The sequence below is a fragment of the Dyadobacter sp. 22481 genome (genome assembly GCF_052044875.1).
Lineage (GTDB): Bacteria > Bacteroidota > Bacteroidia > Cytophagales > Spirosomataceae > Dyadobacter > Dyadobacter endophyticus.
The window spans coordinates 172662-230332 of sequence record NZ_JBQENV010000002.1 but is presented as its reverse complement, the minus strand read 5'-3'; the positions used below and the strand labels follow the sequence as shown (position 1 = coordinate 230332).

The 57671-nt window shown below is 49.6% G+C and carries 38 protein-coding genes and 1 pseudogene (2 of these 39 cut by a window edge); 18 read left to right on the top strand and 21 right to left on the bottom strand.

Features of this window, described 5'->3' with window-relative positions:
• The 4 genes from ACTJJJ_RS11045 to ACTJJJ_RS11030 form a co-directional block, all read right to left on the bottom strand.
• Positions 1-6489, bottom strand: partial view of a hypothetical protein gene (locus tag ACTJJJ_RS11045; protein WP_440701811.1) — the 5' portion only. It extends 150 nt beyond the left edge of the window; 6489 of the gene's 6639 nt are visible here — the first part of the coding sequence; the start codon lies at positions 6487-6489; its stop codon lies beyond the left edge, outside the window.
• 110 nt (positions 6490-6599) lie between these two features.
• A complete protein-coding gene (locus tag ACTJJJ_RS11040; RefSeq protein WP_440701810.1) occupies positions 6600-9008 on the bottom strand; it encodes an SdrD B-like domain-containing protein in 2409 nt (802 codons plus the stop codon).
• A 22-nt stretch (positions 9009-9030) separates the two neighbouring features.
• The gene (locus tag ACTJJJ_RS11035; protein ID WP_440702644.1) at positions 9031-9444 is read right to left on the bottom strand and encodes a helix-turn-helix transcriptional regulator; all 414 of its coding nucleotides are present in this window, start codon (positions 9442-9444) and stop codon (positions 9031-9033) included.
• A gap of 249 nt (positions 9445-9693) precedes the next feature.
• Positions 9694-9957, bottom strand: a complete 264-nt coding sequence (locus tag ACTJJJ_RS11030) for a hypothetical protein (protein WP_440701809.1) — start codon at positions 9955-9957, stop codon at positions 9694-9696.
• Between the two features lie 8 nt (positions 9958-9965).
• On the opposite strand from ACTJJJ_RS11030, the gene ACTJJJ_RS11025 reads away from it, so the two are divergent.
• Positions 9966-10493, top strand: coding sequence for an antibiotic biosynthesis monooxygenase (locus ACTJJJ_RS11025; protein ID WP_440701808.1), 528 nt, complete (start codon positions 9966-9968; stop codon positions 10491-10493).
• Positions 10494-10611: 118 nt separating this feature from the next.
• Here ACTJJJ_RS11025 and ACTJJJ_RS11020 read toward each other — a convergent pair.
• From ACTJJJ_RS11020 to ACTJJJ_RS10995, 6 genes and pseudogenes are all read right to left on the bottom strand, one after another.
• Positions 10612-10895 (bottom strand): annotated as a pseudogene (locus ACTJJJ_RS11020) (class 1 fructose-bisphosphatase); the annotation flags it as partial.
• Positions 10896-10902: 7 nt separating this feature from the next.
• Positions 10903-12501 carry a phosphoenolpyruvate carboxykinase (ATP) gene (gene pckA, locus ACTJJJ_RS11015; RefSeq protein WP_440701807.1) on the bottom strand — a complete coding sequence of 533 codons (1599 nt, stop codon included), beginning with the start codon at positions 12499-12501 and terminating at the stop codon, positions 10903-10905.
• 39 nt (positions 12502-12540) lie between these two features.
• On the bottom strand, positions 12541-13800 hold the full coding sequence (gene dctA, locus ACTJJJ_RS11010; protein ID WP_426292654.1) for a C4-dicarboxylate transporter DctA: 1260 nt from the start codon (positions 13798-13800) through the stop codon (positions 12541-12543).
• A 94-nt stretch (positions 13801-13894) separates the two neighbouring features.
• Positions 13895-16870 (bottom strand): TonB-dependent receptor domain-containing protein, encoded by a 2976-nt coding sequence (locus ACTJJJ_RS11005; protein WP_440701806.1) that lies wholly within the window; start codon positions 16868-16870, stop codon positions 13895-13897.
• 187 nt (positions 16871-17057) lie between these two features.
• Positions 17058-18074, bottom strand: coding sequence for a FecR family protein (locus ACTJJJ_RS11000; RefSeq protein ID WP_426292652.1), 1017 nt, complete (start codon positions 18072-18074; stop codon positions 17058-17060).
• Positions 18075-18213: 139 nt separating this feature from the next.
• Entirely contained in the window at positions 18214-18810 is a 597-nt protein-coding gene (locus ACTJJJ_RS10995) for an RNA polymerase sigma factor (RefSeq protein ID WP_188938866.1), read from the bottom strand.
• A 176-nt stretch (positions 18811-18986) separates the two neighbouring features.
• Between ACTJJJ_RS10995 and ACTJJJ_RS10990 the strand changes: the two genes are divergently transcribed.
• The 4 genes from ACTJJJ_RS10990 (at position 18987) to ACTJJJ_RS10975 (ending at position 22267) form a co-directional block, all read left to right on the top strand.
• The gene (locus tag ACTJJJ_RS10990) at positions 18987-19556 is read left to right on the top strand and encodes a type IV toxin-antitoxin system AbiEi family antitoxin domain-containing protein (RefSeq protein WP_440701805.1); all 570 of its coding nucleotides are present in this window, start codon (positions 18987-18989) and stop codon (positions 19554-19556) included.
• Complete coding sequence (locus ACTJJJ_RS10985; protein WP_440701804.1) at positions 19553-20407, top strand: nucleotidyl transferase AbiEii/AbiGii toxin family protein; 855 nt, start codon at positions 19553-19555, stop codon at positions 20405-20407. Before ACTJJJ_RS10990 ends, ACTJJJ_RS10985 begins: the two co-directional genes overlap by 4 nt.
• Positions 20408-20471: 64 nt before the next feature.
• The gene (locus ACTJJJ_RS10980) at positions 20472-21314 is read left to right on the top strand and encodes a toxin-antitoxin system YwqK family antitoxin (protein ID WP_440701803.1); all 843 of its coding nucleotides are present in this window, start codon (positions 20472-20474) and stop codon (positions 21312-21314) included.
• Positions 21315-21682: 368 nt separating this feature from the next.
• Positions 21683-22267 carry a class I SAM-dependent methyltransferase gene (locus ACTJJJ_RS10975; protein ID WP_188938870.1) on the top strand — a complete coding sequence of 195 codons (585 nt, stop codon included), beginning with the start codon at positions 21683-21685 and terminating at the stop codon, positions 22265-22267.
• 37 nt (positions 22268-22304) lie between these two features.
• On the opposite strand, the gene ACTJJJ_RS10970 is transcribed toward ACTJJJ_RS10975, so the two are convergent.
• Positions 22305-23399, bottom strand: coding sequence for a dihydrodipicolinate synthase family protein (locus ACTJJJ_RS10970; protein ID WP_440701802.1), 1095 nt, complete (start codon positions 23397-23399; stop codon positions 22305-22307).
• A 289-nt stretch (positions 23400-23688) separates the two neighbouring features.
• On the opposite strand from ACTJJJ_RS10970, the gene ACTJJJ_RS10965 reads away from it, so the two are divergent.
• The 9 genes from ACTJJJ_RS10965 (at position 23689) to ACTJJJ_RS10925 (ending at position 37634) form a co-directional block, all read left to right on the top strand.
• Entirely contained in the window at positions 23689-26874 is a 3186-nt protein-coding gene (locus tag ACTJJJ_RS10965; protein WP_440701801.1) for a SusC/RagA family TonB-linked outer membrane protein, read from the top strand.
• A 27-nt stretch (positions 26875-26901) separates the two neighbouring features.
• Positions 26902-28464: a SusD/RagB family nutrient-binding outer membrane lipoprotein gene (locus ACTJJJ_RS10960; RefSeq protein WP_440701800.1), complete on the top strand. Its 1563-nt coding sequence runs from the start codon at positions 26902-26904 to the stop codon at positions 28462-28464.
• A gap of 11 nt (positions 28465-28475) precedes the next feature.
• The gene (locus tag ACTJJJ_RS10955) at positions 28476-29792 is read left to right on the top strand and encodes a Gfo/Idh/MocA family protein (protein WP_440701799.1); all 1317 of its coding nucleotides are present in this window, start codon (positions 28476-28478) and stop codon (positions 29790-29792) included.
• A 35-nt stretch (positions 29793-29827) separates the two neighbouring features.
• On the top strand, positions 29828-30823 hold the full coding sequence (locus ACTJJJ_RS10950; protein ID WP_440701798.1) for a DUF6807 family protein: 996 nt from the start codon (positions 29828-29830) through the stop codon (positions 30821-30823).
• Between the two features lie 9 nt (positions 30824-30832).
• On the top strand, positions 30833-32344 hold the full coding sequence (locus ACTJJJ_RS10945; RefSeq protein ID WP_440701797.1) for a hypothetical protein: 1512 nt from the start codon (positions 30833-30835) through the stop codon (positions 32342-32344).
• A 173-nt stretch (positions 32345-32517) separates the two neighbouring features.
• Positions 32518-33762: a hypothetical protein gene (locus ACTJJJ_RS10940; RefSeq protein WP_440701796.1), complete on the top strand. Its 1245-nt coding sequence runs from the start codon at positions 32518-32520 to the stop codon at positions 33760-33762.
• 70 nt (positions 33763-33832) lie between these two features.
• Positions 33833-35134, top strand: a complete 1302-nt coding sequence (locus ACTJJJ_RS10935) for a glycosyltransferase (protein WP_440701795.1) — start codon at positions 33833-33835, stop codon at positions 35132-35134.
• Between the two features lie 68 nt (positions 35135-35202).
• Entirely contained in the window at positions 35203-36990 is a 1788-nt protein-coding gene (locus ACTJJJ_RS10930; RefSeq protein ID WP_440701794.1) for a sensor histidine kinase, read from the top strand.
• A gap of 2 nt (positions 36991-36992) precedes the next feature.
• Positions 36993-37634: a response regulator gene (locus tag ACTJJJ_RS10925; protein WP_188938879.1), complete on the top strand. Its 642-nt coding sequence runs from the start codon at positions 36993-36995 to the stop codon at positions 37632-37634.
• A gap of 6 nt (positions 37635-37640) precedes the next feature.
• Here the strand turns inward: ACTJJJ_RS10925 and ACTJJJ_RS10920 are convergent, their stop codons facing one another.
• Positions 37641-39170: a SulP family inorganic anion transporter gene (locus ACTJJJ_RS10920; protein WP_440701793.1), complete on the bottom strand. Its 1530-nt coding sequence runs from the start codon at positions 39168-39170 to the stop codon at positions 37641-37643.
• A gap of 276 nt (positions 39171-39446) precedes the next feature.
• On the opposite strand from ACTJJJ_RS10920, the gene ACTJJJ_RS10915 reads away from it, so the two are divergent.
• Entirely contained in the window at positions 39447-39668 is a 222-nt protein-coding gene (locus ACTJJJ_RS10915) for a hypothetical protein (protein WP_188938881.1), read from the top strand.
• A gap of 17 nt (positions 39669-39685) precedes the next feature.
• Here the strand turns inward: ACTJJJ_RS10915 and ACTJJJ_RS10910 are convergent, their stop codons facing one another.
• From ACTJJJ_RS10910 to ACTJJJ_RS10890, 5 genes are all read right to left on the bottom strand, one after another.
• Positions 39686-41341 carry a hypothetical protein gene (locus tag ACTJJJ_RS10910; protein ID WP_440701792.1) on the bottom strand — a complete coding sequence of 552 codons (1656 nt, stop codon included), beginning with the start codon at positions 41339-41341 and terminating at the stop codon, positions 39686-39688.
• A gap of 102 nt (positions 41342-41443) precedes the next feature.
• A complete protein-coding gene (locus ACTJJJ_RS10905; RefSeq protein WP_440701791.1) occupies positions 41444-42442 on the bottom strand; it encodes an SGNH/GDSL hydrolase family protein in 999 nt (332 codons plus the stop codon).
• Between the two features lie 336 nt (positions 42443-42778).
• Positions 42779-45166 (bottom strand): ABC transporter permease, encoded by a 2388-nt coding sequence (locus ACTJJJ_RS10900; protein ID WP_440701790.1) that lies wholly within the window; start codon positions 45164-45166, stop codon positions 42779-42781.
• Between the two features lie 171 nt (positions 45167-45337).
• Positions 45338-47053: a PQQ-dependent sugar dehydrogenase gene (locus ACTJJJ_RS10895; protein ID WP_440701789.1), complete on the bottom strand. Its 1716-nt coding sequence runs from the start codon at positions 47051-47053 to the stop codon at positions 45338-45340.
• A 158-nt stretch (positions 47054-47211) separates the two neighbouring features.
• Positions 47212-48378 carry an AIR synthase related protein gene (locus ACTJJJ_RS10890; RefSeq protein WP_440701788.1) on the bottom strand — a complete coding sequence of 389 codons (1167 nt, stop codon included), beginning with the start codon at positions 48376-48378 and terminating at the stop codon, positions 47212-47214.
• Between the two features lie 131 nt (positions 48379-48509).
• On the opposite strand from ACTJJJ_RS10890, the gene ACTJJJ_RS10885 reads away from it, so the two are divergent.
• Positions 48510-49013: a C40 family peptidase gene (locus ACTJJJ_RS10885; protein WP_440701787.1), complete on the top strand. Its 504-nt coding sequence runs from the start codon at positions 48510-48512 to the stop codon at positions 49011-49013.
• A 127-nt stretch (positions 49014-49140) separates the two neighbouring features.
• On the opposite strand, the gene tnpA is transcribed toward ACTJJJ_RS10885, so the two are convergent.
• A complete protein-coding gene (gene tnpA, locus ACTJJJ_RS10880) occupies positions 49141-49578 on the bottom strand; it encodes an IS200/IS605 family transposase (protein ID WP_188938887.1) in 438 nt (145 codons plus the stop codon).
• Positions 49579-49786: 208 nt separating this feature from the next.
• Here tnpA and argH point away from each other — a divergent pair, with 208 nt between their 5' ends.
• Positions 49787-51121, top strand: a complete 1335-nt coding sequence (gene argH / locus ACTJJJ_RS10875; RefSeq protein WP_426292634.1) for an argininosuccinate lyase — start codon at positions 49787-49789, stop codon at positions 51119-51121.
• A gap of 5 nt (positions 51122-51126) precedes the next feature.
• A complete protein-coding gene (locus ACTJJJ_RS10870; protein ID WP_440701786.1) occupies positions 51127-51660 on the top strand; it encodes a hypothetical protein in 534 nt (177 codons plus the stop codon).
• An 89-nt stretch (positions 51661-51749) separates the two neighbouring features.
• Here ACTJJJ_RS10870 and ACTJJJ_RS10865 read toward each other — a convergent pair whose 3' ends face one another.
• The 3 genes from ACTJJJ_RS10865 to ACTJJJ_RS10855 form a co-directional block, all read right to left on the bottom strand.
• Positions 51750-53447 carry a SusD/RagB family nutrient-binding outer membrane lipoprotein gene (locus ACTJJJ_RS10865; protein WP_426292632.1) on the bottom strand — a complete coding sequence of 566 codons (1698 nt, stop codon included), beginning with the start codon at positions 53445-53447 and terminating at the stop codon, positions 51750-51752.
• A 38-nt stretch (positions 53448-53485) separates the two neighbouring features.
• The gene (locus ACTJJJ_RS10860) at positions 53486-56842 is read right to left on the bottom strand and encodes a SusC/RagA family TonB-linked outer membrane protein (RefSeq protein ID WP_229223339.1); all 3357 of its coding nucleotides are present in this window, start codon (positions 56840-56842) and stop codon (positions 53486-53488) included.
• 195 nt (positions 56843-57037) lie between these two features.
• On the bottom strand, positions 57038-57671 hold the 3' end of the coding sequence (locus ACTJJJ_RS10855) for a vanadium-dependent haloperoxidase (RefSeq protein WP_440701785.1). Its footprint extends 707 nt past the window's final position; the window shows 634 of its 1341 coding nt (coding positions 708-1341); the start codon falls outside the window, past its right edge — the gene reads right to left on this strand; it ends in the stop codon at positions 57038-57040.

The following is a 57671-nucleotide window of genomic DNA, read 5'->3' as shown; positions in this document are numbered from 1 at the left end:
AACGCCTGGCTGACCTGCCACAGCAACGGCATAACCCATCCGGTTAGGCCAGCCCCCTGTACTGGTTGCCGCCCAAATCTCCACGCTGCTGATGGTCGTGCCGGTTGGGACACACGTAGTAACGCTGATGGCAGTGGTTACCCTTCCGGCGGTCGTCGTGCTAGGAGTGCCCACCACACTGGCGTTGTTAACCGGAGAAAGTACACTCGCCGTAAGGGCAGAACAACCTGTACCTGTCGGAGCTGTCAGCGTAACGGTATTATAGGCAGTGGTCAGCGAGGTGCTTCCGGTATTCACCACCGCATAAAAACGGTACGTGCCCGGTTCAAGGTAAGCGACAGGCCACTTTCCATTGACACTACCCTCTGCAGATGACAGTGTATAAACACCTGGTTTACTTGCATCGGCAACGGCATAGCCCATCCGGTTAGGGAACCCGCCTGTGCTGGTTGCCGCCCAGATCTCCACGCTGCTGATGGTCGTGCCGGATGGAACACAGGTAGTGACGCTAATGGCGGTGGTAACTCGCCCGACAGTGGTAGTGCTGGCGGTCCCCATCACACTGGTGTTGTTGACCGGTGAAAGCACACTCGCCGTGAGGACAGAACAACCTGTGACTGTTGGAGCTGTCAGCGTTATGGTATTATAGGCAGTGGTCAGCGATGTCGTACCGGTATTCACCACCGCGTAGAAGCGGTATGTACCCGGATCGAGATAAGCGATCGGCCACTTACCGTTGGCACTACCTTCTGCGGATGACAACGTATAAACGCCTGGCTGACTTGCATCGGCAACGGCATATCCCATCCGGTTAGGGAACCCGCCGGTACTGGTCGCCGCCCAGACTTCGACGCTGCTGATGGTCGTGCCGGATGGGACACAGGTAGCAACGCTAATCGCAGTAGTAACCCTTCCGGCGGCCGTTGTGCTGGCGGTACCCACCACACTGGCGTTGTTGACCGGTGAGAGCACACTGGCCGTAAGAGCGGAGCAGCCTGTACTTGTCGGGGCTGTCAGCGTAATGGTATTGTAGGCAGTAGTAAGCGAAGCAGTTCCGGTATTCACCACCGCATAAAACCGATATGTGCCCGGGTCAAGATAAGCAATGGGCCACTTGCCGTTAGCAGAGCCTTCTGCCGATGACAATGTATATACACCTGGTTGACTTGCATCTGCAACGGCGTATCCCATCCGGTTAGGAAACCCGCCGGTATTGGTTGCCGCCCAAATCTCCACGCTGCTGATAGTCGTGCCGGATGGAACACAGGTGGCGACGCTGATGGCAGTCGTAACCCTTCCGGCTGTTGTACTGGCAGTTCCTACCACACTGGCGTTGTTAGCCGGAGAAAGTACACTCGCCGTAAGGGCAGAACAACCTGTACCCGTCGGAGCTGTCAACGTTATGGTATTATAGGCAGTGGTAAGCGAAGTGGTACTGGTATTCACCACCGCATAGAACCGGTAGGTACCCGGGTCAAGGTAAGCGATCGGCCACTTGCCGTTGGCGCTGCCTTCTGCGGATGACAATGTATAAACACCTGGCTTACCTGCCTCTGCAACGGCATAACCCATCCGGTTGGGGAACCCGCCTGTATTGGTTGCCGCCCAAATCTCCACGCTGCTAATAGTCGTTCCGGATGGAACACAGGTGGTGACGCTGATGGCAGTCGTAACCCGCCCTGCCGTGGTAGTACTGGCGGTACCCACCACACTGGCGTTGTTGACCGGTGAGAGCATGCTCGCCGTAAGAGCTGAGCAACCTGTAACCGTCGGGGCTGTCAGCGTGATAGTATTATAGGCAGTGGTCAGCGAAGTGGTACCAGTATTCACCACCGCATAGAACCGGTAGGTGCCTGGATCAAGGTAAGCAGTGGGCCACTTGCCGTTAGCGGTGCCCTCTGCGGACGATAATGTATAAACTCCTGGTTGACCGGCAACTGCAACTGCGTATCCCATCCGGTTCGGCCAGCCACCTGTGCTGGTGGTCGCCCAGATCTCCACGCTGCTGATCGTAGTGCCGACAGGAACACAGGTGGTGACGCTGATCGCAGTCGTAACCCGCCCGGCGGTTGTGGTGCTGGCTGTGCCCACGACGCTGGCGTTATTGGCCGGTGAGAGTACACTCGCCGTAAGGGTAGAACAACCTGTACCCGTCGGGGCTGTCAGTGTGATGGTATTATAGGCAGTGGTCAGCGAAGTGGTACCGGTATTCACTATCGCATAGAAGCGGTAGGTGCCTGGATCAAGGTAAGCGATCGGCCACTTGCCGTTGGCGCTACCCTCCGCAGATGAAAGCGTGTACACACCCGGTTGACCGGCAACTGCAACTGCGTATCCCATCCGGTTGGGGAATCCGCCAGTGCTGGTTGCCGCCCAAATCTCGACGCTGCTGATGGTGGTGCCGGTTGGGGCACAAACGGTGACGCTAATGGCGGTGGTAACCCGGCCCGTGGTCGTCGTACTGGCCGTACCCACCACACTGGCGTTGTTAGCCGGAGAGAGCACACTAGCCGTAAGAGCAGGGCAACCTGCACCCAAATCAATTCCTGCATAGTTCTGCGGCCCCGGTGCCGTCCCTTGCCAAGTACCTGTCACCAGACCATCGAAAATCAGACCATAACCGTATTCAGCTGGATTGTTGTTTAAAGCGGTTGAAGATCCAAATTTTGATCCGGTCAGCTTTACATTTCCATTGTAGAATTCCAGCTCCTTTAATTCTCCACTACAATTGGGACCAGCCAGGAAACGTAAGTATCGCCACGCCGTGGTTGTCCGGATAGCGTATTCGTTCCATCCCGCAGTCGGCGTTTCACTAATTGTCGCCAGTGTAGTCCATCCATTCGCATTTGAAATATCGTTTGACCCCTGAATAGTACTTCCCACAATATGGTCCATGCAGCAATCGGTACGAGGGTACAACCGGACATTGGTGATATTTCCTCCAACATTTGATGGCAAAGTGGTATTATTTACCTTGCTCCAAATTCGATCCGCGATCTCTAGCATACCGGCGTCGCCAGGATGCCGATCACCTGTATTGTTGGGAAATGCACTCAGAGTTACCGGGTCATTTCCAGCTAGAAAAATCGGGTTCGAGATCATATCGCTCAGATTAACAAAGGGCAAATTGCGCTCTGTTGCGACTTCCAAAATCTTGGCATCAGCAAGCGGCTGATCCGGCCACATAGAGTTTGTCACAATCACTTTCGCATTTGGCGCACTTACCTCCAAAACCTTATCGATCAACCTTTTATAAGCTGTTTTAAAGTCGTTTACCTCGACCTCAGCATTCAAGACATTTTCCCCCAATCGGATGATTACCAGGTCCGGTTTCTCGCCACTAAACCCAGTGGTAATACGGTTTTGGAGGGCTGCAAAATCGTACGTAACCCAACCCGCAGGGCTACTGATATAATCCCGTTCGAAGGGCGCCTCCCATAAGGGCAAAACCTTTGCCGCAGAATTTAACTTCTTAAAACGGGTCTCGAGAATATGAGCAAAATCTTTGGCTTGTGTGGAAGATGCCCGTCCCCAACCTCCGGCGGCGGTAAGGGCAGGTGATTGCCAGCCATCGGAACCTGTCTGGGCTACTAATTTGGTGATGCTGTTTCCTACAATAAGTATCCGGCTAAGACTGGTTGATGCTGCGGATCCCGTTAGTCCATAATTATAATCGAAACTCTTTAACAGGCTTCCTTGCGCACTACCTTCCCGAATGTTGGATAGGCGGCCGAAATTATCGTAATTATACCAGGTAAGTTTGCCACTTGGGTCGGTAGCCGATTCAATACCAACCAGAGCCTTGTAAGAATAGGTGTTAATAAGCACCGAAGGCGGAAGGGGATTGAGATTTGAATACAGCGTGTTACTTGGGTACGTCGCCGCCTTTTTGTCGTGGGTACTTATAGTAGAATAACCTACCCCTTTTACCTGGGCCATCGGATACTGCCCCGTCGCATCCCAAAGGAAAGAAGTGATGATTCCATCCCGAGTTGTGGTCTGCGCAACTTTTCCTAGTGAATTATAACTGTCAAAGGTAACCTGAGGAATTGCGTAGTACCGACTATCTTTTGTCGTACCATTGAAAGAGACGAAACTTGATTCAGGAACCGTAGCGGTAAGCCCCACGTATTTCTGGTATGGGACATAGTGTGTAACACCTCCGGTTACCTGTGACTTATAGGTATTGATTGTTCCCCCGACAACCAATGCATTTTTAACTTGTATTTGCTCGATGGGGAAATTAAGCATCTTCATTGAAACCATTGCAGGATAGGTTCCCAGACTAAGGTCTGCCGGATACTTTATTTTGGTTTTTAATGTCTCTCCCTTACTGCTTGTATAAGTTATCTCCGATCGAAGCTTTTGAGCATTATATTTATAGTCCGTTGTTTTCACCAGGGCCTGGCCTGATTCATATAAAGTCTCAACCTCCTTTTCCAGGTACACGGGAAACGTATAAACTTCATAAGTACTAAAAACATTCAAAAAATTATAACCTAACTCCAAGGCAAGTTGTCCAACACCTTGATTGCTTCTTTCTCCAAAACTCATCACAGCAACATTTTGATTGAGTTTGTTCGGGTCTGTAGCATAGGTATATGCCACTTCTTTCTTTAATGTATTTGCCCCATCGTAAACCTTCACGAGTGATACTTGCCCCCGTTCAAGAGAACGGGATGAAGCTTTCCCCAAGCACCCCACAAGCCCCTGAGGTTCAACAAAAGAACTTGCTCCAACATTAAACCCAATGGTGTAGAAAGCGCTACTTTCAGAAGCATCTCCATCCGCAATATCCAAAGGGGACCTCATTGTATATTCTGTATAACTTTTGTCAGCCAGAGACTCAATCACTTTGCCATAAACAACGGGCGGTTCCCCGTCGACAGAAAGCCCATTGATAACGCTATTACCGAAATAGGGAATCCCAGGAAACTTGTAAAGTATCCCGCTGCTAACCGCGCTCGGATTTTCTGGATTATTAGGATCGAAGGCATTAACATACTTGTACTTTCTAACCATTTCCCCTAATGTAATCTTCGATATCCGTAACCCTCCGGCAACGTTGCGCCCATCTGTCACATTCACATAGCCTCTTCCCACTGGCTTTTGAACCCCTTTTTGCGAAAAAGTGTGCAGCTCATATTCATAGTTCTCAATGCCACCTGTAGGATAGGTAATGCCGGTCAGTACACCGATTTTTGTCGATTCAAGGTAAGAAAGGCGATTCGGATAATAAGTGGTGGGATTTAGAAAACTATCCCAACGAGATGATAAACTCCCCAATCCTACCGCGCTCCCGGAAGCTGAATTGTAAAAGCCCCAATAATCTGTACGCAAAGCAGTGTTTACATCAGGAAGTCCATTTCGGTTATAATAATCAAACTTATAATTCTTTCCGTCGACGACAAGCGCATCCAAGAAATAATACCTATCATCCTTCCAGGTACTATAAGTAAAATTCGAACTACTGACCACCGTATTATTGGGGTCTTTTACTTCGATCTTACTAATTCTCTTTGTATCTGTGCTCGCTGACCCAGCTATTTTTTGGCTCAAACTGGTTGATGTAAATACGACAGTTCCTCCATCAAAAACAATGTCTTTCAATACAGCAGGAGTAACTGATGAAATGACATTAGGAGAATCTACCGAAGCTACATAACGAACAAATGTCTGGGCATTATCATTGTAATTAAACTTGATAGTCCGGCCATTAACCGACTTGATCTCTGTAAGATACCAGGCATCTACTTGATAGGGAACACCTTGTGCGTTCCCTCCCGACAGCTCCATGGAACCTGTTCCATCTCCAAAAGTAAAAGTTGTCCCATCATTGGCTGTCAGCCTGAACGCAATACTGTTTCCTCCGCCTAGCCAACTGATATTGGAAAGCTTGTCCACTGCAACAATGTCCTGTGATTGTATCTTAAACTGCCCATCATAGCCCATTATAAAGTATCCGGAATATCCCAGAAAACTAAAAGAAAACACGTCAGGTGAATATTCAGTTGCATGAAGAAAATATTTACCTCCATTCAAATTAGAATTCGAGCCGTAGGTTCCGACGTAAGAGCTTATATTATTTCGAACATAGCTATTTGTTACGGAGTTAGGAGCTAGACTAAAAAAACCATTCTCCGTCCCCCCACCATAGTTACCATAGGTAGTTTCGTCGCAAACGTTGTTTTTTGTTCTCGTAATCACTCCGCCAGCTGTAACCCTCCATCCCATCCCTACACTACTATAAGGGTTTATTGCATTCAACCCAGCTCCACCAACATAATTTAATGTTATTGGAACGGTAATTTCATTGGCCTGAATCTGGGTGAGCGGTATCGAAATGTTAGCCTGTCCGGTGTAGTAAGAGACGGGGCTGAACACCTCTTTTTTGAAACTAGCCACCTCCGGCGTGTTAAACGTCTGTGCGGAAACATACTGAATGGCCAGCACAAAACATAAGACGATGATCTTTAGAAACCTCGACATAATATAATAGATCTGTTATTTTAGAAATTCTGATTCACCATCCATTCAAGAATTGAGATGGATAGGGCATTCTTATTGAGGGGGAAAATTTGCGGTTTACTAGAAGTAACTTATTCCTTTATAACTTTAACAGTCTTTGCCGAAACGCCTGCTTCGCTAATTCTAATGATATATATACCGGATGATCTGGTGGATAAATCGTAGGTCTTTCTCAAACGCCCATTATTGCCGATAACTTCTTCATTTTCAATAACTCGCCCTTGACCATCTATCAGATCAAATGTTGCGGAAGCGGCTTGCGAATTTGTCTCTGCAATCACATTATGATAGGCCGGATTAGGATAAGCGATTAATTCACCATCTTCCGACGTGGCAATATTTTCTCTCTTGCCCGTATCCAAAAAACCAAAATCGATGGTGTGAATATTCTCTCCCATTTTCCCTGTTTTGAAGGAAGCAACCGAATAGCCGCCTTGCCTAATGCCGTCATTATCCAGCTCGGCGTCACTTTGAGATTTACCGATACCAGGTGTTAATCTTGGTTGGTCAAGTTTGATTTTGATCTGGTATAAGGTATTAGGCTGGATCGCCTCCTTAACGTTTTCTTCATCAAATAAGTAATGTCCTCCCAAGTCTGAAAGCGTGGTTCCCATCAGCGAATCGCCAAGCCACAATCCCAATTCTATCCCCGGAAGTCCAGGCTCGTCCGGATCCTGAATGCCATCCGCATTGGTGTCGGACCATACGCGGTTGCCTATCACAACCCCTGGCAGTCCTGATGTTACTGCCAGCCCACCAACGCCGTTGGCTTTGCCAAAAGTGCCTGATTGACCATTCCCATAGAGCAACCACCCGCGGCTGGTTCTGCCGTCTTCGGTGAAAAAGGCCTTGATACCTCCTGAGTTAAATGAATCGGTAGGTTCATGGGCAGTCATAAGCAACTCATTGGTCGCCGGTAGCAGAGCCAGCCCGCCGGCTCCTGTTTCTTCATGCACAGTAAGAGCCTGCCGTTTTTCATCCTTGTAAGTAAAGCCGTCCTGAAAAAAGAACTCCCCTCCCCGAGGTCCCTGGCGATTATCCTTTCCATCGGTCAGCAATTCTCCGGCCAGAGCGTTGTTTTCCAATTCAAATCTGGCGCTCTTATTCCCTGACGCATATATATATACGCGCAAGACATCGCCTGCCGCTACGGCAGAATAACTTGCTTTTCCATCAGGTGTTGGTTGTCCTGTACCCGACTGATGACCGAAGCGGTCCATAATACCGAGGAACATTGTCCCATTGCCGTCAAAGACGATGGACGACAAAATGGGTTGAGGCCGCGTCGCCGTCGACGGAAAAGCGGGATGTAACGCTTTGTTGAAGTCGTCGGTCCATGGATACCAGCTTTCAACATCCAAGCCATTTACCGCTTTACCACGTACGTAGTCCATAGGCATTGAAAACACCAACGTAAACTTTTTGGTGTCCGGATCCAACGCATATACAGAAGCCGAGAGGTCGCTTAGCATTTGCGATTTTTCAGCATCGGAAATAACACCTACGTATATCTTCCCCTCATGTGCTTTTACGGCAAAAGGACGCATACTACCACTGTTATTGGGTGAAGAAGGGATTACAAACGATGTTACATCTGCGGAAGTTGGCCTGGCTGCGGTATCTTCGGGAATATTGATAGCGTATAGCGCTCTGTTATACAAATTCATGACGTACAACACCTTGCCATCTTCCGATATGTCGATGCCTCCAAGTCCTAGTTTGCCGACATCGGCCATGAGCAGTGCATCGGTGCTGTTGCTGTCAACATCAACCTTTAGTCCCTGATGATGATCATCTCCTGTTGGAATACCTATTGTTTTTAGATCCAGCCAGGGCACGGTGACTTTCGTATGCCAGTCGGTACGGTATATACCTCCGCTGCCCAGCGGCCCAAACCCCACGTGGCGCTTAGCAAAGGCTGCTGAATATAAGTGATTGCTGTTTTTATCGAAAGCAACCGCCCATAAGGCTCCGACCTGATTGGAACTGGCCAGCGAAAAAGATACAGTATCGTCCAATGATACGGCTTTCAAAGCCGTAGCGCTGTCATTTCCCTTACCGGTGGTATAAACTGGCGATACCAGAAAGGGTTTATCTGAAACATATTGCGCTGGGTGATATCCTCCCCAGTTCACCTCAGAAGCCGGACTTTTCACAAACATCACAGCCGGCGTCGATGTATTGCTCTGCAACTTTCTAAGCTTACCATCAAATAAGATTCTTACCTGCTTGCCTTCCGGAACGTCCAGGTAGTATCGCCCTTTGGCATCGCTTTGGGTTTGAGAAATCAGTCCGTATTTGCCAGACGGTAACAAACCGTAGGCTTTAATTGAGATCCCGGCTATCGGCCTTTCGGTGTGAGCCATTTTCTCTCCGCTATTGCCATTATCAAACACTCGTCCAGTTATTTGGCCGAATGCAAACATAGGAAGCGCCAGCATCGAAACCAGCACAAAATAGATTGATATATATTTTTGCATGAATACTACGACAGTTGGTTCTTTACTTTGATTTTTGTTGATTATTGTTTTGTCCTTGTTCTGGCCATTGCCGATTGAAGGATAAACTCCTCAGGGACGTTTGGTCCGGTACGGCTGCCTGTCCCCCGATTGATTCAGTTGGCCCGGATTTAAGTTCCGTGTTGGGGTCAATTGGATCGACTCTCCTAATACTGGCTATGGATTTTACTGTCCAGAGGTATAAAAGTCTGCGAAATTCAGATTTGCCTTTCACCTCTAACTTTCGAATGATATTTTTCCGGTGCCGTTTAACAGTTTCGGTTGCGATACTTAACGTATCAGCGCTTTCCTTACACGAGAAATCATTAAGGGTCATTAGTAGTACCTTACGTTCTTGCCCAGTTAGTTGCCCAAGTGCGGGAACTTCAGTTAATGAAGGCAAATTAAATACTGGCATTAAATCACTGATATACATTGGCTTATACGAAAATATGTGGATGGGTAAATGGATCTGTAGCACTCTGCATTTTCTTTTAAAGAAACATCAAAATAATGCTGTCTGAGAGCGCATTCTGATAAAACAAAATTGCCTAAACGTAGAATACTTGGCAATTGCCAGTAGGGGGTAATTTGGGGTTACATGTAATTATAACTACCAAACAACAGTCAAAATATTCTTACAAAAGCTACAAAGCGCGGAGTGAGGCTAAATAAAAGAAGGTAGAAAACTTGCCACGGCTTTGGTGTGCATTTTTCGAGGTATAGCCAACCATTCACCGAAACTGAGATCATCAAAGCCCTCAAAGATTTGGATTCTGGCAAGCAACCGACCAACATTGCCAGGAAAAAGATAAGCCTCGCTTATGGGGATAGTGACACCTCTGAACCCAGCAAACACCAATTCTTCAATAAGTTGAAACGGCTGCAACAGGTATTTTATAAATTTACGTTCATCGCTTTCAAACTGCATTCGCCCCTATGGCTATTCACGTTGCTATTACCCGCAAAGTCCTTCCCGGAAAAGAAGAAGAATTCAAAGATGCACTTCGGCGTTTTCTTGGCGATTCATTTCTGCATGGCGGTGTGCACGGCGCAGCAATGATGACTGCTTTACCTGGCAGCGAGAGCCGGGAAATTGGCATATTAAGGACGTTCGCCGATCAGGCTGAGCGGGATGCCTTTTACAATTCGAAGCTATTCAAAGATTGGGAAGCCTATGCATCGACGTTGACGGAAGAACCGGTCTATCGGGAGCTAACCGGCCTGGAAGCCTGGTTCCGCTCACCTGTTCCTCCACCGAGATGGAAAATGGCCGTGGCTACGCTTTGCGGTGTATATCCTACCAGCTTGTTCCTGACTTATCTGCTTGGGCCGTACATCCAGGGACTCCATCCTGCATTAAGGACTTTAATTGTGGCTGGATGCATGGTGGGATTACTGACATGGGTCGTGATGCCGCAGGTTACGAAGGTACTGAAACCTTGGCTTTCGGCGATCAAAAAGTAGTAAGTAAGACCAATAGTAACACGCTTGTGCAGCGCAGCGCAGCGAAAGTTACAAAGCAAAAAGTGACGGGCTGCAAAGCCATGGGGGCCGCCTAGGCGCTATTTACCGCGGCTAGGCGCCTAGCCGGGGGTGTTGCTTCCGTGGCGGGGTACAGATAAATTCCGCCTTTGAGCAGGTTGCGGTGAACGTCGGCGATCAGCACGCCAATGTAGCGGGCAATAAATGTGGAGGTGCCGTAGAGCACATAACCCGCAGCTACCTGGCTCAGGCCGCCCTGCAAAAAATCCGCTTCCACCGCGGGCGTGCCGGCATGAACTGGCGTCGATAAATGGAGAAAATGGTCCCGATGGACACATTGACGTCGATGTTGGAGGAGCCATCGAGCGGATCGATGGCGATCACATCCATTTTAGGCAAACGATGGCTCTTCTACACCTTGACCTGCCGGATTGTGATAGGTCTCGTAATTTTCCTGAAATGCCCGCATCAGACGGGTGGCGGTGTCGTCATAATCCGCCCGGTTCCGCCAGGTCTGGCGTGGGTTGAGCAATTCTTCAGGAATGCCCGGGCAGGCCATAGGAACCTGTAAGCCAAACGGTTGCAATGTCTGATATTCGACCCGATCGAGTACGCCCGACAGCGCACCCCGGATGACGGCGCGGGTGTGCGCCAGTTTCATCCGATGTCCGGTGCCGAACGAACCGCCTGTCCAGCCGGTATTCACCAGCCACACCGGCACGTCCGAGGCTTTCAGGTGTTGCCCCAGCAAACCGGCATATTCGAAAGGATGCAGTGGCAGAAAGGCCGCGCCAAAACAGGCCGAAAACGTGGGCACAGGCTCTTTTACCCCAACTTCCGTCCCGGCCAGCTTGGCCGTGTAACCCGACAGAAAGTAATACATCGCCTGCTCCACCGTAAGCTTCGCGATAGGAGGCAGCACGCCAAATGCATCCGCCGTCAGGAAGAATATGTTGCGCGGTACGGGACCCACGGACGGGTTGGCGCGATTGGCAATGTAATGCAGCGGGTAGGCAGTCCTGGTATTTTCCGTAACCGACTGATCGGCATAGTCAACAGTCCGGGAGTCGGGGATAAAGCGCGTGTTCTCCAACACGGCGCCGGGCCGTATCGCACCATAGATTTCAGGTTCATGTTCCGCACTGAGATTGACCACTTTGGCATAACACCCCCCTTCAAAATTAAACACCTGATCGCTCCACCCGTGCTCGTCGTCGCCGATGAGCTCCCTTTCGGGATCCGTGGAAAGGGTTGTTTTTCCGGTGCCAGATAATCCAAAAAACAATGCCGTATCGCCAGCTTTGCCCACATTGGCCGAGCAATGCATCGATAAAACGCCCTTCCGGGGCAGCGTGAGGTTGAGAACCGAGAAAATGCCCTTCTTCATTTCGCCTGCGTAGCCAGTGCCGCCGATCAAGATGACCCGCTTGCTGAAATTAATGATGGTAAAATTACCCTGCCGTGTGCCGTCGGTAGCGGGATCCGCCTGAAAGCCGGGAAGGTTCAATATCGTCCAGTCGGGCTTGAAATCGGCGCGTTCGGCTTCGGATGTTTCGATGAAAAGGTTGTGACAGAAGAGATTATGCCAGGCATATTCATTGATCACGGCGATGTTAATGGCATAACGCGGGTCGGCACCGGCTTTCACGTAACGCACGAATACGGACCGGCCTTCCAGCGAAGCGAGCATGCGGTGGTGAAGGTGGTCAAATTGTTCGGGTTCGATGGGCTGGTTAACAGGTCCCCACCAAACGGTATCTTCGGTCAATGCATCGCGGACGATAAACTTGTCTTTGGGCGACCGGCCTGTGAACTTGCCGGTGTCGCACATCAGCACGCCTGCTTCGGTGAGCACGCCCTCGCCGCCGTCGAGCGCCAGTTGGGTCAGTTCAGGCACCGTCAGGTTCAGCGCCACGGTGGCGGTGGCCGGTATGCCCAGGCATTGGAGTAAATCGGTATCTATGGCGGAATGGTTCGGGTAGATGTTCATATAGCAAAGGAGTTTTGGTATAAAAAAGAAAAATGCGGGTTACCGGCTCAATACCGGCTTGGGGTTGGGCATATCAGGAATGGCGGGAGGAGGGGTACGTTCGTCGAATGCCTGTTGCATCATCTTGCGGTCGAAGGCCTTCTCGTTGTTGGCCAGAAAAATCGTGGCGACGGCATTACCGATAAAGTTGGTGATGCTGCGCGCTTCGGACATAAACCGGTCGACGCCCAGCAACAGTGCCAGCCCTTCGACGGGGATCACGCGCACGGCCGTCAACGTGCTGGCGAGCACTACAAACCCGCTTCCCGTGACGCCCGCTGCCCCTTTCGAGGTTACCATGAGGATGCCCATAATGGTCAGAATTTGCGAGCCGGTGAGTTCTACACCGAACACCTGCGCCAGGAAGACCGTCGCCAGCGAGAGGTATATCGTAGTGCCGTCCAGGTTAAACGAGTAGCCTGCGGGAACGACCAATCCCACCACCGGCTTGGCACAACCCATGCGTTCGAGCTTTTCCATCAGGGCGGGCAGCGCTGCTTCCGACGACGATGTGCCCAGCACGATCAGCAATTCCTGCCGAATGTATTTCAAAAAAGACCACAGGCTGATCTGATAATAGCGCAGGATGGCATTAAGCACGACAAACACGAACAGGAACATCGTCATGTAGACGGTTGTCATGAGTTTGGCAAGGGGCAAAAGGGTCCCAATCCCATATTTGCCGATCGTATAGGCCATCCCGCCGAATGCACCGATCGGTGCAAACCGCATTACTACATACAGCGCTTTAAATATCCATTTGGAAGCAGCAGACAGCGCGCTCAGGATCCGTTCTCGCCCCGTATAGCGGCTCAGTACCATGCCCAACACAATGGATACCAGCAACACCTGCAGCGTGAGATTATCGGCCAGGAATTGGAGCCATGAAAACGACTCGGCACGTTCGGAATACTGGCTGACGGCCGCGCCATTCAGGTTGCCGGTCGCGACCCCGTCGCCCGGCCGGATCAGGTTGGCCACCGCAATGCCGATGAGCAGCGCCACGGTGGTGACCACCTCGAAGTACAGCAGTGCTTTTCCACCGACGCGCCCCACTTTTTTCAGATCACCCATACTACTGATTCCCAGCGTAATGGTAAGAAAGATAATGGGATTGATAAACAGCTTAATGACGTTGATAAACCACTTCCCCAGAAATTCCATCTGGACTGCGGTGCCGGGTGCAAAATGCCCGAACAAGGCACCGGCGATAATGGCGGTCAGCACCCAAAACGTCAGGTTACTCAATAACTTCTTCATAAAACTCGGCGATTTGAACAAGTGAAACCGGAACGCAGCAATTTGGCGTTCGATCGGAATAAATGTCCCCGCGGCAAAACGCCACGGGGTTTCATCAAAAATTAACCATCAGATTGGCGTAATAATAGGTTCCATTGAACCCAAACTGGTTTGCATTGCGGGTGTAAGGTACTTGTCCGTTGCTGTAAGATGCGTAATTCGTAAACACACGGTCAGGATATACGTTGGTGATGTTATTACCCCCGAGTGTAATGGAGAAAGTCTTGTTCAATGCATATACTGCCGACACATCGAATAGATTCTTGCCACCGAAGGTCTGCACCCGGTGCGGCAATCCGCTGGGCTTTTCCCAGGCCGTTACCGCTCCGAAATACGTGGAGCGGAGGTTTACCGACAGCTTACCCATTTGATAGCCAAGCGATACCAGCACTTTGGTACGTGGCTGGCTCGTCTCGATCAATGCGCGGCTCACGGTGTCGATCAGGAGGATCGGAACGGTTGTTCCGGCCTGCAATTGGGCGGGCGTTCCTTTGGTACCCACAATTTCGGTTTTGTTGACTGTAAGCGCCACGCTGGCTGTGAAGGCATTGTTGCGTTGAAGCGGCTGCCGGAACGAGGTTACAAAGTCCACGCCGCGGGTCCGGGTACTCACTTGATTGGTGAAAAAAGTAATCTCCTGCAAGCCGGGGAAGAGCGGTTTCAATGCTGCAATGTTGTTCACCCGCAGGTTTTCCGTAATGATGATCCGCTCACGAATGTCGATCTGATAAGCGTCCAGGGTAATCAGCAGTCGGTTACGGATTGCTTTGGCTGTCAAGCCCAGGTTGTAGTTCCAGGAGGTTTCGGCTTTCGGATCTTCAATACCGATCTGGCTGAGGCGGGGATCGTGGTTCGGGATTTCCTTGGTGGAAGTGACCACGCCATTCTGCACAGTAGAGGTAGTGACCGCATTCGCAACCTGCTGCAACAATGGCGCCCGGAAGCCCCGGTTGATCGATCCGCGAATGGAGAAATTGTCGCTCAGCTTGAAGCGCGAGGCAAGCTTGCCCGAGAGGTTTCCACCAAAATCACTGTAATTCTCGTAGCGTAATGCACCTGTCAGCAAGAGTCGCTCGGTGAGGTCACTTTCAACGTCTACATACATCCCGATGTTTGAGCGGGTGCGGTTCGTTTCATCGTCTACACCGATGCCGACGCGCCCCTGCGATCCCGGAATTTTATTGTTCGATGCCGCAAACGGGCCGATCTCGTAGCTGGCCGGATCACCCGCTGTCAGCCGGAACTGGTCGATGCGATACTGGGCTCCCATCGCAAGGCTGAGCGTTTTCGTCCCCAAAATGCCGTACATCGTTTTGTTGAGGTTGATTTCGCTCACGCTCTGTCCGAAGGCAATGCGGCCCACGTAAAAGTCTTTGGGAGAATTCACTCCCATCGAAGCATTCGTTGAGTTTTTTACATTCTGATCCAGGTAGTTGTAACCATAGCCGGTACTGAAATCCAGATTCCAGCCTTCGGTTACTTTCCGTCGGATACCCAGCACGACCGAGTAATCCTGAACAGTGCCGGGCAACTTCGGCGTAAATCCATCCGGGTATACTGCCGGGTTGGTAGTCCCGACCGCGGGGATGGCCGTGCGGAAAAAACCCTGTGCATGCACACGTTTGCGGGAAAATCCGCCGAAGGAATACAGCGTCCAGTTTTGGGCCACCGGTAAGCCTGCATTGTAAAACAGCTGGCCCGATTTCATGGCATTGCTGCCGTATTCCGTCACGCGGAAGGTGCCGTAAGGGCCGTAAACCCCGCGCACTTCCCGCGCCGACTCATCGGTCGTTTTGTTGTTGGTATAAACACCGGTGTAGGTTCCGCCGGGTACCGGCTGCGGGTTATAGGGGTCCGAGCGGTCGGTGCCGGACACATCCTGATAGCTTCCCGTTACGTTCAAATATCCCTTTTTGCCCAGACGGAATCCATAATTCACACCGGCCGTATAGCCGCCGCCGTCGCCTTTGCTGGTCACGCCGTATTGGAACATAGCGCTGCCGGCTCCCACCGACTTTTTGAGATTCAGATTGACAATCCCTGCAATCGCATCCGAGCCGTATTGGGCGGCAGCTCCGTCACGCAGAATTTCCAACCGCTCCACGGCCAGCGTCGGCACGGCATTCATATCGGTAACTACGGTACCTTTGCCCACGGTCACGTTCAGGTTCACCGCAGCAAACTGATGCCGGCGTTTGCCGTCGACTAGCACGAGCATTTGATCCGGCGAAAGTCCCTTCAGGGAAGCAGGATCGGCATAGCTGGCCACGCCATTGATCCCGTTTTTGGCTGAATTGAAAGAGGGCGATGTGAACTGCACCTGCTGGCTCAGCTCTACCTGGCCGGTAGACTGCAACTCTTTGGCAGTCAACACATCCACCGGCACGGCGCGTTCCACATCCGTCCGCGCCACCGTCGACCGGGAACCTACCACGGCGACTTCCTGCAACACGACCGAACTTTCTTCCAGTGTGACATTTACAGTGGTCTGACCTGTCAGCAATACATCCTGATTTTTATACCCGATAAAGGAAAACAAAAGCGTTTGACCCTGCTCCGCTTCCAGCTTGTATTGCCCCTCAGCATCCGTTGAGGCGCCTTTGGTAGTGCCCTGCACACTCACATTCACCCCGGGCAGCGACTCGCCACTTTTGGCCGTTACCTTGCCAGAAATCATCAACGGAGCCGCTTCGGCAGCGACCGGCTCAGCCGCGGCAGCATTCAAAATGATTTGCTGACCTGCCACACGATAGGTAATGCGAAGTGGTTCAAGTAGTTGATTGAGAACATTATCGAGCCGTTGATCCTGCACGGAGACTGAAATAGGTCGGTCCGCATTAATCACTTCCGCACTGTACATAAACCGCGTATCCGTCAATTGTTCGAGGCGGTTGAGCACAGTGCGTGCAGGCTGGTCGACGGCAGTCAGTGTAACCCGACGGCTAAGTATTTCCTGTGCCCGTCCCTCGTGGGCGATGGACATGCTACCAAACAGGACGGCGAAAAGAAGTTGGCAGAAAGTAATTCTCATAATTACCCACAGCAATACTGGTAAAGTTAACTGGCGATGCATATTTTTAAGATGTTTTAAACGGGTTTCACGGAAAATCTGGACAAAACAATCCCTGCGCCCGTCATAGGGCGTTTCGCAGCATGGAAAATCAGGGAATCCAAAGCCGGTGATGGTGGAACATTACCGGCTTTTCTCATTTAAGGCATTATCGGGCATGAGCGGGCTTACAACCCCGGCTATCAATCACAACCTGGCCATCGATCACCTCGTGACGTGCGTGGGTCACTTCGCTGATCAGCGCCAACTTTTCGTAGAGCGACTCGGTTCCAAGCCGGGCGGTGAGCGTGCAGCCTCCCAGAACGTCGTCGTCATACACAAAATCAACACCATACGCCTTGGAAAGTCGGGCGAAAACCTCGGGGAGCGGTGTGTCGACAAAATTGAAATCGGGCTGCCCGTTTTCCGGCGTGAGCAACACCGGATTTTCAGCCAGCGTTTTGACCAGTCGCGCCTCGGCAGGATAAAAAACGGCACGCTGGTTGGGCACCAGTACTACGGCATTATCCAATTCTTTCGGCGATGCATTGGCTTTGGCCCGGCTGAATACCGAAACCTTGCCGGTGCGAACGGTTACGGATACATTTGACTTGCCGCCAAATGCTTTTACCCTGAAACTGGTTCCCAACACCCGCGTTACGATGCGGTCTGTCACCACGAGAAACGGTCTTTGCGGCTGTCGGGTGATGTCGAAGAATGCCTCGCCGGTCAGGAAAACCTCCCTTTTATTGCCCGAAAAATGACTCGGGTAGCGGAGGAAACTGCCGGGTTCGAGCGTTACAGTGCTGCCGTCGTCTAACCTGATTCGCATGGCTTGCCGGGTATTGTTCATCTGCACGCTCAGCAGTTCGACCCGCTCATTGCGACCTGCCGACCATTGCCAGAATCCATACCCGAACAGTCCGAGCAGCAGGACCACCGAAGCCGCTACCCTGAACCAGCTGTGCCTGAAAACCGGCATCGGCTTCACGATAGACTTTGGTTCCGTTTCGCCCTGAATGTACGCCCACATTCGTTGACCCGCGGCTTCATCGTCCTCGTCCGCGATACTGTTTTGTGCCCCTCCCATCGATTCGTACCAGGCTTCCACGCGCCGGATTTCGTCGGCGGAAGCTTGCCGGGATTGATACCGGCGAAGAAGCTGGCGAAAGTCGGAAGGTGTCATAGGAGTATCGGACGGTACAGGTTGTTGTTCATAGTGTAGGTCAGGAAGAATGGTTTGCAGCCCTAAATGAAAATGTAAAATCAGGAAAAGTTTATATTTCTGATTTCAATAAGACCAATACTTATTTGTATTGTACAATTTATTGCAGGATAAAGAAAAATGAGGCAAGAGCCCCCAGGTTCCGCAGGCTGCCCCGGACTACTTTCAGGGAGCGGGTCAAATGATATTCGACCGCTTTTTCGGAGAGGTTAAGCCGCTCTGCAATTTCGGGGATAGTCAGGTATTCAAAGCGGCTCATGCGGAACACCTGTTTGGATTTTTCCGGCAGCGCTTCCAGGGTGCGTTCAATGGCTTCGGTGAGGTCTTGCAAAGCCAGATCGTCCACAGGAACGTTATCTTCCTGATTGAGAAAAGATTCGTAGTAAGCCACGAAACGCTCGTGGACACGTAGGGATTCAATGTGATTGATAATGGAAAACCTGAGTGCGGTAAGCAGATAGGGACGCAGTTCGCGGATGTTTGTTTGTCCGGATTTGACCCAGATGCTCACAAAAAGCTCCTGAACCAGCTCCTCCGCTGTTTCCTTGCAGCGTAATTTTTGGTAAGCCAGCCGGTAGAGCATCCCCCAATAACGCTCATATATTTCAGCAAACGCTTCCCTGCTGCCCAATTGCAGTTCCATCACAAGCTGGTCGTCAGTAAGTTGTCGATAAGTAGGTGGAAGGGAAGAAGGCATAATCGGGACGCAGTTAACAGCCTGTCCAAATGTATGCAGAAAATTTACCAAAATATGGTTATTCAAACAAATAATGGTAAAAACGCCCGTGGTCGTAGAGGGTACAGATTAATTAGGGGGGTACTCAACTTGCCCGACCTTTTCTGCCATCTTCTCGAAGCCTTCCCACCTCGCTGTTGAAAGACTACAAACGCCCCAACGATAAAATCCATGAGCTGATTTCCGCAGGCATTATCGAACCTGTTAAGAAAGGCCTGTACTTACCATCCATAAGACTTTCAGAAACACGCACAGAGCCATTTCTTCTCGCAAACCATATGCTTGGCCCGAGTTATGTGTCTTTTGATAGTGCGCTATCATACTACGGATTGATCCCCGAACGGGTGTTCGAAGTTTCCTCTGCAACAACAAAAGCATCCCGCCGCTTCGACACGCCGACCGGCGTATTCAGTTTTACACGAATGCCGCTCCCCTATTACAGCTTCGGGATTCGGCAGGTCGCGGTCGGAAAAGATCAAAATGCACTTATTGCGTCCCCGGAGAAAGCTTTGTTTGACAAAATAATCAATACAGTGGGCTTAAATCTCCGAAGTAAAATCGCAGCCAGCGAATACCTGATTGAAAATCTGAGAATGGACGAAGATCAATTAAAGCAGCTGGATAAACAGGCAATGGAGATTTGGCTAAGCGATTCGCCAAAACGCCAGAGCCTGGCGCAAGTCATTAAACTCATCAAGGAACTATGATCAAGGAATGGCTGGCAAGTTACAATCCTGCCAACAAGAATGATGCAACGCAGGCGCTGCGTGAAATCATGCAGGAAGTCGCGCTGGCTGGGCTCTATCGTAAAGGCTTTTTTGAAAAGGCTGCATTCTATGGCGGTACGGCACTCCGCATCTTTTACGGACTCGACCGCTTTTCAGAGGATCTCGACTTCTCGCTACTCGAAGTAGACCCCGATTTTTCGATCAATACCTATTTGCCCGCTATCGTCGACGAGTTCGAAGCGCTGGGAATGCATGTATCGATCAAGGAAAAACAGAAGGCAGTAAAGACCAGCATTGATTCCGCATTTCAGAAATCGGAAACGGTCTGGCGCGAACTGGTTTTGGAAGGTGTTGTGCCACAGGAAGGACTTGAACAAATAGCTAGCATCAAAATCAAACTGGAAGTAGACACCATGCCGCCTTCGGGATTTGATACCGAAGAAAAGCTTTTGCTCCAACCATTTTCATTTTACGTGAAGTGTTTCACCATCTCCGACCTGTTCGCCGGGAAAATGCATGCGTTGCTTTTCAGGAAATGGAAAGATAATGTAAAGGGGCGCGACTGGTATGATATGGAATGGTACATCCGAAAAGGCGTTGCATTGAATCTCAATCAATTCGCGCTGCGTGCGTACGATAGCGGAGATTGGGGTCGGGAGAACATCAGCGAAGTTGAGTTTCGGAGTTTACTGAATGCGAAGATAGATTTGGTTCACTTCCAGCGGATCAAGAATGATATTCGGAGATTTATACCGAATGCAAGTGTCTTGGATATTTGGAGCGCTCAGTATTTTCATGATTTGATTTACAAGCTAAAATTGGGCTTATAATTGTCTGGCTACACAAACAATCTTGCCGTTAATAATGAACCGAGGAAAGGATTAACTCAAATCAATGAAAATAAGTAAAATAGGAACTTCGATCTTTATCCTTAGTGTCCTTATATACGTGGCGTCTTCCTACCTCAAAAACAAGCAACTAGACCCCACTTACATCTATTATCCAGACGGCGCCGTTAAGGGAATGACAAAACCCATCAACGATTCGATTACGCTGTACTTTGGGTATGACCGGAAAGGCAAATTGAGATATGCCTCTCGCACTGTAAACGAGTATTTAGATGGCGAAGCGAAAACATACTTCTCAGAGGGAGGCTTATTCAAAACCGAAACTTGGAGCTCCGGAGAGCTAACCGGCCCCTGGAAAATGTATTACAAAAGTGGAAACTTAATGAGCTTTGTACAGCTCCAAGACAGCATGCCAGTCGGAAACAGATACGAATATTTCGACTTACCGGGCAAGAAAGTAAAATATTTAGGAAATAATGTCAACGTCAGAGGTAAGAAGTGGACAAACTCTCAAACCTGGTATGACTCTCTTGGTAACGTCGTGAAAAGCACTGTTCGCTTAGCTCAAATATCCGGCCCGAGGGATGTTCTGCTTAACGACTCTCTGAAATTAATATTTCGGCTCGAATCCTTGGAGCACCCATTGATTGAAAACTTTGTGTATGATTGTGATAGTCTTTTTAACATTCGGGATTCCACATTCACCTATTCGTCAAAAAGTGCTGGCGAAAATGTCGTCACCTACATCAAAGCTACTAAACTTGGCGAGCAGGTCGCAAGAGGATTAATTCAAAATTATAAAGTACTGTATCGGCGAAAAAATGGCGCTTACGCGACAGAGAGTAAGGACATATATTGGAGTTATAAGTATGTCGTGAAAGAGCGTTGACATGAGAACCGTTACTATCGATTGGAAGTCTAACTCTGGATTTGTAAATTAGCTCAACATCGCAGTTACCACCGCCAAAAACCACAGGCATTTCCCAAACTTTGAACACCCAAAACCACCCGAAAACTCACCCCAAAACCAGCGAAAACTATCATCGAACAACTCAATTTTCGCCAAAAGAATTATACATAACAAATATACTGTTGCACTATATGTATAAAAAATAGTGGGTCTTTCGTGTAGTTTGCATCAAATACAGGAGACAAAATATTGATTACAAGACGATTAAAGGCAAAGTTCGAGACCCGTCTCCCTCCCCAAGTTCGAAGCTCCTGATTTTCAATTTTGTGAATACTTACTGACTTCCCATGGACAAATCAAACGGATACGAGCACAACGCAACAACATTCATCCGCTGTCGCTCAAAGGGCGTCAATGGCGTCGGCGCGCCATCTGTTCGGCAGTGGGCCAGGTCACTACCCGCAAATGCGACAGTTCTGGACGTGGGTTGTGGTGCTGGCGACCCCATTTCGAAAGCGTTGGTCAATGAAGGCTTGACGGTTTATGGGATTGATGCGTCACCTTCGATGGTTCAATCCTTCAAGCAGAACTTCCCAAATATTCCTGTCGCCTGTGAAGCCGCGGAAGATTCCTCATTTTTCAATAGGCAGTTCGATGCTGTCATTGCCTGGGGGCTATTGTTCCTTTTACCGGAAGAAACACAGAAAGTTGTGATCAAAAAAATGGCAAATGCGCTGGACGCTGGCGGAAAGCTGCTATTTACAGCTCCTTCTCAAAAAATGAAATGGGAAGATGCGATCACAGAGATAGCATCGATATCGCTTGGAGCGGAGAAATACAAAGAATTACTAACTGCGTCGGGACTTTCGCTCATCGAGGAATTTGAGGACGAGGGAGAGAACCATTATTACCATGCTGTCAAAGCAGCGTAAATAAGAATGTGACAAACGAGCACTGGTTTACCTAATCTTAACGCCCTGATTTTTGCAATATAGCGACAGGCGTGATGGCCAAGCGGTCGCACCATCCGAGGAATGTCTGGTGGGCGGCGTCCAGGACCCGTTGCTGCTCAGGGGTAACAATTTTGCTTTTGGCCCTGCAAACCAGTTCAATCGGCAACCCCCGTTTTTTCAAAAAATATTTTGAGCTCAAAGGATAAGGAACGGAAATAAGTGGCTCCATTTGGGAAATTTCAGCCTGGATCCAGCTCGCGTCTTCTGCTTTGGCTGGGTTACTGGCATTGTTACAGAGCCAGGTATGTATTTCAGGGTAAAAATTTCCGGAAATAGGCGACATTCCTTTCCCTCCTTTTTGCAGCGATTGGAGGGCCGTTGCCGTATGGGCATTGTACAACTCCATCTGAGTGCCCTTTGCCACCGCCAGTTTCTCCTCAATCTTGACAATATCTTCGGTCGTATCCTTGTGGTAAACCATGTTCTTATTGGAAACAAGGAACTTGAATACCTCCGGGGAAATGATCCGCTTGTAGGGCGACGGGCATTCGTATGTACCTAATTTCATATCTCCTGCAAGAGCGAAAAATTGCTCGAAATGCTCCATGAGCACGGCATCGCTTTCGTCTTTCCCGGCGAAATGACTGGATATCAGAATAACTCCATCCACTCCGGTGTCACGTACTTTCTTTGCAAACAGCGCCTTGCTTGCAAGCGTATCGCCAAAAGATCCGGTCGACACCACCGGCACTTTCCCGTTCACGTATTTCACCACATGGCTGGTGAGGTCGAGACGTTCCTGATCGCTCAGAAAATACATCTCGCTGCTCAAACAATTGGCAAAGAAGCCTTTTGCACCTGCTGCCAGATAAAAGTCGATGACCCTGGAAACGTTGTCGTAGTCGATTTTGAGGTCGGTACCGAACGGGGTGATCATTACCGGGACGAATTTTTTCTCATCTATCGCATGAGCATCGGAAAACTTCGAATGCCAAGTGTCGCTACCTGCAAAAGCAGATTGCAGCACCCGGCTTCCAGCCATAATTCCAACTGTCGCAGGTGTTATCTTACCCAGAAAGTCCCTTCTCGTCACTTTGTTCGGTGTTTTCATATTAATGTCCGGATCAAAATAGATGGGTCGTGATGCGAAGTACTTGACCCTGCCATTGTTTGTACGCCGTTTGCGCTGCAAAGGCTATTCGATAGCAGAAATATTCTCATTCGAATAAACAATTGAAGTGAACAAATACAAATACTTCATTTCTAGTAATTTTTTATAAAAAAATAGTACTAATCGGAGGCCCGATTAGTAACTCGAAGCGTACATGTAATTATACTCAATATGCGCTCACCACGAGCAGCCTGCGGATCTCTTGGAAAACTTAAACCCGGTTAATTGCATGGAACAGAAAACTTTACCTCAACATGGTACACGCTTAAAAAATTACTGCAAGAGATGCTGCCTGCTGGCCGCCCTGGCAGGCCTTACGATCCCTGTTCGAGCGGCCGGGCCATTCGAATTCGCAAAGGGCAAAATCGCTATGAACAGGAATAATGGAGACCCGGTGTTACTTCAAAATGTGAAAGGAAGGGTAACCGACGAAAAAGGGGATGCGCTTCCGGGTGTGAACATTTTGGTGAAGGGCAGCCAGCAGGGTACGAGCAGTGATTCGAATGGAAATTTCACGATCGAGGTACCGCAAGCCAACGCTGTTCTTGTGTTTTCCTTTGTGGGATACCAACCCCAGGAAGTGACGGTCGGCAGCAATTCCATGCTGGAAGTAAAGCTTCTAACCGATACAAAATCGCTTGATGAAGTCGTAGTAACCGCCTTAGGTATCAAGAAAGAGGTTAAATCCGTCGGCTATTCCGTAACCAAGGTAGAGGGAAGTGCATTCACAAAGACCAGGGAAACGAACATCGGCAACTCGCTGGCGGGAAAAGTGGCCGGTGTGAATGTGTCCGCGGCAGCAACAGGTCCGGCGGGGTCAAGCCGGATCACAATCCGGGGTAATACTTCGCTTTCCGGGGACAACGCTCCGCTTTTCATTATCAATGGGTTGCCTATGAATAATACCAAGTTCGGGAAGACCCAGGGCGATAACCCGGACTGGGGTGACAACATATCCAGTATCAACCCGGACGATGTGGAAGAAATGACCGTCCTCAAAGGGGCCGCCGCCGCCGCCTTGTACGGATCACGTGCCAAAAACGGGGCCATCATTATCACTACCAAATCGGGCAAAGGCAATAAAGGCATCGGCATCGAATTTAACTCCAACAATACCCTCGAAGTGCCCTATTTTATATGGGACCTGCAAAAGGAATATGGCCAGGGTTACAATGGCGTAAAGCCTTCGGGCGTCGGGGTCGCGGCGGCACACGGGCAAAATCACTGGGGCGCGCCCTACGACGGATCGATGGTGGTGCAGCTGGATGGGGTGGAGAGGCCCTATTCGTATGTGAAAGATCAGGTTTTGAAGGATTTCTACGGCAATGGCCATACGTCTTCCAACAACGTAGCTTTTACAGGTGGCGGTGACAAGGGAAATTTCAGGGTTGCCGTAACGGATATGCGCAACAAAGGCATTATTCCAAATGCAACCATGCGGAGGGATAATATCAGCCTGAGCATCAACCAGAACGCGACCAAAAACATCGCCATCAGCGCCAACGTGGATTATATCAACGAAAAAGTCGATAACCGCTACGTGCTCGAAACGAACAACGCTAATAGTGCGGGGACCATCTTGTTTGTCAACAGCAACATGCCTACCAGCGCGCTGTCTCCCGGCTACGACCCCATTACATTCAAAGAGAAAGTACTGGGTACCGACCTCGGTGCTACCAACCCCTATTATTCGCTCAATCAGATCAGGAACAACACCCAGAAGGACCGATTCATTGCGGCAGTGAATGCGCGGTGGAACATTACCGACTGGCTATTCGTGCAGGGAAAAGCGGGACAGGATATGTTTTCCTATCAGATCAACAAAATCGTCCCCGAAGGCACCGGTTACCGTCCCAACGGGCAGATTGATCAGATCCAGACCAACTTTTACGAAAGAAATTTCGAAGGGATGATCGGGCTCAATAAAGCGCTTAACAAGAATTTCAATCTGGTGGTCAATGCGGGTGGGAACCTCATGTCGCAACACAGCAATGGCACCAACATCAGCGGCTCCGGCATTATCACCCCCCGCTTGGAGGTCATTAACAATACATCCGTCCGGAACACGACCACTACTATTACGGACAACAAGATCAATTCGTTGTTTGGAACCGCGGAGCTGGCATATAAAAATTACCTGTTCCTGAACGTAACCGGCCGAAACGACTGGTTTTCAACCCTCAGTCCTGAATCAAACAACTATTTTTATCCGTCCGCGAGTGTCAGCTACGTGTTCTCAGACGCACTTGATCTGCCAAAGGCTATTAGTTTTGGAAAATTCAGGGTGTCGTACGCATCCGTCGGCGGTGCAACAGATCCCTACCAGCTTAACCTGACCTATGGCGTGCTGCCATACAGCTACGACGGGAAACCGCTGGGCACCATCAACCAGGCTATTGTCCCGAACAAAAATCTTCGCCCATTAAGCGTGAATGAGTTCGAGGCCGGTCTGGATCTGCGCCTCTTCAGCGGAAAATTGGCCCTCGACGTCGCTGCGTACAACAGATCAACGAAAAACGATATCACCACTGAAACCCTTTCATCGGTTACCGGCTATAACGGGGCCGTTGTTACGGTAGGCGAACTACGCAACCGGGGTGTTGAAATGCTGTTTACCGTAAGGCCAGTCACTGCGAAAAATTTCAGCTGGGATGTTTCGCTCAATGTGGCCTACAACAAAAGCAAGATTCTGAAAATCTCCAATTCGACAAATGAATTCCTGCTGGGAACCGCAACGAAGGTTTTCCTCAAACAGGTCGTAGGTGAAGAATACTCGCAGATCGTCGGACGCACCATTAAGCGGGATGCCAATGGTCGCGACGTAATGGATGCCAAAGGTCTGCCTATCGTGCCTACCACTGTGAAGGCGTTCGGCTCGGGTATTCAAAGATACACATCGGGCATCACCAATACTTTCAGTTATAAGTCATTGACCCTTTCGGCCCAGGTCGATGGCAAATTCGGGGGCCTGATTTACTCCAACACCAACTACAACCTCGAACACCGCGGAATGTCGCCGCGATCGTTGCTTGGAAGAGCGAACGGCGTGGTACTGCCGGGCGTCACCGAGACCGGCGAGGAGAATAAAGTACTGGTAACCGCCGCCCAGGTCAATAATCGCGACATTATCGTAAGACGCCGGGACGCGCTGGACGATTACCTGTACAATGCGAGTTTTATCAAACTTCGCTATGTTTCCCTGACCTACAATCTGCCGCGCGTTGTGTATGAGAAGATCGGCTTTATCAAAGGCGCCAGTGTTTCATTGGTAGGAAGAAACCTCGCGATCCTCATGAAACACACGCCTGGCATCGATCCGGAAACGAATTTGTCGGCGGGTAACGATCAGGGGATCGAATCGTCGGCTCTCCCTCCCACCAGAAGCTACGGCTTTAATGTGAATTTGAAATTCTAAATCAGCAACGTGTTAAATCTGTTTAAGATGAGAAATATATCAAGTCTGATGCTCGCAAGCTGCATGGTGTTCCTGGCTGGCTGCGACGGCGATTTTGAAAAACTGAACAAAGACCCTAATGCAGCAACCGCCGAGCTGTTCAGTCCGGCCTACCTGTTTACCTCCGCGCAACTTTTTTCGTCCAGAGGCGACGATGGGGCATCCCTGCATTATACAGAGACTTTCGTCCAGCATTTTTCGACGCTGAGCGACGCAGGGACGTTTGACTTCTTCGGCGACAAGTACGTATATAACAAAGGGGGAAGCGAGAGTTTGTGGAAGAATACATTCAATGCGGTGAACGGCGGAAGTAAGCTGCTGGAAGATGCCATTCAATTATCGAAGGATAAACCGGAACTGAGCAATCTGCACAACATGGCACGGATCTGGAAAACGGTCATATACCACCGTCTGACGGATTTATATGGGGATGTACCCTATTCCGAAGCAAATCAGGGCTATTCAACCCAGAACTACAAGCCCAAATACGATACGCAAAAGGATATCTATTACGGCATGCTGAGCGAACTGGAAGACGCAACGGCTAAGCTCGACGCATCCAAAGGACCTGTAACAGCCGACATCGTTTATGGAGGGGATGTTGTGAAATGGAAGAAATTCGGCTATTCCATGATGCTGCGTCTGGGGATGCGGTTGCAAAAAATAGAACCGGCAACCGCGGAAAGCTGGGTAAAGAAGGCATTCGCCGGCGGGGTATTCACTTCTGTCGACGACAACATGTACGTCAGGTTTCCGGACAAAACGGGCGCTAATCAATCGCTGGTGAACGGTGAAAGCTGGACATTGTCCGTGTCGGGCGTATCGCCGGGCAAGATCAGCGCGACCATTTTCAACTACATGAAAAGCCGCAACGATCCGCGTCTCAAATACATGGTGGCCGTATATTCCGATCCCTCCAAAGCATCGACCAAAAACACGGACCCCGCTGTTCAGAAGGGAATGCCCAACGGGTTCAACCTGGTGACCATCAAAGCCGATCCAAGTTGGGATAATACGAAGGACCAACACCAGTATTCGGGTATCAACCGCGATGTTTATGCCAAACTCGATGGGCCGAGAATGTGCCTAACCTATGGCGAAGTCCAATTGATGTTGGCGGAAGCGGCGGTCAGAGGCTGGATAAGCGGGGATGCCGCGGCGCTTTATAAAGAGGGCGTTGCCGGGGCAATGAAGAATGTGGCCAAATATGACGCGTCGGCGGTGATCACCGATGCCGAAATCAATGCCTATCTGACGGCCAATCCTTTCGTAGGCATTGCCGACAAGGAAAAGGCCTACGAACAGATCAACACCCAGTATTGGGCCGCCTGTTTCATGAACGGCCTGGAAGCCTACGCCAACGTTCGTCGTTCCGGCTACCCCAAGCTAACGCCCATCAATTATCCGAGCAACGAAACCGACGGAACTTATCCCCGCAGACTGCGCTACCCCGAGGACGAACCGGTGTTGAATGCCGACAATTACAATGCCACTGTGGCGCGTCAGGGCACGGACAATTTCAAAACAAGGGTTTGGTGGGATAAACAATAGTAGTCAAAAGGATGAAGAACAATGAATCAAAAACAATCGCGTCGGAAGTAACCCGGCGCGATTTCATCAAAACTGCCGGCGTGAGCATCATAACCGCCCCTTACATCACTTCGGGCTGGGCCAAAACACCTCCCAGCGACATGGTCCGCCATGCGGTGATCGGCACGGGGGGCATGGGCCGGAACCATACCAAAGCGTTCGGTAACATGAAAGGATGTAGCCTGGTGGCGGTCTGCGACGTCGATCCGGAACAGCTTGGTAAAGCAGTCAAGGATTTACCGAACGGGGAAAAGATCAAAAAATATGCCGATTTCAGAGATTTGTTGCAGGATAAGTCCATAGACTCCGTGTCTGTCGCCACACCCGACCACTGGCACACGCCCATTGCCTTGTGGGCGATGATGGCGGGCAAGCATGTGTATGTGGAGAAGCCGTGCAGCCATAATATTAAAGAAGTAAACCTGCTTGTAAAGGCATCAAAAGCATTCAACAAATGTGTGCAGCACGGAACCCAGCGGCGGAGCAACGGGGCACATATCGAAGGCATAAAGCAGCTTCGCAACGGTATCATCGGAAAAGTACATACCATTAAAGCCATTGACCACCAGTATCGCGAGGCCATAGGCAAGGCGCCAGCGCAGGATCCGCCGCCGGGAGTGAATTACGATATGTGGCTTGGTGCCGCCCCGAAAGTCCCTTTCACCAAAAACCGCTGGCATTACAACTGGCGGTGGTTTTGGGATTATGGCAATGGCGATGCCGCCAATGACGGCGTACACCAGATCGACGTGGCCGTATGGGCCCTGGGCGACAGGTACCCAAAGCGCGTGGTGGCGTCCGGAGGTCAGTATTTTTACGATGATGACCACCAGACACCGGATACCCAGACAACCATTTTTGAATACGACGACACGCAGATCATCTGGGAAATGCGGTTGTGGACGCCTTATACCCTGGAAGGGCACGACAATGGCAATGTAGCATACGGCACAGAAGGTAAAATGGAATTCGGCCGTGCGGGCGTTATAGTCACAAAAGGAAAAGAGCAGATCAAAATAGAATCCCCGGAAACGGTCGAGACGATCATGCCTAATTTTATGACAGCCGTTCGTGAAAACAATCCTGCAAAATTAAACGCTCCGATCGAGAAGGGTGCCGTCGCTACCAATATGGCATTGCTGGCGAATATCGCAACCCGGGTGGGGGCATCCTCGCTTCAATACGATCCTTTGAAAGAAGAAATCAAATGCCCTGGTCTGGATAGGCAGGCCAACACATTGCTTGGCCGGACCTATCGGAAAGGATACGAACTTCCTTACAAAGGTTAAACTGCATTGTTTATCAAAATCCTGTAACCCTGATCATGACAAAAAAGCCAGCTGCTTTACATTACTTCCATAGCCTCATAACCGGATGTATCATTGCGCTTTTGCTTACAGTACCCGGATTTTCACAACAGGTCAAAAAAGCAAATGCCTCATCGCCTGTGGTTTCATTTGAGCAGAAACCCGGCGTGTTGACTATTTCTATCGGAGGCAAACCATTTGCGAGCTATGTATATGAGGATGAGAAAATTACCCGTCCCTATTTCGCGCACGTCAAGTCGCCTTGTGGCATTCAGGTAACCCGCAATTACCCGCCTCAGGAGGGCGATCCCAAAGACCATGCAACATTCCATCCCGGCATATGGCTGAGTTTTGGCGATATCAATGGCAATGATTACTGGCGGCTGAAAGCAAAAGTGGAGCACGAGATGTTCGTGGAGCAGCCTATGGGTGGACCTGGAAAAGGAACGTTTGTCGTTCGTAACTATTACATGAGCAGCGACGGCAAGAACAGGGTTCTGGCTGAACTGGCACAATATACGGTCCTCGTGCGACCGTCCGGGACATTGCTACTGGTCAACAGCACGTTTACTTCCGACTCCGGTGACATGATTTTCGGCGACCAGGAGGAAATGGGCCTCGGTGTACGTGTCAATACCAAATTCAGCGTACAATATGGCAAAGGGCATATTACCAATGCGGAAGGATTGAAGGACGGCGCAGGCACTTGGGGAAAAGCTTCAAACTGGGTCGATTACAGTGGGCCTGTCGACGGTAAATATGTCGGGGTAGCCCTTATGCCCGACCCAAACAATTTCCGCCCCAGCTGGTTCCATACCCGCGACTACGGTTTAATGGCAGCCAATGCGTTTGGACGTGAGGCGATGACGAAAGGTGAGAAAAGTGCCGAGGTAATCAAAAAAGGGCAGAAATTTCATTTGGGATACGGCTTACTGATTTACTGCAAACCCGACGCAGGTAAAGTCAACATTGAAAATGCCTACCAGGATTATCTGAAAGTACGCTCCAACTGACGCGCTGACATGAAAAAAACACTTTCAGAATTCTCCTCTTCTCCGGCCTTATTTTTTGCCGGGGCCCTGTTAACATGCCTGGTGTTGGTACCGGTACTTAGTTTTTCGCAGCAGAAGGATTATCTTTTTTATGTAAAAACACATTGCGATAACCTGATCACGTACGGAAAGGATGTTTACGGTACAGAAAAGTCGCGTATGCTGGCATCTGTTATCGATTCGCGTGACATGAGCGTACCCAAATCCAAAGTGCCTCCAACCGAAGGAACCCGTGAATCGGACCGTGCCGTTGGCGGAAGCAATTACTATCACGATGTGGAGACCATCCGCATTTTTGACGACCTCAGTAAGCTCACCGGCGACCCAAAGTACAAATCTGCCGGCGAGGATTATACGCGTGATTTTATCAAAATCTGCCAGAACCCTTATACCGGATTGCTGGGCTGGGGCGAGCATCTTTATTACAATTTCTTCAATGAAACGATCATGGAAGGCGACCTCGACCGGCCGGGAACCATGTTCACCCACGAATTCATCGAGAATACACCGCCCTGGCCCTACCTATGGAATATTGATTCGGCAGCCGTGCGAAAAGCCATTACCGGCGTACGCGGGCATTTCCGCTCACCCGTTACGCAGAGCTTTCTTTTCAACCGCCACGCACGCTGGAACAAAGTGGAAAAACCCGAGTACCGTGGGCTGGAACAATACCAGGACGGAGGGCAGGCGTGGATCAAGCATTCCGGTCTTTACTGCTATTCTTTCAGCTTTCTTTATAATAAAAACCGCAATCCGGAATGGAAAAGATGGGCGGAAGGATCGGGAAACCTTTACTGGAATTACCGCAATCCAAAGACAAATCTGATTGTCAGCTGCATCGATGACCCGCGTCCTACCGGCAAAAATTCATCGCTGACGTCCACGGCCTTGTTGTGTTACTATTTACTGAAAGCTTCCGCCATCAATCCGGAGTTCGCCGGATTCAGGCAGCAGGCCGAGCTCATGTTCAAAGCAGCCGAAAAATATTCGTGGGACCCGAACCAAAACAGCTATTACGCCCTGGTGGATTTGGATGGTAAACCGGTCGGAACGGAAGTAATCCCTGTAATCGCTACCGGTTATGGCGTTGCCGACATGTTGCTTTTCGGCAGTGTCGCGGCGTACTTCTACAAAGTGACGGGTGACAAAGCGTACCTGGCTATGGTGAAACAAGTAGCGGACATTGTCGTGGATCATACCTGGCCCGACAAATTTGTCGTCAACAGCCTGGCGAGTAACCTGCAATTTTCGCTGGATGCATATGAAATACTGGGTGATAAAAGGATGTATGAAAAAGCCAGGAAACTCGCTGAAATCGGCATTCAGACACTGTGGAGTGGTAAACTTTTCCTGCGCGAGCCCAAAGACCCCTATTATGAAGCAAAGTTAGGCACCAACGCCCTGGTGGCCGGCTTCCTGCGCCTGCATTACCTTGAAAAAAACAATCCGGCTGCTGCGTCTCTTAGCCGTTGGTCGCTTTGATGAGCGGAACGGGTTGAATGCGGCGGCCTGGCGAATAGGCCACCACCTGAAATATGAGCAGTACTACCCATGAAAATGGGTGGTAAGCTCCATTTTATGCGGGTAGTCGGGCTGGTAATTTTGTGATGTCGAAAGACAAAGAGACTCATCTTAAATCACAAAGTCTATCAGCTATGAAAACATTTTTCCAATCCATCCTAAGTGTGTCGCTGGGCGTTCTGATCCTGTCCTGCGAAACAGAAAAAGAACCCGTCGGTCCCGGGCAGGAACCTTCGGGACAGTCTGTTGGGGCAGTAACGCCCGCAGGCGTTCCCGAGGGAACGATCACCTCCGTACAAATCGGCCCTTCCGGTGGCGTTGTCGCCTCCCCCGACAACCGCATTAGCGTTGTCATTCCTGCCGGTGCGGTGAGCGCTTCGCAGACGTTTTCACTTCAGGGCATTACCAACAATTGTCCGGCGGGTGAGGGCCAGGGGTTCCGTTTGCTGCCACATGGCGTGAATTTTGCGAAACCGGCCATCGTCACATTCCATTACGACCAGCGCGACCTCGATGGAACAGCCCCTGAATTGATGCGTATTGCCTATCAGAATGAAAAGGGGGTCTGGGTATCTCCCGCGACCAGAAGTCTTGATACCACGGCCCGAACCCTTTCGGTAGAAACGACGCATTTCAGTGACTGGGCCATGTTTCTGACAATGCAGATTGACCCTGCCAGCGTTTTTCTGAATCCGGGTGAAAACGTGCGCCTGAGCGGCAGCTATATTGCTGAGACGCAGGAAAAATTTGGCGAGATCGTTCTTGGGCTCCCGGAGGCTATTCCCTCAAACCTGATCGACAAATGGACTTTGAGCGGCGAAGGTACCCTGAAAGGCAATTACAATGTCGCCGACTATTCAGCGCCTGGGACAATACCGGCCACCAACCCCGCTGCCGTCACCTTAACCCTCCACAAAACCATAAAAATCGGCTCCCAGGAATTCAGGGACCTCCGCCTGGTAAGCAACATTTTCGTGGCACCGGAAGGCCTTTCGGTACAGATCGATAACGGTGCGTGGCATACGTACAGCGCCGGCGTGAACGGTACCGGCGGGCAGTATATGGTAGTGGGCAAGGATGGTACCGAAAGTGCTTCCGTCAGCTGGAAAGGCGCATCATCCGGCACGTTTCGCTGGACTAAAAGCACCGACGTGGCATTCAATCTTAACAAACCTAAATTGATTTATCAGCAGATCTACGGCAAAGCGCTGAACGTCAGCGGTGGATCTGTACAGGTCGATCAGTCAGACGCGATGTGGGTGACCGGCACCTTCGTCGTTCAACCAGCCGGATGGCTCAATACGGCTACCCAACCGATTTCGATAGGCACTGCGTCCATCAGAGGAGTTTTCCGGGTCAAACGGGTCGGCCAGCTGTGAATATCCCGGTAATAAACTAGTAAACAACAGCATATATTCATTCAAACCATTAATCCAATCCCTGTTAGTCATGAAAAAAATACTTTTTGCCAATATGCCTTATGAAGGTCACTTCAATCCTCTGACTGGTATAGCCATGCATCTGAAATCACTCGGCCACGACGTGCGATGGTATTCGGGAAGCATCTTCAAAGAAAAGATCGACAGCCTCGGCATTCCCTACTACCCTTTCCGGAAAGCGCTGGATTTCAACCAGCACAATGTTCACATCCTTTTCCCCGAACGCGACAAGATCCGGGGAGCCGTTGGCAAACTGAAATACGACCTGAAGACTGCATTTATACTCAGGTCAACGGAGTTTTATGAAGATATCCGGGAGATTGACGAGTCCTGGTCATTCGACCTGCTGATCAGCGACATCGCATTTACGGGCATGCCGTTCGTGAAGGAAAAACTGCGCAAGAAGGTGATCTCGGTAGGTGTGTTCCCACTCATTGAAACTTCCCGTGACCTGCCTCCTACCGGCTTGGCGATGACGCCTTCCAACAACTTTTTCGGACGAAGAAAACAAGACTTCCTTCGCTTTTTCGCGAACAAGGTCATCTTCCGGGAGGCGGCCGGTCTTTTCGCCAGGCTCTTTCGCGAGCACGGGATGGTTCCGGTGAGCGGCAACATTTTTGATGTCCTATGTAAAAAAACGGACCTGCTCCTCCAAAGCGGCACGCCGGGGTTTGAATACAGCCGCTCCGATCTGAGCAAAAAGGTGCGGTTCGTAGGACCATTGCTACCCTTCACAAAAGGTGGTAAAGGCCGCACTGACCTTGGCGAACAACTCGGGAAATACGAAAAGGTGATCCTGGTCACACAGGGTACGATGGAAAAAGACCCGGAGAAGATTCTCGTTCCCACGCTGGATGCATTCAAAAACACCCCCGTACTGGTAATCGCCACGACGGGCGGAATGGGCACGTCAGAGTTACAGGCGCGCTATCCGCAGGAGAACATCGTCATCCGCGACTTTATACCGTTTAATGAGATCATGCCGCATTGTGATGCGTACGTCACCAATGGGGGATACGGAGGTGTGATGCTGGGCATACAAAATCAATTACCGCTCGTCGCGGCGGGGATTCACGAAGGTAAAAACGAAATCAATGCCAGGATCGGCTATTTCAAACTCGGGATCGACCTCAAAACTGAATTTCCGACGCCGGAACAAATCAGAGCCGGGGTGGAAAAAGTGTTGAGCGACGGCACGTATAAAAGCAATGTAAAAAAACTCAGCCGGGAGTTCAAAGATTACAACCCTCATTTGCTTTGTACACAATACATTGATGACCTTCTCGATATCAAAACACCTGAGCTGATATAATGCTACTTTCCGGTCGATTCGTATTCATTTTATGTTTGCTATCTGCCATGACCACGTTGGGTCAGACAATGGAACCGCCTGTAATCGAGCTAGGTTACAGGCAGTCCAATTACATTGTCGGACGAAATATGCTGGTGCTGGAAGACCCTACCAACGCATTGCAGCTAAGCGACGTAGAAGGCAAGCCGGGGTTGTTTCGGCCTATGACCCAGCAAACGCTGAACGTAGGGCCCAGCGCTTCCACTTTCTGGCTGAAATTGCGCGTGGTCAGCAACACGCCGACGGAGTGGTTTCTGCACGTGAAAGCACCATTTCTGAAACAGGTCGACCTCTTTACCAGGACCTGGCCCAGTTATGACCAAATAAATGAGTACATCACCAACGTTGGTTCCGCATTGCCTTATCATGACCGGCCGGTCCGCACCAATCAGACAATCCTGCCCCTCCCGCTGGTCGTGAAAGATACCGCAACGATTTATCTGCGTGTACGCAGCAACTCCATCATACGCGTACCGCTTGAAATCTCGACGATGCAATACATCTATGAAAACAGCCAGGAAAATGATATTGCACATGGATTTTACTTCGGGTTGATTGCCGCATTGATCATTTACAATCTGTTTGTGTTTATCTCAATACGGGAGCGTACTTACCTGTACTACGTGTTTTATATTTTCTGCGTAGCACTAAATATCAGCTATATCAAAGGCCATTTTCTGCAATTCATCGTCCCTCATTTCCCTCAGGCCAATCATTCCAATTATACCGGCAGCCTCGCTTTCATATTCGCATTGCTTTTCACCAATTCGTTCCTGAATACCAGCTACTATTGCCCGGGATTGAGAAAATTCGGCTGGCTGATCATCGTGTCTTGCGTCTCAATCATTGCGCTTTCACTTTCCGGTCATTTATTACTGGGCTTTAAGCTCAACTGGATCACGGTGGGCCTCTTCCTTATCTACTCCAATGTGATCGGTTTTGTAGTGCTAAAACAGGGATTCAAGCCAGCCAGATATTATTTGATGGGCTTCACCGCCCTGCTGGCTGGCATTTTTATTTTTATGATGAAAGACATGGCTATTCTTCCGGAGAACTGGTTTACTGAGGGCGCTTATCAGATCGGGTCCGGCCTGGAAGCTATCATCCTGTCCTTTGCCCTGGCTAACAAGCTCAATACCTATAAACGAGAGAAGGAAGTAACCCAGGCCGAAGCGCTGGCGCAGGCGACGCTTTTTTCGCAGCAGCTTATCGGTTCACAGGAAAGTGAGCGCAAGCGGGTAGCTGCGGAGCTGCACGACAGCCTCGGGCAAAGCCTGGGAATGGTCAAAAACAAGGTTCTGATGATCAAAAGGGATGCTGAAAAACCGGATCTGCGCGAAAAACAGGTCAGAGACCTGGAAGAGATGGTCACGGAAGCGATTCAGGAGGTGCGCAATATTTCCTATAACCTGCGTCCGCTGCATCTGGAACTCCTGGGCATCACGCAATCGCTGCATAGCTTACTGGAAGACGTCATAGAAACAGGCCTGATTGAGCTGGAAACGGATATCCAAACCTTCGATAACCTGCTTACCAAAGCCAATGAGATGAATGTTTTCAGGATCGTCCAGGAGTGTTTCAACAACATTCTCAAACACGCACAGGCCACCACCGCACGAATTCAGATAAATAAAGACGATGCAATGATCGCAATAAGAATAGAAGACAACGGTGTAGGTATCGGACCTGCCGCAATGGAAAAGGGAGGCTTCGGGATGATCGGAATCCGGGAGCGGCTCAACATCGTCAATGGCCAGATCGAGATCCTGGAAAACAAGCCGTCAGGTACTATTATTCATATTCAAATTCCTTTCTAACCATGGAAATCAGGCTCCTAATTGCCGACGACCACCCTATATTTCTGAAAGGGCTCCAAGAAGTGATCGAAATAGATCCTGATCTGAAAGTGATCGTCAGTGCGAAAAATGGCCAGGAAGCGCTGCTTTCTTTTCAGTCGCACAATGTAGACGTCGTCATTCTGGACATCGACATGCCGCGTTTGACCGGACTGGAGGCTGCCGAGAAAATGCTTCACATCCAGCCCGACCTTCCGATCATTATCCTCACAATGCACAAGGAAAAAGCCCCATTCCTGAAAGCGCTGGAAATAGGCGTATTGGGCTATGTTCTCAAAGAAAATGCCGTTTCAGACATTGTGCATGCCATTTACAAGGCCAAAGACGGCGACCTTTACCTAAGCCCGGAGATATCGGCCTACCTCCTCAAAAAGACGTCAGCGCTGCAACGACAACCAAAAAATGACCTGAAAGCGTCGCTCACCCCATCGGAAACGCAGATCATGAAGATGATCTCCGAATACAAGTCCAGCAAGGAAATCGCCGATGCGCTTTTTATCAGCGAAAAAACAGTTTCCAACCACCGTATGAACATTGCCAAAAAGCTAAACCTGACCGGAAAGAACAGTTTGTTACGATTTGCTTTGGAACAGCCTTGGGGCTAAGGGGCCTCAATCCACGACCCGATAAACCGGATCCTCGATGATATTCACTTCGATCACATCATCGGCATTCCTAAGCAACTGCCGGCAATCTGCACTCAGGTGTTTCAAATGCACCTTTTTGCCCTCTTTTTGATATCTGGCGGTAATCTTGTTGAGCGCCTCGATGCCCGACATATCGGCGACGCGGCTTTCTGAAAAATCGATAATAATCTCCTGCGGGTCGGAGTGAACGTCAAATTTTTCATTGAATGCGGTTATAGACCCAAAGAAAAGCGGACCGTAAATCCGGTAATGTTTAATTCCATGCTCGTCCACAGACTTATGAGCACGGATCCGCTTGGCACTCTCCCAGGCGAAAACCAATGCGGAAATAATTACGCCGCTCAGCACCGCCAGAGCCAGGTTATGCAGGTAAATGGTAATGATCGCCACCAGCATGCCGACAAAAATATCCTGCTTGGGCATTTTGTTGATAACCCTGAAACTGGCCCATTCAAACGTACCAAATGCAACCATAATCATCACGCCGGTCAGAGCGGCCATGGGTACGCGTTCAATTACCGGCGCACCAATCAATATAATCACCAGAATCGCGAGGGAAGCGATGATTCCCGACAGCCTTGCCCTGGCCCCGGCGGAGATGTTTACCAACGTTTGCGCAATCATAGGGCAGCCGCCCATACCGGAGAAAAATCCGTTCAGGATGTTTGCACTTCCCTGGGCAATGCATTCCCGGTTGCCATTCCCTTTCGTGGCAGTCAGCTCGTCTACGAGATTGAGCGTCAGCAATCCTTCCGTAAGCCCTACCCCTGCCATGATCAGTGCGTATGGGATTATGATCTGAAAAGTCTCCAAACTGAACGGAATCCGGGGAAGGTGAAATGGCGGAAAGCCTCCGCTTACGGAGGCTATATCCTTCACGGTTTTGGTATCAATGCCAAAACCAAGCACGAGCGCGAAAACCACAACAATAGCGGCGAGCGAAGGCGGGACCGCTTTGGTTATTTTGGGTAAAAAAATGATGATCGCGATAGTCAGCAGCACGAGTGCCGACATGATGATAAACGGCGTGCCGCTAAGCCAAACCTGCTCACCGTTGGAAACAGTTTTAAACTGTTCCACTTGGGACATGAATATGATTACAGCCAGACCATTCACAAAACCATACATCACAGGCTGCGGCACCAACCTGATGAATTTCCCAAATTTGAAAACGCCGACCAGAATTTGCACCACACCGGCCAAAGCGATTGCCGCGAAAACATATTCAATACCATGCGATTTCATCAGGGCAATCAAAACTATTACCGTTGCGCCCGCCCCGCCGGAAATCAAGCCCGGCCTTCCGCCCAACACGGAAGTAACAAGGCCCATCATAAAGGCGGCATAAAGTCCCGTGAGTGGAGGAAAACCAGCGAGAATGGCGAATGAAAGTGATTCTGGCATCATCGTCATGGCGACGGTGAGGCCTGCGAGAACTTCTGTTTTGTAATTTACTTTTTGTGTAAAATCAAATAAATTGAAGTAACCCTTCATTGGAACGCGGATGAATTATTTGCACTTTTTGGGCCGGTCGAAACAATTTCAGACAAAAACCACGCAAATATCGCCCCAAAACAGCCACTATCTAAATATTTGCAATATACAACCTGCCACTTTCGCTGTCCGTCGTCGCTCGACGGATTTACGTCAAAAACCGACAACAGCCTCCGGATTTGACCAGAAAGCCACGATGGGAAAAAACATAAGCGGGAATATCTACATTTGACATACAGAACCAATTCGTTTGACTAGTTACAAACTAATAGCAGCATGACACGAGATCAAGCCATTGAGGACGCTTGGAAAATAGCGGCTTCTATCCCTCCAACGAAAGACAATCCCAATATAAGTATCCGCGTGGCCGACAAAGCTTCTTCGGACCCATCATCTTGGATAGTCACCTTTAAACAAGAAGAATATGCAGAGATGGACGACAGAGGATTTTGGATGGATCTAATCAAATGGGAGTTTGAGAGCGTAATCGAGCAATAGAACAGATCGCGAGGCTACTAGCGTTTGGCATCCAACTTCACATCCTTGAACATAAACGGATTATCACTCACCCGCACCGATTTCCCACTTGCAACCTTTATTTCCCTCAAAATAACCTCTTTTGTTTTAACGTAAGGATATTTCTCCTGGTAAGAGCTGTCTTTCATCTCCGTATTGAAATTGGCGAAAAGCGCCGGGCCCTGGTAGTTTTCCGGATGCTGCGAGTCGTCGATTCGAAGATTTTCAATGGTGATGCGTTCAGGCATATAGCAGGTGTAGCCGAAATCATGCTGCCCTGAATAAGACCCGCTTATCAATGAGGCGCTAACCGGCTTGCCGCCCACTGGCACAAAAACACAATTACGGATCACCAGTTCTCCTTGCCAGGTACTACCGTAGTCGGGACGGAGGTTCACAATGCTCCTGCCGCGAATGGTGGAATTTTCCACTAACAAAAGCCCGCTGCCGATTGCATTGATACCCATATGCCCGAGGGTCGAGTTGCGGATAGTCGCGTTCGCTACACCCTGATGGGCATCAAACCGGGAGAGGGTACAATGGTCATAAAGAAGATTCTTGCAAAAATTGGAGCCCAGAATACCCCAGTAAGTATTGTCGTCGATATCGTTCGTCTGGCTGCAATTCACAAAAGATATGTTAAGCGCGCGGTTGGCCAAAAGGTCGTAAGTACCCATCGAAACCGGCTTACCGGCCGCGCCAATGGTGTTATAGGTCTTGTGCCCGGTTAGGACACAGTTTTTCACCGTCACATAGGCACATTCGCCAACATTAATGAAGCCTCCATAAGGCGCACCGTGGTCTCCCTCGCCCGTGATGCGGTGTTCGAGCCCTTCCACAAGCACATTCGACCGCCTGATCGCGATGTTCCGGCTGTAATAAGTATACTTTGACTCTGCCTTATTGGCAATGGTGGTGAAACGCCCCCCGGTAATTTTCAATAGTTTCTCGTCGATCGGACGGGCAGAGATATCCGTGATCTGGTCGAAATTCCAGATGATCGGAGCATTCATATCCACTTTGCCGCTTTTATCGACTACAAAAATATCCGTCTGAGAAGACCCGTTATTTTGGTTGAGACCAAACCGGATATATTGCTTCACATTCGAATTGGTGACGGTGATCAGGCAGGAGCCCGGCAGCGATGCATCGATTTTTTCCTGGTTCCTTTTTAATGAAAATATCCCTTCCAGTTTAAATGGTTTAAGGCTCGAACCGACCGTAAAAACGGAAGCGTCGCGATTTTGTACTTCGGTATCGTCAATAATGAAAGCCGCCTTTCCGAAGTCGGTATCCGTCCGGATCATAACCGTTCGCTCTTTTCCTCCAATGTAATAGGTCGCTCCATCGTCGGCCCTCACCTGCAATCCGTGCATGTTGGCAAATGCATGGGTCGCAGCGATCGCGTCCAGGTCATCCACCTTGCCGTCGCCCTGCGCACCGAAGTCCCCATAACGAACCACGCCGGCAGCCTTATACTTCCTGACGTTTTTGGGCGATACATTCACTTGCAGTACGCCTTTTTCATTGGTATACACTCCGGTTTTCGTGTCCTCCGAAGTGACGACCACACTATCTGTCAGATTTACATTCTGTCCATGTGCCACAAATGGACCGGTTAGAAGAAGAAGTATCAGCAACGCGTATTTGGGCATAAGGGTTAGTTTAGTAGTGATTAGTTTCAAAAGACGCCTTCCGGGAAAAATACTTTGCACACCCGTTTGTACGACAGCGCCCAGAGGCTGGCATCCATTGCATCAATAGTCTAAATCCCTGATTTTTTCAATAACCCTATTGGCTACAATCTGATAACCAAAGTTGTTGAGGTGAATTTGATCCGTGTTGTTTGCAGCACGCATACGACGGGGGAAGTTCCCTTTTTCAATGTCCTCCAAATCACTGGCAGTCGGCGTAAATCCGATGTCATTCATCTCCGACTCAGTGGGGGGCGTCATTGCAACATACGACCTTCCGTACAGCGTGGCCAATTGGTCGTTAAAGGCGGTAAGCTTGGCATAGCGGTCCGTCCCTTTGTTTTCGGTGGCGCCCGGCAATATACCCAACACCAGGTATCTCCGGGGTTCGGCGATGTAATCCACGGAACCTTTGATCGCCGAGAGAATATCCGCTTCCGGTCTTCCCTCAGCGATGTCGTTCCGCCCGTACCACAGGATTTGCGTGGCCGTCCTCAGGCGCACTGCGTCGTCGAGCTCAAAAATGGAACCATCGGGAATTTCGACTACAACGGGCGTTTCAGCGACGGCTTCGGGATCGCTTTTCGCCAGCGGCTCCACCGTGTAGCGTTCGCCCACTTCCGGCAAAAATTTGCGCGTGATGGTGCATTGCACACCCGCAAGCATACCGGTACGGCTATAAACGTTGGCATTCAAGGGCGTCGACAGAAACTCATTGTTAAGTTTCGTGACGGTCACCGGCTTTCCACCGTCGAATTTGCCACCCGCTACCGACAGTGTTAAGGGAACACCTCCCTGCCGTATCGCGATCGATAATGCGATTTGCCCGTTGATCCCGTCATTAAACACCGGCCGCTCGGGGAAAGTATCTCCCACCCAGTCGCCAAACGGCCTGGTTCCACCGGTGCCAATGGTGAGACTGTCACCAAAGAATGCGAGTGTTTTGTCGCGTTTGTCCTTTTTGGAAGGAATGATTTTGTCAAGAATGTTATCGCAGGAAGCGAGGAGCATTGTGGATAATGCAGCCACCCCAGATTGACGAAAAAAGCGTCTGCGGCTCATTCGGCCGCGGATAGTGCGACCGGGGTCAGTGTGTTGGAATGATTTCATTTTGATGATGGAACGTTGTAGTAAAGGTGCTTTTGGACACATGCAATACATGTGCATAGCATGTTTGCAATAATCGTTCCACTCACATCCGCTGGTTTTCCTTGCTTCTGTCAAGGAATTTCTACAATGTTTCCATTAAAACAATTTGGATTTACTCCATTAATATGGATTAAATCCATTAATTTTGATCATCCAATCTTGCTATACATAAATTGGGTTTTAGGGTTGTATAATGATCACATTCCGGAGGCATTGCTTCCGGAATGTTTGTATTGAGGCAAACGAGACTCATTCCGACCGCAAGCTCTTCACGGGGTTGGTCAAAGCCGCCTTAATGCTCTGGAAACTGATCGTGAGCAAACCAACGCCTACCGAAAGCCCGGCAGCCAGTACGAAAACCCAGGCCTCAATGTCTATTTTATAGGTATATTCTTTCAAAAACGATTGCATCGCATACCAGGCAATCGGCGCGGCGATGACAAATGCAATCAGCATCAGTTTCAAAAAGTCGCGCGAAATCAATTCCACAATGCCGTAAACGGTAGCACCCAGCACCTTCCTGATCCCTATCTCCTTGGTACGCTGCGTTACAACGAAAGAAACGAGCCCGAACAATCCCAACGAGCCGATCAGCACGCCCAGCACGGCGAATATCTGAAGGAAATTAGAAAGCTTGCGTTCGCTATCGTAGAAGCTTTTAATGTCATCTTCCAGAAATTTAGGCTCGTAATAATTGTTGGGAAACATCGCTTTCCAGTGCTCCCCGATATGCTTGATCGCTTCCGCTTTTTTGGAATTATCGATCCGGATGCTGGCCAGCTGAAAGTTCCAGCCCGCGTATACATAGACATGCGGCATCAGTTTGGTTTTAAGGTCCTCGGAATGGTAGTCCTTTACCACGCCTACGACGTTCAGTTTCATACCCCAGAATTCGAGCTGCTCCCCTAGCAACTTTTCCATATTCCTGAAACCCAGGTCACGCGCGGCCTTTTCATTGACCACTACATCGGTATACCTGGTGCCCTTGCTTTCGCGGATCGTGTCGTTTGCGGACAACATCCGGCCCGCAAGCAGTGGAATGCGGAAAAAGTGGAAGTAATTGGTGTCGATGTGCTGGAGACGGAATGTCTCCTCCCCATTCGGAAGGCCCGGATACTTCATCATCCCCCACCAGTGATTCCGCTTGCTTGCAGGGGTAGTAAGACCGAATGCGACCTCACGGATCTCGGGATGCTGTTTCAGCTGCTGACGGAAGCGTTCGCGCAGCACGGCACGCCGGTCGGGCATATTGACGGTCACAATGCCGCTTTTCTCAAAACCGAGGTCTTTTTCATAAATATACCGCATCTGCTTCATCGCGAGCAAAGTACAGATCACCAGCACCTGCGCGATCACAAATTGCATTACGACCAGCGACGACCGTAACGAAATACTGCTGCCAGGCAGTACGACACGGTTTTGCAATGCCCTCACCGGCTGAAAACCCGAGAGAACGAGGGCAGGATAGAACCCCGCAAACAGCGTGACCACAATCGCGAGCGCACCAAGGAAAAGGTAGGTGTCGATATTCCAGACTGCCGAGCCGTCGATGTGCGTATTCAAAAGCTCCGAAGAGTAAGAAACCAGCCTTCCGGCCAGCAATGCGCCGAATAAAGTTGCCAGCACAACCAGCAGCCCGGTTTCCCCGAAAAACTGGAACACGAGTTGCTTCCTTCCGCTGCCGAGCACCTTGCGCACCGCCACCTCGCGTCCACGTTGAATAGCCTGCACGGTAGCCAGGTTCACAAAATTGATGCAAGCGATAAATATGAGGAATATGCCGATGCTCGTAAGCATGTAGAGCATCCATTTCGGCATCGAATAGTTGAACGGATCTTTGCTGGTATCAAAATGCATTTGCGGCAGGGGCTGCAACTCAAACGACGTAACCGATGTTTCATCCGGCTGGCTTTTGGCAATACGGGTAAGTTCGGTATTGATTGGTGCTGTTGAAGCGCCCGGTTTCAGCAATACATAGCCTTGATGCATCGAATCGCCGCCGCCGAGCTTATCTTCCTGGGCTAGGTCCGGTTGCATTTTTTTCATCGTTTCCCATGAAATGATCATTTCCATGGGAAATTCGGTGTTGAGAGGAAGGTTACTAATCACGCCGGTAACGGTCAAGTCGATGCTGTTATCGTAGCGGAGGCGCTTGCCGATTGCATTGCCTTTGAAAAGCTTCCTGGCCGTCTTTTCGTCGAGTACCACCTGCCCCGGCGCGCTGAGCGATTGCTTCGGATTGCCGGCGATCCAGCGGATATCCAGCATGTCGAGCATGGCGGGTTCAGTAAAGAAGATATTGTTCTGATTGAACAGCTCTGTTCCTATCTGCACGGCTGCCGGGTTCATTCCGTAGAAATTGGCGGCCGTTTCTACACCCGTGAACTGGGTTTTCAATATTTTAATGACCGTCTGGTGCACATGCGACTGCTGCTCCCCGAACTTGTCGGCTGACTTGACCCTGTAAATGCGGTCGGCTTTGGCATGAAAACGATCGAAGCTGAATTCGAACCGGACGATCCAGAATAGCGTAATAGCCACGCCGAGGCCTAGCGTCAGGCCCGTCAGATTAATGAAAGTGTACAGCCTGTTCTTTTGCAGGCTCCGATAGGCAGTTTTGAAGTAGTTCCCGATCATAATTCCCAGGCAGGTTACATTTGAGATAACAAACTCAGATCATTTCAAAAATAGCCTGCCAATTAAAAGAGGCCGTCAGAAACGGCCTCTACACGCAAACAATCAAGAAAATCAAAAGCCGGGCTGTCCGTAACCGGACAAAATCCGTTCAGGTTTGGACAGCCTCAGCCACTACCTCAATACCAAAACCTTTTGCTGGATCACTCTGTCGTGCCCGGCCATGCGGACGACGTAAATGCCCGAGGCCGTATTTCCGAGCGGGATATTCACCGGCCCGCTTCTGCCCCCGATCTTTTCCATCAATACCACTTGTCCGCCCGCACTCACCACTTCGACGGTTTGAAAAGGCTCTTCTACAAGCAAGCTTAATTCATTGTTGCTGATCAGCGAGGGCCGCACAAAAAGTTCGCTCTGAGTCTCCCCGCCGCGGTTGACCGTGATCATTCCCGAGTACCTGAAACTTTCGTCGGTATCCGTCATTTTCAAGCGATAGTAAAGATTGCCGTTTTCCAATGTGGTGTGTGTAAATGAATACCGGTTTCCGGCCTGCGCATTCGCGCCTTCTACCGAGCCAATGCTTTCAAAGTTGCGCGCATCGGAGCTGTACTGAATATCGAACGATTTAAAATCCTTCTCCATAGAAGTCTGCCATATCAACTTCACTCCTTCGGCACTGGGTGCTCCTGAAAAATCAACCAGCGTCACCGGCAACGGGTCCTCCGCCTCAATGCGGTATACGGCGGTAGCTGTAACCGCGAAGATTTCTCCCGACTCGTCTTCCCCAATGTCTCTTACACCGATGGTTGTGGAAGGTTGATATTGTTGTGAAGAGCCATCCGAATTAATTTTGTGAATATCGCCCGAACTATAATCCATCCCGATGTAATAGCCTCGCATCACCGGCCAGTTGTTTCCGCGGTACACCACACCACCGATCACGGAAGAACCCCTCGCGGTGCGCGTTCTATACGTGTAAACAGGTTTGGTAAAGCTGGCTGAATCCGGACATTCGTTTATGGCAATACCCGGCGTGTAGCCATTGCCCTCGAAGCACCGCCATCCGAAATTGGTACCCGATGCATTCCCGGCCGTCGTGTGATTGACCTCCTCCCAGGTATCCTGCCCCACATCGCCGATCCACAAGCCGTAATTCTGGCGGTCAAAACTCCATCGGAACGGATTTCTCAGCCCCCGGATGAAAATCTCGTTCCCGAACGGGTTGCTAGGCGGTATGATATAGGGAATACCTGAGCCTGGGGGCGTATTGACGTCCAACCGCAATATTTTGCCCAGCAGGCTACTGGTACTCTGGCCGTTTTGGTTAGGATCGTAGCCAGCGCCACCGTCGCCGGTGGAGAGGTATAAATAGCCGTCTTCATAACCAAAATGCATCTCCCCTCCATTGTGGTTGGTATTAACCGGGTGTGGGATTTTCAGGATTTCGAACCGCGTGTTGGCCAGCACGACGTTTCCGGATGGGTTTGCAGATGTGTACCGGGCTACCACCAGGTCGCCGGCGGTGTCGGTGTAATAGGTATAAAGAAATCCATTGGTGGAAAAGTTGGGATGGAAAGCGATACTCAGCAAACCGCCCTCTCCCGCCTGCGAAACGATCGTCCCGCCGCTATTCATATTGAGGTATTGAATCGGGGTTGTCATCGCACCGGGGTTATACATCGTGATAATACCGGCGCGTTCCGCAATAAAAATCCGGTTAGAATTGTCGCCTGCATGGACAAGCTGCATGGCGGAGGTCAGCCCGCTGATAACGGCTGTTGGGTTGATGCTCACATCGGGAACTTGCGCACAAACTTGCAGGGTGGTAAGAGCGAAGCAAAATACCAGGATATGCCCCCGCAGCAGTTTATAGTGGTTGATATGTTTCATATTTAACAGGGTTAATAGATAACACTACTTCTACCATTTATTACGAAATCATACTACAATTCCCATGCCCGCATCAAGCCTGGAAAATATCCGCAAACAAAAAGCCTCCGGAAGCATAACTCCCGGAGGCCCAATATTTTGTAACGGTCAAAGACCGGTCAATAGTAGAATGTACCGTATTCGCTGCTGATTGTCAATTTTTTCTCATCAGACGCTTCCACCCGGCCGATCACCTGTGCTGCGATGCCGAATGATTCCGAAATTTCGATCACCCGTGCCGCATAGGCTTCCGGCAGGTAAATTTCCAGCCTGTGCCCCATATTGAACACCTTGTACATCTCCTGCCAGCTTGTGCCGCTTTCTTCCTGAATGAGCCTGAACAACGGTGGTACCGGTAGCAGGTTGTCTTTGATAATGTGAAGGTTATCAACAAAATGTAGAATTTTTGTCTGGGCCCCGCCACTGCAATGTACCATGCCATGGATCTGCGTCCGCATTTCGTCGAGTAGCGCCTTGGCTACGGGTGCGTATGTACGTGTAGGCGAGAGGATTAGTTTACCCACATTCAAAGGAGCACCTTCTACTTCGTCGGTTAGTTTTTTGCTGCCGCTGTAAATAAGATCTTCGCTCACCTCGGGATCGAAGCTCTCGCTGTATTTTGATAGGTATTTACCCAGAATATCATGTCTTGCGGAGGTGAGGCCGTTGCTGCCCATGCCGCCGTTGTATTCGCTTTCGTAAGTCGCCTGGCCGTAGGAAGCGAGCCCCACGATTACGTCACCAGCCTGGATATTGGCATTGTCCACCACTTCCGAGCGTTTCATGCGGGCAATTACCGTGCTATTGACGGTCACGGTGCGCACCAGGTCGCCCACATCCGCTGTTTCGCCGCCCGTACTGTAAATCTCAACGCCGTAGCTCCGAAGCATCTCCAGCACATCCTCCGCACCGTTGATCACCTCCGCGATCACTTCACCCGGAATGCGGTTTTTATTGCGGTCGATGGTCGATGAATAGAGCATCGGGCCGGTCGCGCCCACGCATAGCAGATCGTCGGTATTCATCACGATCGCGTCCTGTGCGATGCCCTTCCAAACGGAAATGTCGCCGGTTTCTTTCCAATACAAATACGCCAGGGAAGTTTTGGTACCGGCCCCATCGGCATGCATGATCGTGCAGTAGTCCGGGTCGTCCGCGAGCGTATCCGGTACTATTTTGCAAAAAGCCTTTGGAAAAAGCCCCTTGTCGATCTTTTCGATGGCCTTATGCACATCTTCCTTTGAAGCCGATACACCGCGCTGGAGATAACGGTCGGTAGTTTTCATCTGAACGTATTGATTAGTAAGCTATCCTGATTCCGCCACAAAAGTAGGCAAAAAGGGGGCTCAAACCTTTACTTTAATGAAAGTAGTGGTTAATATTGAGCTTTTAAAGCCCTGAACCCACTTTTGATTTCATGCATTTTTTGATTCGTTCAGTAGTTGCACTAGCCCTGTTATTTGCCGCCAGCTCGCTTGAAAACCGTTCTTTAGCACAGGCTCCAAAGTCGCGGGCCGCCGCCGACACCCTGAACCCCATTGAGTCGCTGGTATCGTTTGCCACCAGGCATTTACATATCCCCTACCGTTCGGGCGGTTCCTCCAAAAGAGGTTTCGACTGCTCCGGATTTGTCAGGTATTGTTTCAACCAATGGAACATCACACTTCCGCATTCAAGCGCCGCTCAGGCGGAGCACGGTGAAGCCGTAGAACTAGACGATGCCAAGCCCGGCGATCTTATTTTCTTCAAAGGCAACAGCACCAAAAGCAAGCGCATCGGACATGTGGGGATCATTACCGAAGTCGCCCCCGGCTATGTAAAATTCATTCATTCTGCCTGGAAAGGCGGCATCCGTTACGACCTGCTGAACGCAGCCTATTACAGCAAGCGGTTTGTGGCTGTGAAAAGAATGATTGAATGATTGATTTTAATCAACAAATAATTTTCTTTCTCTTTTGATCCGTCGACTTAAGTCGACGGCAAGATGATTGACCTCCAGCCATCCTTTGCAGTTGACTTTAGTCAATTGAATAGAGAGATAAAATGGCTTAGTTCTTGTTTGAATTTGTCCAGCCATATTTTTGCATGAATCTATTTATCTCTGTTTCAAAGGTTTTTCCTTTGTGGTGCTCTTCCTGCTTCAGGATATAGCGTCTCACAAAAGGCACATGCCGCTCGCTGACACTTACAGCCCAGTAGTCGTCCTGCCAGACAAACTTTGTTCTTGTCAGCCTATTCTTATTGATCCAGTGCGCTGATTCTCCTTTGATGATCTTCATTACATCCGCGAGTGTCTGCCCGCGGGCAAGGCATATGAGGCAATGGGCATGATCAAGATACCCATTCACAACATCCAGCTCGATTCCCTTCGACATCGCATATTCTTTAATATGCATAAACACTTTCATCCGAATCTCGTCCCGCAGCACAGGCATCCGATATTTCGTAGAAAAGACAACATGGATCCAAACACGAGTCCAACTCATAGCCTAGAAGATTTAAACGCATCCAACAATAAACCACCGGTGGTCTCATTGATACGCTAAACCATCTATTTGGTAACACACTTCAAAACATCCTCAACAAAAAATCCCCCTGGCCGTCGACTTCAGTCGACGGAAAAAGGGTAAGAATGAGCTAATGGTGTTAAATTTGCAGTAATGTTTCATTCAACAATTTTTATAATCCTGCATCTTGAAACTCTGGCAAAAGGAAAATACTGTCACTTCTGAAAAAATAGAACGCTTCACGGTAGGGCGCGACCGCGAGATGGATCTGCATCTGGCCGAATTCGACGTGCTGGGCAACATCGCCCACGCCACCATGCTCGAAACCATCGGCTTGCTCACATCCGACGACCTCGCCGCATTGAAAACCGAGCTGAAAGCCATTCACCAGCAAATCGAAAAAGGTGAATTCGTGATCGAGGAAGGCATCGAGGATGTGCATTCGCAGGTAGAGTTGTTACTTACCCGCAAGCTTGGCGATACCGGCAAAAAGATCCATTCAGGTCGCTCGCGCAACGACCAGGTGTTGGTGGATATGAAGTTATACACCCGTGCACGGCTTTTCGAGGTGGTACAGGCTACCGAAAAGCTTTTCGACGTGCTGACGCGCAAATCGGAGGAGCACAAAAATGACCTGCTCCCCGGCTACACACATTTGCAAATCGCCATGCCGTCGTCATTCGGTCTGTGGTTTGGTGCCTATGCCGAAGGCCTGATCGATGATATTATCCAACTCAATGCAGCCTACCGCCTCGCAAACCGCAATCCGCTGGGCTCCGGCGCAGGCTACGGCTCTTCGTTCCCGTTGAACCGCCAGCTTACCACCGAATTGCTTGGTTTTGAAGGAATGCATCATAACGTCGTGTATGCGCAAATGAGCCGTGGGCGCACGGAACAGGCCGCATTGACTGCTATTTCCTCACTCGCAGCGACCGTTTCCAGGCTGGCGATGGACGTTTGCCTTTACAACAGCCAGAACTTCGGCTTCATCGTGTTGCCCGACGACCTCACGACCGGCAGCAGCATTATGCCGCACAAAAAGAACCCGGACGTGGCCGAGCTCCTGCGCGCTAAAACCAACCGCATGAAGGCACTACCGATGGAAGTAACGATGGTATTGAGCAACCTGCCGTCGGGCTACCACCGCGATATGCAGCTGCTGAAAGAAATCCTGATGCCGGCATTCGACGAAATCCTCGACTGCCTCGACATCGCCGCATTCATGCTCGAACATGTGAAAGTAAAACAAAACCTGCTCGACGATCCGAAATACGACTTGCTCTTCAGCGTGGAGCGCGTGAACGAGCTCGTGATCGCCGGTGTTCCTTTCCGCGATGCCTACAAGCAAGTAGGGACCGAAATCGGCGACGGCACTTATGTTGCGCCGCGAGCGTTGAAACACAGCCATGAGGGAAGTATCGGTAACTTGCAGACCGACGCGATTCGCGCGAGAATGGAGCAGGAAATTGCCGCTTTTGGCTACGATAAGATAGCCGCCGCTTTTGAAGCACTTTTAAAATGAATACCATGAAAACCCGGTCCGCCATTATCTGGATGTTAGGCTGCATTGGATTCGGCCTGTTAGCCGCCACCAGCGCGAACCGTCCCAGCCTCGACGGACCGGGTAATCTCAAAGTCATTTTCTTCCTCGACCCCGAATGCCCCGTCTCGAACGCGTACATGCGCGAGATCAAGAGTATTCATTCGGATTATTCCAAAAAAGGAGTCGCATTCGAGGCCGTATTCCCTGTGCCGACCGTTAAAAGGGAGGATATCAAACGCTTTTTAAGTAAATATCAGGCAGCCATGCCCGGCTACCAGGACGCCGGGCTGCAAAAGGTGAAGCGCTACCAGGCGACCGTGATGCCCGAAGCTGTGCTCGTCAATGCAAACGGGGAAATCCTCTACCGCGGTGCGATCGACAATTGGTATTATGCCTTGGGTAAAAACAGGGCGAAGGCCACCGAGCTGTATTTAAGGAATGCCATTGAAGCGGTATTGAATGGGGAAATGGTACTTCTAAGCCGTACTGATGCGATTGGATGTGTGATTAATCAGTAAGGGAGCAGCGTTTCAATGAAATGACCACAAACAAAAAGGCAGGCCAATCGGCCTGCCTTTTGTGTTCTTTAACTAAATCTATATTAAAATTATTGCTTATCCCACCATACGCGACCGGTAGCATCCTGAGGGTCCTTTCCGAAGCCCGGAATAGCCGCCATGCCGTCATATGCCGCTTTTTGATTGGCGTAATTTTGATCATTCTCGTTAAGCAGAGAAAGAGGTGCCCGACGAGGAATGGTCAGCACGGCGTTATTGTTCGTTAAAACTGGTAACGCAACAGCGCTTGTCGCATTCGGATATCCTGTACGTTTCCACAAAGCCCATCCCTCAGAAGGTTGCTTCAAGAAATGCAGGTAAGCCTGTGAAGCAATCTGATCCAACGCTTTGGCAGCATCAAATGCAACCGCCGGTCTGAGCAAATATGCATCTATTTCAGCCTGGGTAACTGCGGTATAATTGGTAAGTTGAGATTTTGTACCAATCATATCATACCATTGAATGGAGCTTACTACCCCTTTTTCATACCAATCCTTGGCTCCCGCTCCAATTCCACGGGCAGCTACTTCGGCACGCATAAAGCAATAGTCCGAATAGGTCAATACCGGAATATAAACCAGTCCTGTACCTGCCTTACCATTGGCGTCCGCTTCCGCAGGGCGGAACAATCTTGGCTGCAGATAGCTCAATGTATCCACAACGATGGAGTTCTCTCCCGACTTTACGGTACGCGTAGTGTAATATCTGGCTCTGATGGCAGGGCTCGTCGCCTGATCCGGGCTGGTGTAGCTACCCAAATATCTACGTGCAGGCTCAGTAGTTCCAGCAGGTAATTGTTTATCCGCAATGAGCAGGTTGATATTAGCCTGGGTATAAGTATTAGGTGCCACAAATGCATCCAAACGAGGATCCTTGTTCTCCCACATAAAATCCACCATCGGTTTGGTAGCCCTTAAGCTGGTAGGGTTCCAGTTTCCGCCTTCGGTGAATGATTTACTTGCCGTATACACCCAGCCATCTTCGTTCGCGCTCATCAAATCAGCTGCGGGCATTGCCAATATCTCGTTAATCACAGCTGTTGCCTTTGCCTGGTCGCTTTTTATTTGCCTCAGCGCAATTTTCAGTCGAAGTGCGTTACCAGCCTTAACCCATTTCAAGGCAGCACCGTTGTAATACGAATCGTAATTCCCAAGCGCAATTTGAGGAGCACCAGGAGTTTGCTTCAATACGGACACCGCTTCTTTGAGTTCCTCGTCAAGCTTAGCAAATAATGCTTGCTGTGTATCGTAGGCAGGTTTTAATGTTCCGCCATAACGAGCCTGGAATGCCTCGCTATATGGGATACTGCCATAAATGTCGGATACATAAAAAGCATAGTAAGCTTTCAGGATACGAGCTATGCGTATCATATGAACAAACCTGGGTTGCTCCGACTCAGCCATTTTCTCAACCAGCTTTTCAACGTCGGTAAGCTGTGTGCCCGCGCTGTACAATGCGCCGTAGCGATTTGAGAAGTTAGAAACGTTGGTTGTAAATGCTCCCTGGTTGCCCCGCACATCTGTTGCATACTGCATCCATGGCATTATCCGGGTATAGAAATCGTAAAATGCCTCGAAATCTTGTCCCTGAATAGCCCTTGAGGCGTTCGCAAACTGATTCTCCGGTGGAATCGAGGATAGCGCGTCCGGATCGATGTTCGTATCAACAAAGTCCTGCTTGTCGCAAGACGACATTACTCCTACTAACAGCAGTAAAGTCGTACAAAGAATTTTATTATTTATTTTCATTGTTATTTCGTTCTATTTTTTTCGACAAATCCTGTATATCAAAAGCCGACATTTACAGAAAAACCAAGGTTTCTGGTGAAAGGCGCACCACCATATTCAGCAAATTCACCTGCATTATTGCTCTTTAATCCCTCTGGGTTAACGCCATCCTTAGCAGTCATATAGAGGTAAGCGAGGTTACGGCCGGTCAATCCTACTCTCAGAGACTGAATTTTAAATTTGTTGATCAGACTCGTAGGAACGGTGTATCCAACAGAAATTTCGCGAAGCGACACCCAGGAGTTTTCAAATACCGAATATTCCCGGATACCTGAACCCCACTGCGTCAGGTTCTCATAATATGCATATGCAGGGATCGGTTTTAAGTAGCCTTTTGAAACAGCTTCTGCGTAAGGCATGCCTCCCAGGTCAAGTTCCTTGCCGTCAACGCTCACTTTATAACCGTCAGCCAAAACACCCTCCGGAATAATACCGTCATCGCGTGTTTTACCCGATGCATCCGTAAAGGTCACACCGCCCAATGCAGCATTTCTTCCTGGCAAGCTGTTTTTCAAACTTCCGTTGGAAGAACCATACTGGTGCGTACCAGAAGCCATGAGTCCGCCAATTTTAGCATCGACCTGAAGAGTCAGGTTGAAATTGCCGTATTGCAGGTTGTTCACATTGCTTAGAAGGAACTTCTCAAGCATTGTACCCAGGTCCCTCGATCCTTGTCCGTACGACCCGCTTCTCAGGTAGGTAGGATAGCCGTCGGTAGCGTTGCTGGAAGCACCAATTACCTTTTGTCCATTGGATGGGCTGGCAATATTGTTTCCGCTGGCATCTTTCGCCTGGTACAGCGCATATGCATACGCTGATGTAATCGTTCCGTAATCTCCTCCTACCCGTGCAATAGACCTTACGTCATTACCGAATGCCAAGCTCAATTCATAGCTATCTACACCTGGCACCAGTTCAAGTATTTTGTTCCTGTTGCGAGAGAAGTTGAAAGATGTATTCCAGCTGAATTTCTCAGTTTTTACCGGAGTGGCGGTCAATAAAATTTCAATACCGCGGTTTCTGATTTTACCGGCATTAATGATACGGCCCGTTAATCCTGATTCCTGAGGAACGCCAACAGTAAGGATCTCGTTGGTCGTGATTTTATTGTAGAATGTAAAATCGATTCCTAAACGGTTGTTGAAGAAACGAATATCCGTACCAAGTTCGAGCTCACGCGCCAAACGGTTTTTAAGGTTTGCATTAGGCAAAGTCCTGTCTCTGAAACCATAAGAAGCAAGCGGAGTACCGTCTGGAAGCGTGTAATTATCGCCTGGGTTGTAAATACCCGTGCGGTTTGTGCTCCAAGCATCAGTATCACCACCTGTATATCCGAAGCTGGCGCGAAGCTTACCAAAAGTCAACCAGGATGGAACACCTTTCAGCGATTCGGTAGCAATCCAGGAAAGTCCCACAGAAGGATAATCGTACGACCAGTCGCCGGTTCCGTTTTTATAAGTTAACGTAGAAGTCCAGTCGCGACGATAGCTTGCATTAAGAGTCAGCATACCCTTGTAAGTCACATCACCATAAGCATACACAGCATCCGTTCTCTTGGAAGGTACAAGCGCGGCACTTGCAGTAGCCACATTAATAGAATTGGAAAGTGAATATACTTCCGGAATTCTCAAGCCGCCGGCGGTACCATTCTTAAATTCTCTTCCTCCGTTGATTTTGTTAGTCTCACCCCCAACGCTAAAATTCACTTCAAAATCTTCTCCGAAAGTCTTAGCAGCAGAAAGCAAACCTTGCACACGATACTGGTTATTGTTGGTGGCATAGGTGCTATACTCATCGTTGCCGGAGAAACGAGCGCCATCTCCACGTTTTTTGTATTCCCCTGTATAAATCTCATTCTGCAAGTTGCTTCTGAGCAAGCCGGTCAGCCAAGGCGTGATCTGGGCTGTCAGATCTATATTTCCACGGAATATCTTTTCATTCCGTGTTCTTTTGCGCTCGTTAATTTCCCACATGAAATCTGTAACGCTGTAAGGGTCGTTCGCCCCTCTCCTGCGTCCACCCACAGTCAGATCGGTATAGTTATGCATCCAATAGTCTATATCCAGGTTCCGTGGGCGATAATATACAAACTTGAAAATAGGGTTATAGCTGCTTCCCTGGTTAGTCGGGTTCAAAAGATTATTGCTGGTATAATCCGCCGACACATCCAGATTAAAGATTTTACCGATCTTCTGCGTAGCCCTTACGTTGAAGTTGTTTCTTTTCATTTCTGTACCGGACGGCATTACCGAACTGTTGAACAGATTGGAATAAGATACCCGGAAACTACCCCTGTCATTACCTCCGTCAACAGCGACGTTATGGTTGATATACTTACCGGTATTAAAGAATTTGATCGGGTCGTTCGCTTTCCATTCAACCATTCTCCCGTCGATGTCCTTAACTTGCTGTCCCTTGAACTCCGGCCCGTAAGAATAGAACCAGTTATTGGCATCCACCTGATCAACCCCATCCGCTCCTTTTGAAAAAGTTGGATCCAACCCTGCTCCAAACTGATTTTGCAGGTCAATGATTTTATAGGCCTTTTCAAATGAGGATGAATGGTTGTATGTAACACCAAGTCCTTTTGTTTCTCTTCCCTTTTTGGTTTGAATAAGTACAACACCATTCAACGCTTCTGAACCATAAAGTGAACTGGCGGCTGAGCCTTTCAGAACACTCATCGATTCGATGTTGTCAGGGTTGATGTTCTTCATAATGTTACCAAAATCCTGCTGACCACCCCATGAATCTGCCCCGGTAGTTCCCGGACGGATCAAAACACCATCAATTACAAATAATGGCTGTGTGTTCGGACTTAAAGAGGCATTTCCACGAATACGGATTCTTGAAGACGACATCGGCCCGCTCGCTCCCTGGTTGATCATCACACCGGCAACCTTACCCTGCAAAGCATTGACAAGGTTAGCGTTGTTGGTGCGGGATAGTGAAGTCCCTTCGACTGTCTGAGCCGAATACGACAATCTTCTTGCATCCTTAGCCATACCAAAACCCGTGATGACTACTTCATTAAGCGTTTTGTTGTCTTCGTCAAGGTTGACGGTCAATTGGGTGGCGTTGCCTACCGGCACCTCTTTAGTTACAAATCCAATTGATGAAAATACAAGCACCGCCGAACTGGAAGGCACAGCAATGCTAAACTTTCCGTTAACATCTGTCGCGCCGCCTGCGCTGCCTCCTTTAATAAGGTAGGAAACGCCGGGCAAAGGATTCTGATCCTTGTCGACCACCGTCCCGCTGACGGTCTTTCTGTCTTGGGCCATACTCCATGTACTTCCAGTGAGGAGGAGGAGCAATGTTACCAGACGTGTTAAAGTAGTACACTTTTGTCTCATGGTAAATTTGGTAAATTGAATTTTTAGGTGGTTTAAGTTAACTGACTACATTACTCTGATCCGAAGACCGGCACCAGCTGACGCCGGTTTCCCATTCGCACATCAAGCATTGTAATGTCAAAAATAAATATTTTTGTTAATAAAAATATAACATTTATTAAAAAAAATTAATAATTAACATACAATTGTAATAGACTATTTGCCAATAGTTTCTTTTAGCCGTATTTTCTGAATTACCTGTAACCCGATACCCCTGCCCTGCTTTTGTCCGTTCACAATGGCCGCGCGATAATGAATCCCCCCGTAGAGCCGACTGATCCCCGCCTCTTCCGCCGCCGCCGCAAACGAAGCGAAATGCCTTACGGGCAAGCCGTACGGTGTTTCAGTGTGGTCGTCGAATGCAAAATTTGCCCCTAGCCTGGCTTCCAGCACCTCTGCCGCGGCGGCTGATATGACGCTGTGGCCGCTGGTATATTCCGGAAATGGCGGTGTCTGGAGCAGTGGTCGCCACTTTTCGTCCATGTGTGCATTGATCACCGTTTCGGGCCTGATAAACTGGCTACGGTACTTTTCGTCCCAGCAACTGATGAAACCATCGAACAAAGCAATGGAAGTGAGCAGGTACACCGCCGACGATTCGATCCAGTTTTTTCCGGCGCTTTCCATTGTCTGTCCGGCGATTGAAATCCAGTGGCCTCCTGGCGAGAGTTTTTTCGTCGCGAAGTTCAGGTGCCCCTGTGTGTTGAGATAAAAAGGATTACAGTCCCAAAAACTCGCGATCAGGATTTCTTCCTTACCAAGGCTACGGGTCCTGTCATAAACTTCTTTC

Bases quoted from the DNA above. Each gene is read 5' to 3' on its own strand.
- tnpA (WP_188938887.1), bottom strand. From the start codon at position 49,578: ATGAGTTGGACTCGTGTTTGGATCCATGTTGTCTTTTCTACGAAATAT.
- pckA (WP_440701807.1), bottom strand. From the start codon at position 12,501: ATGAACATCTACCCGAACCATTCCGCCATAGATACCGATTTACTCCAA.
- ACTJJJ_RS11000 (WP_426292652.1), bottom strand. From the start codon at position 18,074: ATGACACCTTCCGACTTTCGCCAGCTTCTTCGCCGGTATCAATCCCGG.
- ACTJJJ_RS10915 (WP_188938881.1), top strand. From the start codon at position 39,447: ATGACACGAGATCAAGCCATTGAGGACGCTTGGAAAATAGCGGCTTCT.
- ACTJJJ_RS10945 (WP_440701797.1), top strand. From the start codon at position 30,833: ATGAAAAAAACACTTTCAGAATTCTCCTCTTCTCCGGCCTTATTTTTT.
- ACTJJJ_RS11025 (WP_440701808.1), top strand. From the start codon at position 9,966: ATGGCTATTCACGTTGCTATTACCCGCAAAGTCCTTCCCGGAAAAGAA.
- ACTJJJ_RS11035 (WP_440702644.1), bottom strand. From the start codon at position 9,444: ATGCCAGTATTTAATTTGCCTTCATTAACTGAAGTTCCCGCACTTGGG.
- ACTJJJ_RS10980 (WP_440701803.1), top strand. From the start codon at position 20,472: ATGAAAATAAGTAAAATAGGAACTTCGATCTTTATCCTTAGTGTCCTT.
- ACTJJJ_RS10965 (WP_440701801.1), top strand. From the start codon at position 23,689: ATGGAACAGAAAACTTTACCTCAACATGGTACACGCTTAAAAAATTAC.
- ACTJJJ_RS11030 (WP_440701809.1), bottom strand. From the start codon at position 9,957: ATGCAGTTTGAAAGCGATGAACGTAAATTTATAAAATACCTGTTGCAG.
- ACTJJJ_RS10890 (WP_440701788.1), bottom strand. From the start codon at position 48,378: ATGAAAACTACCGACCGTTATCTCCAGCGCGGTGTATCGGCTTCAAAG.
- ACTJJJ_RS10955 (WP_440701799.1), top strand. From the start codon at position 28,476: ATGAAGAACAATGAATCAAAAACAATCGCGTCGGAAGTAACCCGGCGC.
- ACTJJJ_RS10975 (WP_188938870.1), top strand. From the start codon at position 21,683: ATGGACAAATCAAACGGATACGAGCACAACGCAACAACATTCATCCGC.
- ACTJJJ_RS10870 (WP_440701786.1), top strand. From the start codon at position 51,127: ATGAAAACCCGGTCCGCCATTATCTGGATGTTAGGCTGCATTGGATTC.
- ACTJJJ_RS10930 (WP_440701794.1), top strand. From the start codon at position 35,203: ATGGAACCGCCTGTAATCGAGCTAGGTTACAGGCAGTCCAATTACATT.
- ACTJJJ_RS10960 (WP_440701800.1), top strand. From the start codon at position 26,902: ATGAGAAATATATCAAGTCTGATGCTCGCAAGCTGCATGGTGTTCCTG.
- ACTJJJ_RS10950 (WP_440701798.1), top strand. From the start codon at position 29,828: ATGACAAAAAAGCCAGCTGCTTTACATTACTTCCATAGCCTCATAACC.
- ACTJJJ_RS10935 (WP_440701795.1), top strand. From the start codon at position 33,833: ATGAAAAAAATACTTTTTGCCAATATGCCTTATGAAGGTCACTTCAAT.
- ACTJJJ_RS10970 (WP_440701802.1), bottom strand. From the start codon at position 23,399: ATGAAAACACCGAACAAAGTGACGAGAAGGGACTTTCTGGGTAAGATA.
- ACTJJJ_RS10940 (WP_440701796.1), top strand. From the start codon at position 32,518: ATGAAAACATTTTTCCAATCCATCCTAAGTGTGTCGCTGGGCGTTCTG.
- ACTJJJ_RS11005 (WP_440701806.1), bottom strand. From the start codon at position 16,870: ATGAGAATTACTTTCTGCCAACTTCTTTTCGCCGTCCTGTTTGGTAGC.
- ACTJJJ_RS10910 (WP_440701792.1), bottom strand. From the start codon at position 41,341: ATGCCCAAATACGCGTTGCTGATACTTCTTCTTCTAACCGGTCCATTT.
- dctA (WP_426292654.1), bottom strand. From the start codon at position 13,800: ATGAAGAAGTTATTGAGTAACCTGACGTTTTGGGTGCTGACCGCCATT.
- ACTJJJ_RS10985 (WP_440701804.1), top strand. From the start codon at position 19,553: ATGATCAAGGAATGGCTGGCAAGTTACAATCCTGCCAACAAGAATGAT.
- ACTJJJ_RS10900 (WP_440701790.1), bottom strand. From the start codon at position 45,166: ATGATCGGGAACTACTTCAAAACTGCCTATCGGAGCCTGCAAAAGAAC.
- ACTJJJ_RS10995 (WP_188938866.1), bottom strand. From the start codon at position 18,810: ATGCCTTCTTCCCTTCCACCTACTTATCGACAACTTACTGACGACCAG.
- ACTJJJ_RS10865 (WP_426292632.1), bottom strand. From the start codon at position 53,447: ATGAAAATAAATAATAAAATTCTTTGTACGACTTTACTGCTGTTAGTA.
- ACTJJJ_RS10920 (WP_440701793.1), bottom strand. From the start codon at position 39,170: ATGAAGGGTTACTTCAATTTATTTGATTTTACACAAAAAGTAAATTAC.
- ACTJJJ_RS11040 (WP_440701810.1), bottom strand. From the start codon at position 9,008: ATGCAAAAATATATATCAATCTATTTTGTGCTGGTTTCGATGCTGGCG.
- ACTJJJ_RS10860 (WP_229223339.1), bottom strand. From the start codon at position 56,842: ATGAGACAAAAGTGTACTACTTTAACACGTCTGGTAACATTGCTCCTC.
- ACTJJJ_RS10885 (WP_440701787.1), top strand. From the start codon at position 48,510: ATGCATTTTTTGATTCGTTCAGTAGTTGCACTAGCCCTGTTATTTGCC.
- ACTJJJ_RS10925 (WP_188938879.1), top strand. From the start codon at position 36,993: ATGGAAATCAGGCTCCTAATTGCCGACGACCACCCTATATTTCTGAAA.
- ACTJJJ_RS10895 (WP_440701789.1), bottom strand. From the start codon at position 47,053: ATGAAACATATCAACCACTATAAACTGCTGCGGGGGCATATCCTGGTA.
- ACTJJJ_RS10905 (WP_440701791.1), bottom strand. From the start codon at position 42,442: ATGAGCCGCAGACGCTTTTTTCGTCAATCTGGGGTGGCTGCATTATCC.